We start from the raw sequence: 52,383 nt of genomic DNA, 5'->3' as shown, positions 1-52,383 counted from the left end.
GGAGCAGTCACCGGATGCCCAGCCCGAGATCGCTTTCAGCGTCGAGCGGTCGGCGCGGCGGAAGGGCGTCGGCAGCACCCTGTTCCGCAAGCTGATCGCCGAGGCGCACGCCAAGGGCTACGGCAGCCTGCGCATCACCACTGGCGCACAGAACGATGCGATGCGGGCGCTCGCCACCAAGTTCGGTGCCCAGCTGACCTTCCGTCATGGCGAGTCGACCGGCAAAGTCGGGAGGCCAAGCGGTCTTAGGAAGACAACTATAACACTCAACTCCTTGGCTCACAGAACGACATGGCTACGATCCGACTTGAAATGAACCGCGCGTATTGGCGCATGGTGATGCAGATCTCCGGCTGGGGCCGGGCGGCCTGAATCGGCAGCGTTTCCAAGCGAAGTGGATACCAGTTCGCGTGAAGGAAACGCGTCCAACAAGAATCCCAGATCAAACGAAAAAGGGCAATCCACTCAATGGATTGCGCTTTTTCTTTCAGCAATTGGATGGTGCGTCTCAGGTGCCGGTGCGCTTGTCGGTCGCAAAGCGGCGGACCACGCGGCGCTCGACTACCACGGAGCGCTGCGCGCCCTGTTCGCCGGCGATGACACGGGTTGCCGTGCCGGTGCGGGCACTGACGCGCGCGGTCTTCTTCACCTCGGCGAGCACGTCGTCATAGGGCAGCCCCATGAGGGCCGACGCGATCTCGGCCTGGGCCTCCACGTCATCGGTGATGCCGATGGCAGCGAAGATTGCTTCTTCCAGCGTCGGCGGATCATGCCGCACGCGCCGGGTGCCATACTTGGTGTTCCAGTCTCCGCTCATCGCCGCCTCATCATTGAATCGCGAGAGATACGTAAGGTCCCCAATGTTGCATTGCAATATGAATGTGAGATGGCAATCCAGCCATGCAGCTAGAGTCTCTCAATCTTGTGAGCGTCATAAAGTTCGATGGTGGTCGCCGCGGCCGCGAGAGATTGCAGCGAGCGGACGAAATCGCGTGACGCAGGGACCGCGAAATGCGCCGCCAGCGCGGCGCGGTCGGCCCATTGCTCGAAGAACACCAGTCTGAGCGAATTCTCGCAGTCGACGTGGACCGCGTGGGAGATACAGCCGGGCTCGGTGCGCGAGCGATGAACATGTTCAAGGCTCAGCCGCCGCACCTCGTCGAACGAGTCGGGGCGGGCGGTGACGCTGCCGGTGACGACGATCATGATTTCCCCCTCCAATGCGCGATGAAGCCAAGTCATCATCGCACTTTAGGTTCTTGTTTGAGCATGATCTTTTCGGAAAACCGCTTCGCACTTTTCCGGATCATGCTCTACGGGATGGCTTCTGCCCCGGATGCACTCATCTGTTGCTGCGGCCAGCGCTTCAGCGCGGCGCGACCGGCATCGGTCAGCACATAGATGCCGCGCTCGGCGCGATCGAACCAGCCATAGACATTATGCAGCAGGATCTTGCCGGCGTCGGGAATATCCGCGCGGAGGTCGCGCACCCGCCGCGGCCCATCCGAAAGCGCACAGGCGCAGGCCAGCGCCTGCTGCCGGTAGGCGGTCATGATCGGCGCCCGCGTCGATCCGCCCATTGCGGGATCGCCCTTGCGCTTCTGGTGCTCGGTGATCAGCCGTGAACGTTTCTTCGGATTGCGGCGGGGCGCCGCGGTCGGCGGCGGCACCAGCACCTCGACGTCGCCGCGGTCGGTGACACCGAGCATGCCGAAGCCGAGCCGCCGGCACAGATTACGATAGCGCGCGTCGCTCTCGCGGCCCTTGCCGCGGGCCGACACCTTGGCCGCGATCCACACCTCGTCAGCGGCGCCGGCGCGATCGACCGCCTGCAGGATCAGTTCGAGATTGAAGGCGAGCTTGAGTTCACCGACCACGACGACCGGTGGATCATCGCCGCTCAGCGCCACGAGGTCGCAGCCGCCGATCTCGCCCTTCACCGTGAAGCCGAGCTTTTCCAGGAAGCGTTTGACGGGCAGATAAAGCGCGGTTTCCAACAGGCAGGCTCCTGCGGCATCGGCCGCGACTCGGTGCGCCAGCATAGCGCGGAATTGCGCCCGCCGATGCGATTGGAATTTGCCCAAGACACGGCCGTGCGGCTATTGTCGGAACCGGGACCAGGCGCAGCTCATGATCCGGAACGGGCTCTATCATATCACCGTCGAATTTCTCGACGGCGTCTATGGCGGCAACCAGGGCGTCATGGTGCTGCGCGACGGACAGATGCGCGGCGGCGACTCGTTTTTCTTTGCCTACGGCAGCTACACCGCAGCCGATGGCAAGTGGAAGGGCGAGGTCACCAACGAGGAGCATTCGCCGACCTATGGCGAGCGCCCGGTGTGGGAACGCAAGGTGGTCACGATCGGATTTACCGGCACCTACACCGACCAGACAGCCGAAGGTGACGGCATGGCGCTCGCCGGCAAGCAGAGCATCCGCTTCCGGTCGAAGCTGCGGCTGCTGGTTGCGGACTGAACTGCCGATGCTAGTCGCGCTCGCGGCCTCAGCTGATCAGGCGATCATATTCTGCGTGCGAGCCGATCCAGAACCAGAGGTATCCTCGTTTGTTTCGACGGCAAGCGCGCGATAGCGCAAGCCAGCCCGAACGGACCAAAATCGCCCGATCTTCTTGAATTGTAGAGATGGATGACGTGAATTGCGCTTCAACAGCGCAAAGTTCGCGTCGGCGAGCTCACGGATTGCAACGGGTAGTTATTCGTAGGCAGTCCAAAATTTGGGGGAGGCCGAGTGCTTCACAAGTCGCGCGACTGTCCGGCGCGATAAGCTGCCAAAGCCTCGTCCGCCAAGGCGTCGAGTTTCCCGGCCTTTGCGTCCCGTTCGATCGCTGCATCGAAACGCTCGGCATCGAACGTTTCAAACCAGGCGCGAAAGCGGGCCAGCTCACGAGGAGGCAGCCGTTCGACGGCCTTTTCGATGTCTTCTGCAGTAGTCATCACGAGCATATGGCATCGGCCAGATCGACCCGAAAGGCATCCGGGAGAGGGAGCGCATCTAAACCCGCCCGTTCACCGGCAGCAGCGCGCCGGTGACGGCGCTCGCGGCATCGCTGGCGAGGAACAGGATCACCTGGGCGAGCTCCTTCGGCGTCACCCATTTGGAGATGTCGGCCTTCGGCATCGCGGCGCGATTGGCTGCGGTGTCGATGATCGAGGGCAGCACCGCGTTGACCGTGACCTTGCCCTTCAGTTCCGCGGCGAGCGACTCGGTAAGGCGGTGCACGCCGGCCTTCGAGGCGGCATAGGGACCCATGCCGGAGGCCGCCTGCAAGGCGCCGAGTGCGCCGATATTGATGATCCGTCCGGCGCCCGATTTGGTGAGATGCGGGATAGCGGCGCGCGAGGTGTTGAGCGCCGTCATCACGTTCATCGCATACATGCGCTGCCAGGTCGCCGGGTCGCCGTCGCCGACCGCCTCGAAGGTAAAGCCGCCGGCGATGTTGATCAGCCCGTCGAGCCGGCCGAAATGCGCGGCCGCCTTGTCGATCGCGGCGGTCGCCTGCGCCGTGTCGGTGAGGTCGACACCGCCCAGCTCCATATGGTCGGCCGTCGCCGCAAGCGTTGACGCGGCATGATCGATGCCGGCGACGCGCGCGCCGCGCGCCAGCGCCTCTGTGGCGACCACTTTGCCAAGCGCGCCAAGGGCGCCCGTGATGACGATGGCTTTTCCGTGCATGGCGGTCTCCGCATTCGCGAGCAAACGAATGCCCACTATGATCAGGCGGAATTCATTTGCAATGCCGCCAATTTCGCCGCCTACTGCGCGCATTCATCAATTCATTCACCTCAAGGATGTTTGCTATGCCGACACCCAGACCGTGCGAAACCCATCCCGATCTCGTCAGGTTCGGACATAAGCTGCCGCACTTCGCGGATGCGCTCCGGCATCAGCGCAAGATCAAGCTGGTGGCGCTCGGATCGTCCTCGACCGCGGGCGCTGACAACATCCTGCCGTTCCCGCCGCGGCTCGAGATGCTGCTGCGGCAACGCTTCTTCGGCCGGATGATCGACGTGATCAATCGCGGGATCGGCGGGCAGGAGGCGCCGGAGGAATATTCGCGCATCGAGTCCGACGTGACGGCTGAGGCGCCGGTGCTGGTGATCTGGCAGGTCGGCACCAACGCCGTCTACAAGAGCTACAATCCGGCCGAGGTGCGTGCGGCGCTGGAGGCCGGGCTCGACGTGCTCGCTGCGCTTCCGCTTGACGTGGTCGTGATGGATTCCCAGTACACGCAGGCGATCGTCGGTACGGAAGCTGCGCTCAATCTCGCCAACGTGATCATGCCGATGATCGCCGAAGTGACTGCAAGCAAGAAGGTGAATCTGTTCAGCCGCTTCGCGCTGATGAAGCGCTGGACCGATGACGGGATTCCACTCGCCGAGCTCGACGATGGCGGGCTGCTTCATACCAGCGAATGGGCGACCAATTGCGTAACCCAGTCGCTGTTCGGCGCGATCGACGACGCCTTGAAACCGGAGGCGATCACGTAAGCCCAACGACGTCGGCCCGACTACGTAAGACTACGGGGTAGGTAGGGCCTGTTGGATAAAATTTGCAGCAGTTCTGTAAGTCGTTTGCAGAACCCTTTCCTTAGAAGCGGAACTCCAGCCAAGGTAGGGGTTATGCGAATGGGAAATCTTCCGGATCACGGTTTACCGCTGGTTCAGCTTAAGGAGCAGCGGCGCGATCTCGTGGTGGCGCTGCAAAACCGCAAGGGACCAGTGGGCAGCTGGGAATTGATGCAGATCGCCGCGATCCAGCAGGCGATCTCGGCGTTCGAGGATGTGATTGCCGACCTCGATGCGGAACTCGAGCTCGAGGCCGCAGCGGCCTGAGCTTTTTTGGTTCAGCCGCATTTTCTTCACGCGAACCGGTGTGCACGTCGCTCGAAAAGTCGGGCGAAAAGTCGGGCGAACTGATCAGGCCTGCAGATAGCGGCCTTCAAGCGCCTTGCGCTCGGCCTGGCCGAGCCCGAGGCCTTCGCGGAAATAACCGTCGAGGCTGCCATAGTCGGCATCGATCGCCTCGAATGCAGCCTCCAGAAATGCCGCGCGCACGGTCCCGAGCACCTGCTTGACGTCGTCAGGCAGCTCGGTGCTGTGGGCCGGGTCGCGTTTGTAGAACCGGTTGGTCAGGAGATAGTCGTCCGCGATCACCTGATCGGATACGCCGAGTGCGTGCAGGATCAGCGCGCAGGCAAAGCCGGTGCGATCCTTGCCGGCGGTGCAGTGGATCACCAGCGGCGCGCGGTCTTCCAATAGATGGGCAAACAGCGTGCGGTAGCGCGCGGTGTTGTCCTGCACATAGCCCCGGTAGGAGTCCCGCATCACGTCGATCGCATCGGCTTCCGAGAGCTGACGGTTGCTGGCGATCTCGCGCAGCGAAGCCACCACGGTCGGCTCGACGGGAAGCGAATGCACGGTGACGTCGCTCATGCCGCATAGCGCCTCGGCGCGCTCGGCGACGCCGCGAAAATCGAACGCGCTTCTGACCCCGAGCGAGCGCACCACGGCGACGTCCTGCTCGGTAAGATGCGCAAGATGGTTGGAGCGGAAGATCTGGCGCCAGCGCACCGTCCGCCCGTCGCGCGTCTGGTAGCCGCCGAGGTCGCGAAAATTGCTGGCGCCGGCGAGATTGAGATGACGGGCAGGGGCTTCGGACATCGGGCGGGCCTGTTGCAGCTGATGAGGTCTTGGCGCAGGAATAGCGGCGCAGACAGGTCTATAACCGGCCCGTTGGGGGGAGAATATGACTTATCGCGGGGGCGCCATTGTCATCGGCGCAATTCTTTTCGAACTCTTTGGTTCCTCGAACGTGTCGGCGCAGTCCGCCTTCCGGAATTATCGCTGCGCCGACGGCACGCAATTCATTGCCGGGTTCTTCAACGGGGATACGCGCGCGCATTTGCAACTCGACGGCAAGGCGGTGACGCTGAAGAAGCGCCTGTCGCTGACGGGCACGCGCTACAAGGGCGGCGGGGTCACGCTCGAGATCAGCCGGGCCGGGCTTGCCAGGCTCCGGCATGCGAGGCGGCCGGCGACGGCATGCGAGTTGGCATGAAAAAAGGGCCGAAACGCTCGCGTTCCGACCCTTGTTATTGTTCTGCTGCTGTCTGACGTTTTTGCGTCGCGCCCCTCGATCGCATCGGCATCAGTGATCGCGGCCCGGCTTGGCGTCGTCGATGGCCGCCTGATGGTACCAGCTCTCGCTGCAGGCCGAGGTTTCTACCTCAGCGGCGAGTTCGAGCGCCGTCCGCGTCTCGCCGTAGCGGCGTCCGCCGAGAGCCGCGCGGCCTCCTGCTGGGAATTGATAGATCGTTGCCGATCCCTGGATCGGTCCTTGGTTTTGGCCCGTGGTGATCATGTCAAAGTCTCCTTTGGCCGGAGCGAGCCTCCATGGTGCGCCCGACTCATTCGCGTGTGGTTACCGTGTTTTCGATATCGGCCCGGGCTGGGCGGGGTGCAAGTGAACAAGAAATAGTCATTGCTTGATCAATTCGTGGGCAGATTCGGGTTTGCTTCCTGTGAGGCAGGATGCTGCTGACCAACGCTTGAGCCGCGACGATGGTTGCGGGGCACCCGATCGTTGGACACGGACTGTCACATGGCCCTGCCGCCGCATTAAGCGGCAGGCGATGCCGTAGCCGAATTTGCTGCAGAAACGGGCGGCGGAGGGCGCTGGGAGAAGATTTTGACTGACCGCGGCGCATGTCAGCCGCGCTGCTATGTCGCAGAAAAAAATGCGATCTCCGCTGTGGACATCCGCGGCCGGGCGGCCGCCGCAGTGCAGCGACTGGCATTTTAATTGCTTAGTAAGAGCCGGCCGATGGTGGCCGGGTACGCGTGCGGCGGCCGACTGGCTTTCGGTTCCTCACGGTTTTGCATCATCAACAGAGAGGTTCAATGACCAAGTACAAGCTCGAGTATATCTGGCTCGACGGATATACGCCGACGCCGAGCCTGCGCGGTAAGACGCAGATCAAGGAATTCGCGTCGTTCCCGACCCTCGAACAGCTTCCGCTGTGGGGCTTTGACGGTTCGTCCACCCAGCAGGCTGAAGGCCACAGCTCTGACTGCGTGCTGAAGCCGGTCGCCTGCTATCCCGACGCCGCGCGCGAGAACGGCGTGCTGGTGATGTGCGAAGTCATGATGCCCGACGGCAAGACGCCGCATGTCTCGAACAAGCGCGCCACCGTTCTGGATGACGAAGGCGCCTGGTTCGGCTTCGAGCAGGAATACTTCTTCTACAAGGACGGCCGTCCGCTCGGCTTTCCGGAAGAGGGTTATCCGGCGCCGCAGGGCCCGTACTACACCGGCGTCGGCTACAAGAACGTCGGCAGCGTCGCCCGCAAGATCGTCGAAGAGCATCTCAATCTCTGCCTCGCCGCCGGCATCAACCACGAAGGCATCAACGCCGAAGTGGCGAAGGGCCAGTGGGAATTCCAGATCTTCGGCAAGGGCTCCAAGACCGCCGCTGACCAGATGTGGATGGCCCGCTACCTGATGCTGCGCCTCACCGAGAGCTACGGCATCGATATCGAATTCCATTGCAAGCCGCTCGGCGACACCGACTGGAACGGCTCGGGCATGCACGCCAACTTCTCGACCAAGTACATGCGCGAAGTCGGCGGCAAGGAGTACTTCGAGAGCCTGATGAAGGCCTTCGACAAGAACCTGATGGATCACATCGCCGTCTACGGCCCGGACAACGACAAGCGCCTGACCGGCAAGCACGAGACCGCGCCCTGGAACAAGTTCAGCTACGGCGTGGCTGACCGTGGTGCCTCGATCCGCGTTCCGCACTCCTTCGTCAACAACGGCTACAAGGGCTATCTGGAAGACCGTCGCCCGAACTCGCAAGGCGACCCCTACCAGATCGCTTCGCAGATCCTGAAGACGATCTCCGAGGTTCCGACCGGCGCCAAGGCTGCGGCCTAAGCTGCTATCGGACCCGGATGGAGCCATCCGGTACCGCAATAGGGTCCGCTGGGGCGATTGCCTTGGCGGACCTTTGCATTTTAACGACAGCGTTTGCAGGCGGCTCTCCACCGAAAGCGGTTTCGCCGCGTTATGAAGCGCGCTAGATAACGGGTGCATCTTGGCTGCCGGGGATGCGGCGCTTGTTTGAGGGGTTTTACAAGGTCCGGTTCGAACTCGGCGGCGCCGTCGGCCGCGGCGTGATGTATGTCGGCGATGGCAAGATGCTGGGCGGCAATTCGGCGTTCGCCCATATCGGCACCTACGAGAAAGACGGCGACGAGGTCGCGGTCGAAATCCAGACCGTTCGCCACAACCCCGATCCGAACTACCGCGCGATGGCCGGCACCGATGATGCGACGCTGATCGCCAAGGGCCGGCCGGACGGCGAGCTCTACCGCTTCCAGGGCGAGCTGAAGGAGTTGCCCGGCGTGCCGTTCCAGTCGGTGATGACGCCGATCACCGAGGGGGACATCCCGCTCGCCGGCGGGGTCGGCGAGGGCGGCGTCATCAACGGGCTCTATTCGATCCACATCCGCGTGCTCGACGGGGTCGACGGCGGCCTCACCGGCGTGATGCTGCTGAACAGCGGCCGCATCCTTGGCGGCGACGCCTTCTTCTACTATCTCGGCACCTACACTTCCGAGAAAGGCCGCTGGAAGGGCCAGATCCTCAATCAGGAGCACACTTCGGCGGTGGGCGAGAACCCGATCTTTGGCGGCCATGAGGTCGGCATCGGCTTTGCCGGGACCTGCGACGCCGAGGGCGCCGTGCTGGAGGCGACCGCGCTTGCCGGCAAGCGCAGTCTGCGCCTCACGGCCGCGCTCAAGCTGATGCGGCGGGCATAGGCCATATGGGCAATTCGGTTCGCGTTCTTTCGACACTGGCGCTGAAGGGCGCGGTCGCGCGGCTTGCCGAGGCCTATCAGGTGGCAAGCAGCGTTGCGATCGATGCCGATTTCGCCCCGACGCTGGCACTACTCGAACGCCTGCGCGGCGGCGAGGGCTCCGATCTCGTGATCCTGACCCGCCAGGGCCTCGACGAGATGATCGGCGAGGGCCGCTTTGCGCGGGAAAGTGCCGTTGATCTCGCGCGCTCCTATGTCGGCGTCGCGGTGAAGGCGGGGGCGGCTCATCCCGACATCGCGACTGAAGCCGCGCTGCGTGCGGCGCTGCTCGGTGCGCGGGCGGTGGCCTATTCGCGGCTCGGCGCCAGCGGCATCCTGTTCGCGCAGCTGATCGAGCGTCTCGGCATTGTGGAGGCGATCAACGCGCGGGCGGTGATCATTCCGATGGGCTTCACCGCGGAAAAGCTCGTCACTGGCGAAGCCGACCTGGCGATCCAGCAGATCAGCGAGTTGAAGCAGATCGATGGCATCGAGGTGGTCGGGCCAATTCCGCTGGGTTTGCAGACGCCGGCGGTGTTCTCCGCGGGCCGTATGACGACGTCGGAGCGCATGGAAGCGGCTGATCGTCTGCTGCGCTATTTGTCGTCAGCCGATGTGGCGCCGGTGCTGCGCGAGACCGGGCTTGAGCCTTGAATTTGCCCGCACAGCGACGCAACCTGCCGCCCATGTTCAGACCTCTCCAAGCTATTGTCGTCGTCGCTGCGCTGGCCGCGCCGGTGCTCGCCCACGCGCAATCCGCCGATCTCGTGCTGTGCGACCGGCTCGCCGCCGATCCCACCGATCCCGACAAGCCGGCCGACGTGAAGGGTGTGCCCGACATCGCGTCGGCTGACATCGCGACCGCGATCAAGTACTGCGCGGTGGCCGCAAGATCGTCGCGCCGCGCGATGTACCAGCTCGGCCGGGCCTATGCCGCCAACCGGCAGACGGCGGAAGCCGCAAGCGCTTGGCGCAAGGCCGCCGACAAGGGTTCGACCTCGGCGATGGTCGAGCTCGGCGTACTCTACGGCAACGGCACCGGCGTTGCCAAAGACGAGGCGCAGGCCCGCAAATTGTTCGAGCGCGCGGCGCAGGCCGGCAACGCGCGCGGAGTCAGCAATCTCGCCGCGCTCGGCGGCGGCGGCGCGGCAGCTGATCCGGCACGCGCGCGCGAATTGCTCGCCAAATCCGCCGAGACCAATGCCGAAGCGCAGTACCAGCTCGGCATGATGCTGGCCGAAGGCCAGGGCGGCGCGCAGGACGATGTCGGCGCGCGGGCGCTGTTCGAGAAGGCCGCTGCGCAGAACCATCCGGGCGCGCTGGAGCGGATGGGCGCCTTCGCGCAGGCCGGTCGCGGCGGGCCGAAGGACAGCGATGCCGCGAAAGCTTATTACGAGCGGGCGGCGGCGCTCGGCGACGAGGATGCCAAGAAGGCGCTGGAGCGGGCCCGCTGTCCCTATGTCATCAAGGACAAGCGCGGCAATGCCGTGACCAATCTCTGCTTCTAACCGAACTGGAACGCTCTCCGCGGCATGTCGTTGACATGCGAAAGGCATTGGCGAGGCGTTGCGATGATCCGCAAACTAAGTTCCGGCGAGTACCGGCTCTATTCCCGCAAGGTCAATCCGAAGACCGGCAAGCGCCGCAATCTCGGCACCTTCAAGTCGCGCGCGGCGGCGGAGAAGCACGAGCGCGACGTGCAGTATTTCAAGCGCCACTAGTTCGGAGTTGCGCGACTTAAGGCACTGGGCAGGCCGCGCCGGTCTTCACCCAGGCCTCGACCAGCGCGCCGGCCTGCGCCTGCGTGCCCGGTGCCGGTGCGCGGCCGAAGCCGGGATGCCAGGCCCAGCCCACCAGCGTGTCCTTGCCGATATGCTCGATCAGCTCCTCGACCTTGCGGCCGCCATTGCGCGCCGGGTCGCGGACCTGCGCGCAAATCTCGCCGACGGTCTTGCCGGCCCATGCCATCTCGCGCGGCGCAAGGTGCCATTCCGGGTGTCCCGGCACCCGACCGGGGTCGAAATTGGCGTGCTGGTGACAGATCGAGCAGCGCATGGCGTCCTTGCCGTGGCCGTCCGCACCGCGCGTCACCGGCGGCTGATGCATGCGGCTGATGTCGCCCTGCCGCGGGCTGTCGCCGGCGGGATGGCAATTGGTGCAGCGCGGATGCGTCAACACCTTGCCGAGCTCGGTGAAGATCGCCGCCGAGCGCTGCTCGACATTCTCGATGCCGGCAAAGCTTTCCGGCGAGGCGAGGGCGTGGCTCGCGCTTTCCGACGCCGCGTAGCCTGCGCACAGGCTGGTCGCGAGCGCCGTCAGCACCGCAACGATCCGAAACCGCGTTTGCGATGGCATTGCTCGCGCGCTCACTTGCTGGCGGTCAGATAGCGTTTGGAATCGGCGAGGATCACGTCGCGCACCGCCTGATGATACTTGATGTAGCCGGTGCAGCGGCACAGATGGCCGTCGAGCGCATCCGCAATGACGCTCTCGAGCTGGTCCCGCGCCACCGGCGTCTTCGCCAGCCGTTCGAGCAGCACCTGGCCTTCGTTGAGGAAACCGGCGGTGCAATAGCCGCACTGGAACGCGAAGTGGTCGATGAAGGCGCGCTGCAACGCCGAGAGTTCGCCGTCCCTGGCGTGGCCCTCGACGGTGCGGATCGCCTTGCCGTCGAAATTGGCCGCCGGCACCACGCAGGTCGGGGTGGTGTAGCTCGTGCCGTCGGGATTATCGATGATAACGGCACAGCTCAGGCATTGCGCGGCGCCGCAGCCGAACTTGGTGCCGGTCATCCCGAGCATTTCCCGAAGGAAATCGTTCATCGAGAGGTCGTCGCGGACCTCGATCGGACCGTGCTTCTGGCCGTTGATGGTGAGGTTGAGCATCGTCACGCCAGCGCTCCCTTGAGCAGGCTTGTTGTCACCGGCAGTGAGCGGAAGCGGTGGCCGGTGGCATCGTTGATGGCGTTGAGCAGCGCCGGCACGATCGGGATCATCACCACCTCGGCCATGCCCTTCGGCGGCTCGTCCGGCGTCAGCGGCGGCAGCATCTCGATCTCGAGATCGTGCAGCGGCAGGTCGGAGCCGCGCGCGATCAGGTACTGGCCGAGATTCCACTGCCCGTTGCCGGGCCCGCCCTCGAACGGCGGCAGGGTTTCCAGCAGGGCGTAGCCGACGCCCATCGCGAACCCGCCATGCGACTGGCCGAGCACCACTTCAGGCACCAGCGCCTGGCCGCATTCGAACACGCTGTAGGCATTGGCGATGCGCAAGCTGCCGGTCGCGCGCTCGATCTCGACGCGGACCAGCGTGCCGCACATCGAGGTGTAGGCGGTGCCGATCCGGTTGTTGTCGGTCGGTGGAAATTTCACGCTTGTTCGGTCGATCCGCTCGAACTGGCTCCGGCCGCGACGAATAGCGAGCGCGTCGATCTCGGCGCGGTACTGCTCGCCGAACAGCGGGAAGCGGGCGCGCGACCAGGCCCAGCGCGAGAAGCTGTGCGCGATGGCGCCGGTGACGAAGCCGCGCGCATGCGCGGTCGCGGCAAGCTTTGGCAAGGGTAGCGGCGCGAGATCGTCGAGCACCAGCTGGCCATCCTTCCAGTGCGCCTTGTCCCATTGGCGGGTGCGGGGATCGGCCTTGGCGATGTGCCAGAGCTCGAGCGCCGCCGGCCACAGGCCGAAGCGGAAGATGACGCGGGCCGCCTCGGCCGACGAGTGCGTGCCGACATGGGCGCCGATCGACGCGCTGGTTGCCGAACTGATCGCTGGCACCCAGCGCGGGTTCTTCTCGGCGAGATCCTGGGTCTTCTGATCCATCGTGTAGGGATCGCCCGAGGTGACGAGCCCGAGCGCGTCGTAGCTGTCGACCCGGGAGACCGCGACCTCGTCGGCGACGGCGCCGAGATGGCTCGCCACCCGGTTGGCGAGCGCGGTGCCGACGCCGTTGCCCATCTCGACGTGGTCGCAGTGGATCGCGATCCGTCCCTCGGGGTCGATCTCGACCCGGCCGAGCGAGCAATCCGCGCCCGAGCCGTAATCCTTGGTGACGCAGGCGACGCCGGTGCCGACCAGCCGCCCCTCCGGCGCCTTCTGCTTGAAGTCAGCGCGCTGCCGCCAGATCGGATGCTTCTCGAGCTTGTCGAGGATGTCTGATGTGCGCACCGACACGATGTAGGGATTGCCGGTCATGGTCCGGCCGTTCTGCTTCAGCGCATTGTTGCGCCGGAACGCGATCGGATCGACCTTGAGCTCGCTCGCCGCCTCGTCAACCAGGACTTCGAGCGCGGTCATGGTCTGCAGCGTGCCGTAGCCGCGCATCGAGCCTGCGGTGACGCCGCGCGAATGCAGCGCCACGGTGGTGACGTCGACTTTCGGGATGTCGTAGATGCCGATCGCGGCGGTCGCGGCAACGACAGCGACATTGGCCGAGAAGTTGGCCAGCCCGCCGCCGTCGAGCACATGATCGGCGGCAAATGCCGTGATCCTGCCGCTGGCGCGATCGATGCCGATCCGCGAGCGCATCTTGATCGGGTGGCGTTTGATGCCGCCCTGGAATTGCTGGTAGCGGTCCTGCGCCAGCCGCACCGGCCGGCCCGGGAAGAACATCGCCGCCAGCGCCACGTAAAGCACGAACGGGGTATGGTCGCGGCCGCCGAAGCCGCCGCCGACATGGGCGAACTGCGCGTTGATGTGCGAGGGCCGGAACGGCGGACGAGCCTTGCCGAGCATGAAGGCGATCGACTCGGTCGCCTCATAGGGCGACTGCACGCCGAGCACCAGTTCGAGATTGCCGCTGTTGTCGCTGTACCAGGCGAGCCCGCTCTCCGGTTCCAGGAACATCGGATCGACCGACTGGGTCTCGAACTCGCGGTCGAGCACGAGCTGTGTCGGATCGTCCTTGGCGAGTTGGGCGCGGATCGCTTCGCCATGGGCTGCGGCCTTGGCGTAGTCGGCCTTGGTCTCCTTGGCGAGCGGCAGCCAGACCGGCAGCGCCGCGTTCTGGATGCGGCTCGGCGAAACCCAACCGGCTTGGATCGGCGAATAGACGTCGGGCGCGTCAGGCGAGGCGCCAGCCACGCGCGTGAAGCGATACGCGCCGTAGTTCGGCAGGATGACCGGCCCGGTCTCGTCGCCGAATTTGACGAAGCCGCCGTCGCGCAGCGCGAGGCGCGCCCGGTCGAAGGCGTCGAACTGCTCGAAGATCAACAGCGCGACCGGTTGTCCGAGATAGAGCGGCGTCTTGCCGACCGGGCAGAACAGGTCGCCGGTGTAGAACTCCGGGACCCGCGTGCCGATCCGGTCGAGATCGGCAGCGGTTACGATAACCGACGGCTTTGCCGGACCATCGAGACGGGCGAGGTCCATGCCGGCATAGACATGCGTCGCGTCATCGGCGCGGACCAGGATGGCGTGCGCGGTGGTCGCGGGCCAGCCCGGCATGTCGGCGGCGCGGAAGTCGGACGCGTAGAGTTTTGCGCCGGTGACCTTGGCGACGCCGTCGACACGGCCGGCGCCCTTTTCCGCCGGGTTGAAATGGCCGCGGCCGGGCAGCGTCTCGCGGGTCGCGAAAGCCGGTTCCTTCGCCAGCGCCAGATGCGACAGGCTGACCGAGATGCCGCCTGCCGACAACCACTTCACGAAATCGCGTCGCGAAGGCCGCATGGTCTGATCTTTCATCGACACCTCGACGACGGCATATCGCGCCGGGGTTTAATAATTGGTGCAATACACGCGAAAGTATTGCGGCAAAGCGAGTGCAACCGCAACGCCGCAATAGGTCGTAGCTGCCTCACTTGTAGCTTTGGGCTCACTTCAGGTCGGCGATGGTGGCCGGTCCCGGACCCGGCGTGATCAGCGTCGGCCACTGCTTGGAACCGAACGGCACCAGCGGCGGCAGGAAGGCGGTCATGCCGCGCTTCCTGGTCTCGGCGATGATCGCCTCGCGCGCGTCGCCCCCCATCAGCTCATAGTCCATCAGGTGATAGCTGCCGAAGAACAGCGCGCCGACCGAGCGGTCCGCGATGATCCGGGTCAGCGATTCCAGCATGTCCGACGGCGTCGTGGTGAAGGAGATCGTCTCGATCAGCATCAGGCGGCTGTTGATGGCGTCAGGCCCGAAGAACTGCGCCAGCACGCTGAAGATCACGTTGTTCTGCCGCGCCACATAGATCGTGTTGCTCGCGCCGTAGGTCTTGTCCCAGTCGGCGCCGAGCTGGGATTTCCAGTCGGCCATGACCGTCATCCAGTGCGCGACCTGGGTCTGCGCGGCCCAGGCGACGTTCCTGGCGAGCAGCGGCGCCTGCTTCTTGCCGAACGCCTCGAGCGTCGCGAAGGGGATCGCGCCGGCGGTGAGGCATTCATCCATGAAGGCGATGTTGTTCTTGAGGATGGCACGGTTGTTGTCGCGCCAGTCCGCCTGCATGGGCGTGGCATCGAGCCCGTCGAGCGCCGACTGCATCCGGCTGCGATAGGCCTGCATCGACCCGCGCCATGCCTTGTCGTCGGGATTGTTGACATAGGGGCCGACCACTTCGGCCAGCGCCATCGTGCTGTGGCCGACCGATTTGAGCAGCTGATAGACGATCGGCACCTGCGGCGCCTCGGTCGGCGGCTTGCCTGGCCGGTACAGGATCAGGCGGCCGCCGGCGCCGGAGAACAGGCCGAGGATCACGGGGTGTTTGTCGAGGATGTTCTTCTGGAAGATCCGCGCCGCATCGCCATAGAGCTCGAACATGCCGGTGTTGAGCGCGAGCACGTCCTTGGTCGCGACGTCGGCCGGAGTTGATGAGGTCTTACCGGAGATCGGCCCCATATAGTCGGGCAGCGACTGGGCCAGGGCTGTGCCGCCGCTGCCGAGCAGCAGCGCCAGCGCGGCGGCCAGGCCAAAGCGATTGATCATGTGATGCTCCTCGAAGCCTCGCCTGTGTCGAGGCCGGAGCGGCCGCGCGACCATTGGCGGAATGCGCAAATGCTTGGACACAGTGAACTGGGAGATCAGAGAACCGGCAGACCGGATCCCGCGTGACGCAGCACGACGCGGGCGGTGCCTACAGCTAAGCGACGAATCGGCTGCTGTCCACACCCGGACATTGCGGGCGTGCCTGCGCCAAAAGACGCAATGGTGCGGCGCTCGGCCTGGTGCTATGGGGCGAATAGAATCAATTTTATTTTTTGGATTTTTGCGTGCTCAACGGACTTTACAAGGTCGAGTACGGCATCAACGGCGCATTCGGCCGCAGCATCATGTGCATGCATGACGGCAAGATGCTGGGCGGCAATTCGGCGTTTGCCCATCTCGGCACCTATCAGGTGACGGAAGGCGAGATCGCCGCCGAGGTGATCACCGAGCGCCACAATGACGATCCGAACTTCAAGCCGCTGATGGGCGCCGACGTCACCGTCATCAAGGTGCGCGGCAGGAGCGAGGGGTCCACCATCCTGCTCGAGGGCAAGGCTGACGCCATGCCGGACGGCGTGTTCTGGGCGAATTTGGCGCCGCTCGACGACGAGGCCTTGCCGCCGCGCGGGGCGGTCGGTCCCGGCGGCATCGTCAACGGACTGTACTCGATCCATCTGCGCGCGCTCGACGGGGTCGATGCCGGGCTCACCGGGGTCATGCTGCTGATGGACGGCCGCATCCTCGGCGGCGATGCGTTCTTCTACTATCTCGGTTCGTATTCGTCGGCCGATGGCCGCTGGCGAGGCGAGATCGTCAACCAGGAGCATACGCCGGCGAAGGGCGAGTACCCGGTGTTCGGCGGTTATGAAGTCGGCATCGGTTTTGCCGGTTCGTGCCGTGCGGACGGTGCCGAGCTCGAAGGCATCGCGCTGGCCGGCAAGCGCAGCCTTCGCCTGTCCGCCGAATTGCGCCTGATGCGCCGCGCCTGACGAGAGCCCGTCAATCCTTGATCAGAAGCACGCCGCCGATGATCAGCGCGATGCCGGCCAGCCGTGAAACCGACACCGGGTGCTGCGCCAGCCCGAACAGGCCAAAATGGTCCATCGCGATGCCCGCGAGCATTTGACCCGCAACCACCAGTGCCAGCAGGGTCGCGGCGCCGAGTGGCGGCAGCAGCAGGATCATCAACAGGATAAAGATGCCGCCGAGGACGCCGCCGCTCCAGGCCCACCACGGCACCGCCGTCACCAGCTTCCAGGACGGCACCGGCTCGCGCGTCGCGACCAGCACGACCGCCATCGTCACGAGCCCGCCGAGATAGCTGACGAGCCCGGCCCAGGCCGGCGAGTTGAGGGCGGACCTGAGATTGCCGTTCAGGACCTGCTGAACGGCGACGCAGATGCCGGCGCCGAGCGCGAGCAGATAGAGAAACCAGACTTGCATAAGATGCCCCAAAACCGATCGTCGAACCGCTTCATGTCATATTCGATTGGCAACGATCGTGGCATGCACGAAACGCGGCACGAACCTGCGGAATGGGCTTCCACCCACGGCCCAGATCGAATAAGAGGCCGCAAACCCTCAGTTCCCCAGTATTAGAGCATGATCCGCCTCGATAACGTCTCCAAGCAAGTCGGCCACCAGATCCTCTTCATCGAAGCCTCCGCGGCGCTCCAGAAGGGCGAGAAGATCGGCCTCGTCGGGCCGAACGGCGCCGGCAAGACCACGCTGTTCCGGATGATCTCGGGCCGGGAAATCCCGGACGAGGGCCAGGTCTCGCTCGATCGCGGCATTTCGATCGGCTATTTCAGCCAGGATGTCGGCGAGATGTCCGGCCGCAGCGCGGTCGCAGAGGTGATGGATGGGGCTGGGCCCGTCAGCGTGGTCGCGGCCGAGCTCAGGGAACTCGAGGCCGCAATGGCCGACCCCGACAAGGCCGACGAGATGGATGACATCATCGCGCGCTATGGCGAGGTGCAACATCAGTTCGAGGAGCTCGACGGCTACGCGCTCGACGGCCGCGCGCGCGAGGCGCTGGCGGGTCTCGGCTTCAGCCAGGAGATGATGGACGGCGACGTCGGCAAACTATCCGGCGGCTGGAAGATGCGCGTCGCGCTTGCGCGTATTCTTCTGATGCGTCCGGACGTCATGCTGCTCGACGAGCCGAGCAACCATCTCGATCTCGAAAGCCTGATCTGGCTCGAGCAGTTCCTGAAGGGTTATGAGGGCGCGCTGCTGATGACCTCGCATGACCGCGAGTTCATCAACCGGATCATCAACAAGGTGGTCGAGATCGACGCCGGCCAGCTCACCACCTATTCCGGCAATTACGAGTTCTACGAACAGCAGCGCGCGCTCTCCGACAAGCAGCAGCAGGCGCAGTTCGAGCGGCAGCAGGCGATGCTCGCCAAGGAGATCAAGTTCATCGAGCGCTTCAAGGCGCGCGCCTCGCACGCAGCCCAGGTGCAGAGCCGGGTGAAGAAGCTCGACAAGATCGAGCGGGTCGAGCCGCCGCGGCGACGGCAGACCGTGGCGTTCGAGTTCCACCCGGCGCCGCGCTCGGGCGAGGATGTCGTCAGCCTGAAGAACGTCCACAAGGCCTATGGCAGCAAGCGCATCTATGACGGCCTCGACTTCATGATCCGTCGCAAGGAGCGCTGGTGCGTGATGGGCATCAACGGTGCCGGCAAGTCGACGCTCCTGAAGCTGGTCGCCGGTTCAACCGAGCCCGACGACGGCGCGGTCGCGGTCGGCGGCAGCGTCAAGATGGGCTATTTCGCCCAGCATGCGATGGACCTGCTCGATGGCGAGCGCACCGTGTTCCAGTCGCTGGAGGACGCGTTTCCGCAGGCCGGCCAGGGCAGCCTTCGCGCGCTGGCCGGCTGCTTCGGCTTCTCCGGCGACGACGTCGAGAAGAAGTGCCGGGTACTCTCGGGTGGCGAGAAGGCGCGGCTGGTGATGGCCAAGATGCTGTTCGATCCGCCGAACTTCCTGGTGCTCGACGAGCCGACCAACCATCTCGATCTCGCCACGAAGGAAATGCTGATATCAGCGCTCTCCGAGTTCGAAGGCACGATGCTGTTCGTCTCGCACGACCGGCACTTCCTCGCCGCGCTTTCCAACCGCGTGCTGGAGCTGACCCCTGACGGCATCCACCAATATGGCGGCGGCTACACTGAGTATGTCGCGCGTACCGGCCAGGAAGCGCCGGGACTGCGGAGCTAGCTCAAGTCCGCCATCGCGCGCAAAACGCCTCGACGTCGCCGGACTGGAATTCCGGCAGGCGCTCCCAGAGGGTTTCAGCCGGCCAGTTCCACCAGGCGATCTGCGACAGCTCGGCGGCGATCTTGCGGTTGAACCGCTCCTTGATCGGCCGGGCCGGCACGCCGCCGACGATGGTGTAGGGCGCGACATCGCGCGAGACCACGGCGCCGGCCGCCAGCACCGCGCCGTCTCCGACAGTGACGCCGGGCAGCACGATCACGCCGTGGCCGATCCAGACGTCGTTACCGATCACGACGCGATCCGCGCGTCGGTTCCTGAAGAAGTCATGATCGCGCTCGGCTGAGGCGGTGTAATATTCCGGACAATAGGTGAAGCGATGCTGGGAGGGGCGCTCGAGCGGATGATTGGGCGCGCCGATCCGGACCTGCGCCGCGATCGCGCAGAAGCGGCCGATCACGGCGTCGGCGACGATGCAGCCGCTGCCGAGATAGGAGTAGTCGCCAAGCTCGGTGTATTCGATCGCGGTGTCGCCGAGAACCTCACAGCAACGTCCGACCCTGACCTCGCGCAGCTTGACCGTCGGCTCGATGACGGTTTCGGCGATCTTGGGGCGGGTCAGGCTCGGTGCGTTCATAGCGTTGTCCTCGATGCGACGAGCCGCTTCAGTCGCACAATTTCTATGACGGAGAGATGACAGGAGGAGGCCGGATCTAACGCCCGGCGAGGCGGGCGATGGTCTCGATTTCGTTGGTCCAGATCCCGCCGGAATAGCTTTCGGGCAGGCGCCGGAACAGGTCGGCATCGTCGACCCCGGTCGAGAATTCGCCGCCCTGATAAGGCCCGAGCACGAAGACCGCGCTGTTGGCCGCGGCCATGCGGTTGAGGAAGCGGTCCGGCCATCCCCATAGCCAGGGCGCGTAGTTGATCGGCACCAGCACGATGGCGTTGCGGCAGGCATCAGGCACGATGCCGGTCCAGCCATAGCCGATATAGCGGACGAGGCATCTCTTGAGCGTCGCGCGCGAAATGGTTCGGGTCTCCGGCGCAAGCCGCCGGATCGTCTCGATCGGCTCGTCGCCGCCATAAACCATGATCAGCTTGCGCCGTTCGGCGGCGAGCCGGTTCAAGACCGTTGCGAGCTTCTCGCCTTCGGAGGGATCGCGGCTCTTGACGTTGATCAGGAGCCGGCGATCCGGAAAGGTCTTAAGCACCTCGTCCAGCGACGGCATCAGGCCGATGCCCTTGCCGCGGAACGGGAAGGTCTTGCCGTCATCGGCCGTGTAGCCATAGCCGATATCGAGCATCTTCAGCCGCGCCATCGGCTGTTCGCGGGTGACGCCCTGGCCATCGGTGCGGCAATCGACGGTCCAGTCGTGAAACACCGCGAACTCGCCGTCGGTCGTCGGATGGACGTCGAGCTCGACGATATCGGCGCCGCGCTCGAAGCTCGCCCGCATCGAGCGGATCGTGTTCTCGAGATAGTCATGGGTCGGCGGCAGCATGCGCGCCGCGGTGCAGGTGTCGTTCTTGAGGTCGCGCTCGTCGAAACGCTGCGCCATGCCGCGATGGGCGAGCAGCACCGGCTTGCCGCCGGCATGCGTTGCGAGAAGGCTCGTGTTGTTGAGGTAGATTGCGGCGGCGACGGCAACGATCGCCGCTGCCGCGTATTTCAGTTTCCTGCCCAAGCGACTCGGTTCCTTGCTGGATCGCCGGCCCGGGTAGGGGTGCTTTCTGGTCGATTTGCGGCGGCCTAATCCTTCAAGCCGTCCACTGCGGCAATCGCCCGCACCATCGCGTCCTGGAGCGCCGCGCTGTTGGCGGGATTCGACTGGCGGCGACGGCCGGGATCGTCGAAATCGTGGGTGGCACCCGGATAAACCACGACATCGATCTTGCTGCCGGCAGCAACGGAGCGGCTGGCGACGTCCCGGCAGCGGTCGGGCGATACTTCCTCGTCGTCCGTGCCGAGCAACATCGTGATCGGTGCTGCCGACCCGAGCGTCTGCGCCAGCAGCGCGGCCGGCCCGCAGCCCGGATAGAACACGAGCGCGGCGCGATACCCCGACGTCGTCGCGCCTTGCCGCTGCATCACGTTCAGCGCGGTGCTGCCGCCATTCGACCATCCCTGCAGGAAGATGCGGTTGCTGCTGATCTCCTTCTGGCTGCGCAGCCAGCTCAGCGCGCCCTCGGCGTCGAGCGGCCGCACGGTCTTTTCATTGACGTCGCTGCGATCAGGATCGTCATGCGTGTAGCGGCCGAAGCCGTGCGCCTTGCCGCGCGGACCAAAACTGTCCGGCAGCAGCGCGAAATAGCCGTGGTCGGCCCAATACTGTCGCCACATCGCGTGGCGCTTGGACAGGCTGCCGGCATTGCAGGCCGCCGACGGATTGGTTCGCGACACCAGCGTGCAGTCCTTGTTGACGTTGGTCGAATAGGGGCCGCCGCGGCCGTGCAGCAGCACGATGGCAGGGTACGGGCCCGGCGTTTGCGGCCTGAACAGGTAGCCGACGATCTCGGTCTTGCCGTCGGCGCTCGGAAAGAAAACGGTGTCGGGCGCGGCTGCCGCCGCTGTCGGCAATGTCGTGAGCATCAGGAGGACGATCGGAATCGCGCAATGGGTCATTCCCGCAGCATGAGCAGGATTTCGGATGAATTGCGGCATGGTTGTTTCCCTCCAGCAATGCAAAGCCGCATGGCGTGCTGCACGGCGCTCGGCTTGTGAGGCGAGGTGCCGCCCGCTACGCTTTACAAAAAACCGGGAGCGAAACAACCATGAAGCAGATCAGGATCGGCGACATCACGATCGACGCGGTGATCGAGCGCGAAGGACCGTGGCGGCGGCCGCAGGATTTCTTCCCGACCTACAACGACGATGTGTTCAAGCATCATCTGAAGACGATGGAGCCGGAGGTCTTCGACGCCGCGCGCGGCATGATGATGATCACCTATCAGACCTTCGTGGTGCGGACGCCGCGTTACACCATCCTGGTCGATACCTGCACCGGCGAGGACAAGGGCCACCCGAGGCCGTTCGACTTCCCGGGCAAGGAGCGCTGGCGCAACGAGCTGTTCGCGCTCGGCATCTCCTATGAGCAGATCGATTATGTGTTCTGCACCCATCTGCACATCGACCACACCGGCTGGAATACGACGCTGCGCGACGGGCGCTGGGTGCCGACCTTCCCGAACGCGAAATACGTCTTCCACAAGGGCGAGTATGCGGCCTGGGAGGCCGAGAACGCCAAGGGCGCCAATCCGCCCGGTACGGTGTTCCGCGACAATTGCCTGCCGATCGTCGAGGCCGGGCAGGCGCTCCTGGTCGACGACGACTACGCGCTCGACGACACCGTGACGCTGACGCCGACCCCGGGCCATTCGCCCTGCCATTGCTGCATCAACATCTTCTCGAAGGGGCAGCGCGCGGTGGTCGCCGGAGACCTGATGCACCATGCAATCCAGTGCCGCGAACCGGAATGGTCGGCCAAACCCGATTGGGATCCGAAGCAGTCGGCGATATCGCGGCGGAAATTCTTTGCCTCCGTTGCCGAGACCGACACGCTGATCCTGCCGATCCATTTTCCGGCCCCAACGGTCGGCCTGATCAAGGCAGATGGCGATCGCTTCGACTATCGCTTCAAGCGGGAGTAGGCGCGCGACAGTCGGCAGCTCAAGGTCACCGCGCTGCGCGGGTCCGGCGCGGGACCTGGGTCAGAAACCGTTCCAGATCGACGCACAGGCGATGCGCCATTTCCTCGTCGATCGCAAACGTCGCGACGCTGCCGGCGCAGTCGATCTCGATGGTCCCGCGCAACGGTGCGGCGGAGGCGGTCGATACCCTGATGTTGGTCGCTCTCTGTACGGTCATGTCGTCAACTTCCCTTCGGGCCGGTTGCGCCAATCCTCATTTTGCAATCCTCACCTTGGAATGACGGGGCGTCCCGTTCGCCGTCTCTCTTCGATGAACCTCACGCCGATCTCGGCACCGTCGACGCGAACGAGCTCGCAGCGGCGGAAGGCCAGTCCACGCGAGGACAGCACCAGGAAGAACTCCTGGGCCTTCAGCACATCGAGCGATCCGTCGACCTCGAGCCGGGCCCCGCTCTGCGAGACGTCGAGCAGGATGCAACTCCGCCGCCACGTGCCGTCGACACCCATGAGATTGACGGGATAGCGCGTCTCGAGCCTGACGCGTTCCGCCCTGCGGTCACCATACGTCATTGCATCACTCACACTGCCTGGGAGCGCTTCCTGCCCGGGAGCGCTTCGTCGTTACCGTGGCCCGCGCCTCCGCATCGTCGATTGTGGCTGGTGGGGTCGCGGAGGCGCGGGCTGCGCTGGCATCGATTGCAGCGCGGATCGTGTCCTGAAGATCGGGCCGCGCAAGCTTGAGCAGCCGGGCCTGCTGGCGCGGCGTGGACCGCATAACGAGGTCGGCAAGAACGCGGCGAGGTAGATCCTTGCGCGAGATCAATCCGTCGGCGATGTCGTCGTCGCGCTCGGCAGCATCGATCATCATGGCGAGGCCCGCGCCGGTCAGTTCAGCGCCGGGATTGCGCGCGAGGACCCGAAGCACGCTGCTGTCGCCTCGCATCAGGAGAATGTCCGTGAGCTCCGCATTGACGGCCTTGCGTCCTGCGATCGCGCAGAGGTGTCCCTCGGCCCGCATCCAGGCGATGTCGATCAGGTCGGCATCGGGGAGGCATTCGCATTTGCGCAGGATCGGAGCGGCGACATCGGCGTCGTCATGGTTGGCCAGACGGCGCGCGAGTTCCCGCGGCACCAAGCGCAAATCGGCAAACGAGCGGCTGAGCGTGGTCAGGGTCCGCAGTTCGACGTTCTCGGTCAGGCGGACCAGGATGCCGTCGAACATCTCGACGTGGTGCGCGCTGAGGCGGTGAGCGTCTTCGAGAAACAACCCGGCCACCTCCTGCAGCATGCGCGTGCGGAGGTCGGGCGAGCCAGCTTTCAAGACATAGTCGAGTTTGGCAATAAGATCGGGCGAGGCAATAACTGTCATTGCGGTCTCTAAAATGGTCCGCGACGAGGAACATCATCGTTCCCGATGCCAATTTGCTCCTCGAATCTTTAATAGGGGTATAGAAATTGATGGGGAGGGCCGATTGCGGCGGTGGATATCCCGCTAAAGACTATCGAAATTCGGCAGCCGCGTTACATTGGCGGATTGTCCGGTTCGACGAACGGACCGCATTTTTCCTGATTGAACCTATTGGACGATTCGCATTTTGTGCATGGAATTTATTGATGCGGCCGGCGCGCAAGGCGCCGCGTCGCGCGCAATTTTTCAAGAGCATTTCACGGGAGCGGTCATTTGACGGCGCCATTACCGGTGCCGAGAGTCTTTCGTTTTGACGATGTTGATGCATTCCGGAGTTCGATCCGAAATCTGGATGTTGATTTCACGCCACTTGCGCGGAAGATTTCGGCCGAGCAGGTCATCCTGAGTTTGCCGGGATGCGAGCTCAACTACACGCAGTCCTTTCCGCGGATCGTCGACGCACAGCTTGCGCCGCACACCACTGCGGTCGGCTTCACGATGGATGACGGGGTCCCGATCCGCTTCAACGGCGTCGAGCGCGATCGCGCGGTCATCGTGCTCGGTGGCGGCGGCGCGTTCTACTCGTCGGTGGAGGAGACGCCCCGCCAATATGCCTCGGTGATGTTTACGCCGGAGATTGTCGACCGCGGCTGGCCGCAGCCGGGTCTTCATTTCAGCATTCACGAAATTTCTCAACGCGCGCAGGATCGGCTGCGTGAAGTGGTAAGGCACATCCTGCTCGTGACCTCGCAGCCGACCGAGGATGCCCCGTTCGCTAGCGGCGAGTCGATCAAGGAGACGCTGCTTGCGGCGATCGACAACGCCTTCGCCGAGATCGTGCCGGCCAAGTGGACGACGCGGGCCAACACGACGCGCCAGTTCAAGGTCTTCAACGACGCGCGCGCAATTCTGGCAGGCGACGTGGCGCACCCGATCTACAGCGGCGAACTGGCCAGGCAGATCGGCGTGTCGGTGCGCACGCTGCATGACGCCATCCAGCGCTACCGGGGCGTCAGCCTGCATCGCTATTTGCGGTTGCGCCGGCTCTGGCTGGTGCGCCAGCAACTGCTGGCCGGTGCGCCCAGCGTCAAGATGTGCGCGCTGGCCTACGGATTTTGGCACTTGAGCGATTTTTCGCGCAGCTATCGGTCGCAGTTCGGGGAAGCGCCATCCGAAACACTGGCCGCCTCGCGCCGTCCGGGCGCCACCCGCGCCGATCCGTCCCGCGGACACGGTTCGTAACCATCGATCTGAACGGAATCTTAACGGCCGCCGACGAGCCTGTGGGTACGATTTCACCAGAGGCGACGGCAATGCATCCCCGGAGATTTGCGCGTGTTCGTCCGAGCGGATGCGTGTCCAGTGTGGTCAAGCTCCAGCTTGAACCGAAGGCGCCGCTGATCGAGTGCCGGCTGGTGGACTATTCCGCCGGCGGGGCCTGCCTGGAATTTGCCAAGCCGACCCAATTGCCGGAGCGTTTCGAAATGTTTCATGGCAACACCCGGAAGCGTTGCCGGCGGGTTTGGAGCAGGGGTGTGCGGGTCGGCGTATCGTTCTGAGGGCGCCCGCCGATCAGGGGCGATCCACTGGCCAATAGCCGTTCGGGCCGCGCCCTGCGCGACCCGATGGTTTGTCCCGATTGAAGTCTGTCCCGATGAGGGGTGAAAAGGCGTCGGCGAGAGGCTCAGGCGCCGCTCTGGCACTTCTTCATGAACGAGGTCTTGGCCGCGCCGGCGAGCTTCTTGCCGTCGGAGCCGACTGCCTTGGTCTCGCAGGCGTCCGTCGTGCACTTCTTCATGAACGAGGTCTTGGCCGCGCCGGCCAGCGGCTTGCCGTCCTTGCCGACGGCTTTCGTCTCGCAGGAGGCGTCCTGTGCAAATGCCGAACCGGCGGCAAAGGTCGCGATCACGGCCGCCAAGAAAATCCGCTTCATCTGGGTTCTCCCTAAACCAAACCAGTGGCCGGATTGGATACGGGATTCTTGGCCCGATCAAGTTCCCATGGCCGATTTTGTCGATAAAATAACCCGATCAGATCAAGGAAATTCCGCGTGCAGCGCGGAACAAAATCGGGGAAGCGCGGAATGGAATTCGAGACGCTGGTACAGTCACGCAAAAGCGTGCGCGGGTTCAAGAAGCAGCCGGTGTCGCGGGCGACCGTCGAGGAGATCATCGAGGTGGCCAAGCGCGCGCCGTCCTCGATGAACACCCAGCCCTGGCACGTTCACGTCCTGACCGGGGCGCCGCTGGAGGAAGTGCGCCGCCGCAACATGGAAGAGATGGTCGCCGGTGCCAAGGTGAAGCGCGACATCGTCAGCCACGGCGAGTACCAGGGCGTGCATCGCGGCCGCCAGGTCGACATCGCCAAGAAGCTGTTCGGGGCGATGGGGATCGCCCGCGATGACAAGCCGATGCGGCAGGATTGGGTGCTGCGCGGCTTCCGCCAGTTCGATGCTCCGGTGTCGCTGGTCCTGACCTACGACCGGATCCTCGATCCGGGCGCGGTCTGCCATTTCGATCTCGGCGCGCTCTGCTACGGCATCGTGCTCGCAGCCTGGGATCGCGGCCTTGGCAGCGTGATCAACGGCCAGGGCATCATGCGCTCCGACATCGTGCGCGAGGTCGCCGACATCCCGGAAGACGAGGTGATCATGACCTGCGTCGCAATGGGCTATCCCGACGACGGCTTTGCCGCCAATGCGGTACGCTCCGACCGCGAGGCCAACAACGATTTTGTCCGCTACGTCGGCTTTGCCGATTAGCGCCGCGTCGTTCGCTTGTTCAGGGGAACAACCTCGTGCGGCACGCTCGGTTGCGCGATGCACGGGCGTGTCCGGCGCATTTGCGTACGCGCCGACCACGCCGCGGGATATTGAATTCCGCGCCGTGAAACCATCGCGCGAGCGTGAGCACGGCTGCGCGTTTCCGCTATTCTCGCCGGTAAAAAATGCGCTACTGGTTTTTTGAAGCACAACAGCGCGGGCGAGGAATCCCAGATGAGCGACGATGAACAGACAGCTATGATCCGCGAGACCGTCGCGAGATTCGTCGATCGCGAACTGATCCCGCTCGAGCCGCACTATCTGAAATCGAAGCTGCCCGGCAGCGATCACCCCGAGCTCACGTCGGAACAGCGCAAGCGGCTGCGCGACGTCTCGAAGGAGCTCGGCCTCTGGGGCCTCGATGCGCCCGAGGATCTCGGTGGCCACGACCTGCCGACGCGCACGATGGCTGCGGTGCACGAAGAACTCGGCCGCAGTTGCGTGCCGTTCGTGCTGCCGCCGGACTCGCCGAACCTGCGCATGCTGCAGGCGGTCGGTACCGACGCGCAGAAGAAGAAATATCTGCAGCCCTATATCGAAGGCCGGATGGCCTCGGCGATCGCGATCTCCGAGCCCGGAGCCGGCGGCGATCCCGCGGGCATGAAGACGCGCGCGGTGCTCGAAGGCGAACAGTGGGTGCTCAACGGCCGCAAGATCTGGATCAGCAATGCGCGCGCCGCCGACTTCATCATCGTGATGGCGCGGGTCGGCAACGATCAGCGCCAGGGCGGCATCACCTCCTTCATCGTCGAGAAGGGCACGGCGGGCTTCATCATCGAGCGCGAGATTCCGATGGTCGGCGGCGGCTCGACCTATGAGATCGTGTTCGAGGACTGCCGCATCCCGAAGGACTCCGTGCTGGGCGAGGTCGGCAAGGGCTACGCGCCGATGCAGCTGCGGCTGCGCACGCGGCGGCTCGAGATGGGATCGACCTGCGTCGGCATCACCAAGCGTGCGCTCGACATGATGTGCGAGCACGCCAAACAGCGCGAGACGTTCGGCGTCAAGCTCGCCGAGCGCCAGGCGATCCAGTGGTGGATCGCCGATATCTCCACGCGCATGCATGCGTGCCGGCTGATGGTGCGCGAGGCCGCCGACAAGACCGACCGCGGCGAGGACATCCGCCACGAGGCCTCGATGATCAAGGTGTTCGCGACCGAGATGGCCTATGACGCCTGCGACCACGCCATGCAGACGCTCGGCGCGCTCGGCGTGACGCTGGAATTGCCGCTGAACGCGCTGTGGCAGAAGGCCCGCCTGATGCGGGTCTACGAAGGCCCGAGCGAGGTCCATCGCCAGGCGATCGCCCGCCGCGTGCTTGGGTTGCGCGGCGGCTAGCAGGGCGCGCGGCCCTCAAGCAAACCCGTCATTGCGAGCGCAAGCGAAGCAATCCATCGTGCCGCAGTGGAGACATGGATTGCTTCGTCGCTGGCGCTCCTCGCAATGACGAGGAGAAAACCTGCCACGTGGTCGCCACGTGCTCTCGGTTACGCCGCCCGCACGTCGGACAGGAAGCGGTTGACCTGGCCGGCGAGGTCCTTGGACTGCGTCGAGAGCTGTTCGGCCGCGCCCAGCACCTGGTTCGCGGCGCCGCCGGTGTCGTCGGCGGCGCGCTGCACGCCGGAGATGTTGGAATTGACCTCCTGGGTGCCGCGCGCGGCTTCCTGAACACTGCGCGAGATCTCCTTGGTCGCCGAGCCCTGTTCCTCGATCGCGGCGGCAATCGCGGTGCCGATCTGGTCGATCTCGGTGATGACGTCGATGACGCTCCGGATCGCCGTCACGGTCTCGTCGCTCGCGGTCTGGATCGCGGTGATCTGTTCGGAGATCTCCGTGGTTGCCTTCGCGGTCTGGCCGGCCAGCGACTTCACCTCGGACGCGACCACGGCAAAGCCGCGGCCGGCCTCGCCGGCGCGGGCCGCCTCGATGGTGGCGTTGAGCGCGAGCAGATTGGTCTGTGCCGCGATGCTCTGGATCAGCGTCACGACGTCGCCGATCTTCTGCGCGCCCTCGGCCAGCGAGCGCGCGGTGTCGCCGGTACGCCGGGCATGATCGACCGCGCGCGCGGCGATCTCGGTCGAGGTCGCGACCTGGCGGGCGATCTCCGAAATCGAGGAGGTCAGCTCCTCGGTGGCGCTCGCCACCGTCTGCACGTTGGTCGAGGTCTGATCGGACGCCGCGGCGACGATTGCGGCTTGGCGGTTGGTGGCGGCGGCGGTGGCCGACATCGATTGCGCCGTGTCCTCCATCACCGAGGATGCCGCGGACAATCCGCCGACCAGCTCGGTGACCTTGGCTTCGAAGGCGCGGGTCAGATCGTCGAGCACGCGGGCGCGGCGCATCTTGACGTCGTTCTCGGCTTCCTTCTCGGCAGCGAGGCGATCGGCTTCGATCTTGTTGTCCTTGAACACCTGCACGGCGGCGGCCATCGCGCCGATCTCGTCCTTGCGCGCGGCGCCCGGGATCGTCTCGGCAACTTCGCCCGCGGCAAGACGCGACATCCGGCCGGTGAGGGCCGCGATCGGGTTGAGGATGCGGCGGCGGACCATGACGATCAGGCCGGCACTGACGGCAACGACCGCGAGCAGCCCGATCAGCGCCACCACGAAGCTGAAGCGCGCCGACGAATAGGCGCCCGCAAGGCCTTGCTCGGCATTCTCGTAGAATGCGTCGCGCACGGTGATGATGGAGGCGAGGCCGATCTGGGATTCGGCGTAATAGGTCTCGACGTCTTGCTCATACTTGCCGGAGATCGCGCCTTCCTTGGCGAGCTTCAGCGCCTTGCCGAAACGCTCGACGTAGTCGGCCTGCATCTTGCCCAGCGCCGTCAGGACATTGGCTGATGTCGCCGGATTGTTGCGCAACTCCTGCAGCGTCGAGAGGATCTGCTCGGTGCGGCCGGTGCTGCGGAACAGCTCCAGCTTTTCCTGTTCGGTCGCGACGCGCTTGGCGCCGACCAGCGCCTTGTGCAGGCTGGCATTGAGGCCGCCGGTGTCGCGCAGCGTCCAGGCGACATTGGCGTAGCTGGCCTGGCGGTAGGCGTTGCCGTCAAGGCCGGCGAGGCGGCGCACCTGCTCGTCGAGCAGCACGGTGACGCCGGCGTTGAAGACGGAGTTGTCGGCGACGATCTTGGTTGCCGCCGGACGGCGGGCATCGACCGGACCTGCGATCGCCTTCTCGATCGCGTCGCGGAGCGCGGCGAACTTGGCCTTCAGCGCATCGATCGCGCTCGCAACCGCTTCGCCGTCGTCGAGCGAGCCGGGCAGCGTGGCGCGGACCTGATTGACCTTGGCGAGCGCGCCGTCGGTCAGCTTGCGCAGCTTGTCGAGATCGGTGATCTGCTTCTGGTCGATCGCACCGGTGCTGAACAAGAGGTTGGTGGACATGCCGCGTTCGGAGTTCATGTAGCGCGGGATGTCGCCGACGGCGCGGACGATTTCGAGCCGGCTCTGCGCGGTCGAGACCTTGTCCATGGTCTGGTACTTGGTCACCGCGACATAGGCCGCCAGTCCGCCGCCGACCGCGGACAATGAGACGATCGCGGCCGTCAGGAGAGTACCGATTTTCATGGGATGCGCGCCATTCTTGACGAGAGAGGGGAGGCCTCAACCGTAGCGGGCGTGCATTAAGCTTGGGTTTATGATGCGGGAGCCGCCGCAACGGCCCCGGCCGTTTGGTCCGAAAGTCGAAGGCGCCGCGTCGCCCGGCCGCGCGTGGCGGCAGGGCGTGACACGTCAGTGCTCGTCGTCGTCAGCACCCTTGGCCGCGGGGCGGTGCTGGGTGGCGCCGTTCGAGCCCGCTTCGCCGCAGGGGAGCTGGTTCCAGGTGCCATCGGCGGCCTGCTGATAGGCCTGGCAGCCGGACGAAGTGGTGGTCGTGGATTTGTCGTCGGCCTTCTGCCGCTCGGTACTCTTGCCCAGCGCGGGCGTGGCAACGGCGGCGATGGCTGCGAGCGAGCCTGCGAAAACCAGCTTTGCGATCCGCATGTCGGTTCCTCCTTCTCGAAGCGAAAACATATCCAGAAAACAAATCTGGCGATTTTTGGCCACGGCGAAGGGCCTGCGACGAATTGCTTAATGCCGGCGAAGCGAGCCGGAATGCCGGTTAACACTTGCGCGAGGCGGCTGGCCGCGCGCCGCACCGCAGGACGCTGTTGCCGCAGCGTGCTAGGATCGGCTTGTCATGACCCACCGCATTCTCGTGTTCTACGGCTCCTACCGCTCGGATCGCATGGGCATCCGGCTGGCACACTTCGTCGTCGACGGTCTTCGTGCCCGCGGCAACGATGTCGAGTTGATCGATGCCAAGGAGGTCGGCCTGCCGATGCTCGACCGGATGTACAAGGAACATCCCAAGGGGCAGGCGCCGGCCGTGCTCGAAACGCTCGCCGGAAAAATCCGCGACGCCGACGGCTTCCTGTTCGTCACCGGCGAATACAATTGGGGCATTCAGCCCGGGCTGAAGAACCTGACCGACCATTTCCTCGAGGAATGGTTCTGGCGTCCCGCGGCGATCGCAAGCTATTCGGCCGGGCGGTTCGCCGGCGTGCGTGCCGCGACCGCCTGGCACGGTACGCTGTCCGAGATGGGCATGGTGGTGGTATCGAGCACGATCGGTGCGGGGCCGATCGCGCAGACGCTGTCGGCCGAGGGCAAGCCGATCGGCGAGGGCGGCAAGGCGCTCGAACGCGCCTTTCCGCGCTTTGCCGAGGATTTTTCCTGGTGGATCGAAGCCGCCAAGGCACAGCGGGCGCGCAAGGCGCCGCCCTACTGAGCGCAGGTCTGCCAATCCCGGGAGTTTCGCGATCATGAGCCTCTTCACATCGCCGTTCGATCCCGCACGCGAGACAGCCCTGGTCACCGGCGCGGGCAACGGCATCGGCCGCGCCATTGCGCAGGCGCTGGTCGGCGAAGGTGTGCGGACGGTGTTTGCCGATCTGTATGAGGACAGGGTTCTGGCGGCGATCAAGGCCGCGCCGCGTCCCGAACTCGCGGTCGCGTGGGCCGGCGATCTCGCGCAGCACGCGGCGTGCGACGCCCTGTTGGCGCATGCGCAAGCCTCGCTCGGGCAGGTGACCCATTTCGTCCACAGTGCTTCGCCGCCGCGCCGCGAAGCCGATCATGCGATGGCCGTCGATCAAGAGATCTGGCGGCAGATGCATGCGGTCAATCTCGATGCCGGCTTTCATTTGTCGCGCGAACTGGCGCGCAGGCTGATCGCGGCGAAGACGCCGGGCTCGTTCCTGCTGCTCACCTCGCTGCATGCCGGCACGCCACGCAACCTGCCGCATTACTCGACCGCGAAGGCCGGCATGGCGATGCTGGTGAAGGAGCTTGCCAAGAGCTGGGGCCGCTATGGCATCCGCGTCAATGCGCTGGTGCCCGGCGCGATCGCGGCCGGCGGCTTCGTCGCCGATCCCGCGCTGGCAAAGCATATTCCGCTCGGACGGCTTGGCCAGGCGGACGATCTTGCGCCGATGGCGCTTGCCGTGCTCTCGCACAAGCTCTCCGGTTACGTCACCGGGGCGTCGATCGTGGTCGATGGCGGCCTGTCGCTGACCAACTGGTTCGCGCCGCCGGAGCTCGATTGAGGATTCTCGTTCGACGTGTTTTCTTCACGCGAACCGGTGCCCATCCCGCATCAAGTGCGGGACAGGCTTCGCTCGAAAACGCTTTCTATTCCTTCGTCCTGATGTAGCCCGCGAGCCGCGTCTTCTGGTCCTGGCACCAGGTCGTCATGCTGCCGGCGCGGCGCTGATCGAGGTCGGTGGTCTGGGTTGCGATCGCGACTTCCGTCATCAGGTCGTCGGCCTGCTTCTCGCCCATCTTGCCACCGGTATGCATGAAGGCGATCGCCTTGCGCACCTTCTCGGTGGTGCCGTCGGGCAGATGCATGTCCTGCGCCCGCTGCACGAGGTCCTGATAAACCAGATCGGTGCCGGGGCACTCGACCTTGGCGGCAAAGGCCTGCAGCACCATCGTGACATAGGCCGCGCGCGGATCGGCATGGGCAGGGGTTGCTGCGACAATCAGGCCGCCGATCAGCAGGGCGTAACGCATGAATTTCCTCCGGAGGTTTTGGACGTTTTTTGTGAGGCTAGCGTCCAAGGGAACCGAGTGCAACCGCCAGGACACACTCACGGAAAGAACCGATCAAACAGACGTGTTCCAACCTCGTTGCCACGATTTGAGCACGATTTCGGCAGCATGTGGCACAAGTTGACGCAGGGGAGAATGATCGTGTCAAAGTTGGGGCTTGCTGCGGTGCTGGTGGGATCGCTTGCGCTTGGCGGCTGCATGCAGGCGACGCTGTCGCCGGCGACGGATGTCGCGATGACGTCGCGCGATCGGCAATTGCTGGCGCATCCGCCCTATGCGGATGCCAAGATCCCGCAGCAGTTCCAGCGGCACATTGTCGAGTACACCCGTCGGGAGCAGCCGGGCTCGATCCTGGTCGATACCGACGCGCGCTACCTCTATTACGTGCTGCCCGGCGGCAAGGCGATCCGTTACGGCGTCGCCGTCGGCGAGGAGGCGATGGCCTTCTCCGGCGTCGCCACCGTCGGCCGCCTGGCCGAATGGCCGGATTGGGTTCCGACCCAGGATATCCAGGAGCGGCTCGGGCCGTATCCGAAGCGTGTCGCCGGTGGACCGGCCAATCCGCTCGGCGCCCGCGGCATCTACCTCTACCAGGGCAACAAGGACACGCTGTATCGCATCCATGGCACCAACCAGCCCGAATATATCGGGCAGGCGATCTCGTCGGGCTGCATTCGCATGACCAATGGCGACGTGATCGACCTTTATCAGCGGGTCAAGCCGGGCGCGACCGTTGTCGTTCTGCCGCCGGGACAGAGCGCGTAATTCGAATACAAAGTGTATTGCGGCCGATCGCGTCATCGCGATCGGCCGCAAGCTTTTTTAAAGGTCGGTCAGGCTCAGCGCAGCGGCATCGGCGGCCGAACCACCGGGCCGCCATCATCCGCGTCAACAACCGAGGACTGCTGCTGCACCGGCCGCGGTGCCGCAACCGCCTGCGGGGCGGCGGCGGGAGCCGGCAGCGGTGTTGCTGATGCAGGCGGTGGAGGCGGCGGGATATAGGCCTGCGCCGGCCGGCGCACCGGTGGCGGCGCAACGGCGGCATGCGGCGCCGCCTGCGGCGTGACCGCGGCGCGCGGGCGCGGCGGAGCGACCGGCCGCGGCTCGACGGCCCTGGTCTCGGTCGTCTTCGCGACGCGCTGTGCCAACTGATCCTGGCCGGCCTTGAGCTGATCGATGCTGGTCTTCAACTGCTCGATCTGCTGTCCCATCGACGCGAGATCGCGCGCCATCGATTGCAGCAATTGCGTCTGGTCGGGTGCCGCTGCGGCTGGTGCCGCCGCGGTAGCGGGCGCAACCGGCGCTCCTGCGGCAGCCGGTGCCGCGGCAGGGGCGGGCGCCGGCGCGGCCGTGGCGGGCACGGCCGTGGCGACGTCCTGTGGCGGAGTGGCCGGTGCAGCTTCAGCTGCCGCCTGATCGGTTGTCGCCGCCGGTGCTGGCGGCGCACTCACCTGATCCGAGGCGGAGGCTGCCTTGCCTGGGATCAGCGAAGTCAGTGCAGCGATCTGAGGCGCCCACTCGGCGGCGATCTGCTTGGCGCGATCGCCGTAGTGCTGCCACGCCGCGGTGCCCATGGCGCCAGCGATCGCGAAGCAGAACCAGAAGGCGCGGATCGCCCATTTGCTGGTGGGGCGCGGCGCGCGGTCCAATCTGATGTCGTCCAGTCGGCCGTCATGGCTTGGCGCGCTATAGGCCGGCTCGGCCGCCACTGACATTGGCGTGACCGGCGGCACCGAGGCGACGGCCGCGACCGGGGGTGTGGACGAAGGCGCGAGGCTCGAGCCGAAATAGGGCTCGCGCTGCCCCGGCGCTGTCCTTCCGGCAGGCGCGGCGGCGTTGTCCGGGCGTACCGGAGCGAAGCTCGGTTCGATCGCGAAAATATCGTGTGGATCTGCGTCTTTCAGTGTCGATTGCATGGCGGTCCCCGTTTCATTCCAAGGTCAACCGCAAATGGGCGGCCGGCAAATTTACGCTCTGTATTGACCCCTGACCCTGTCCCCACGACTCCAGCCCGGTTTGACCAAAGCAAGGCGAGAGGGTGGAGAGGTTGGGGAGTTTGGGGAACCGAAACCCGGGGGCGAGGGGGCGTGGCCATCCACGGCCCGAGTGCGGCGCTTCAAGCCGGTATTTCCGGGTGAAGCGTCCGGGTTGTGTGGCGCATCCACCACATCCGAGGGGAAATCGCATCGCGTGCGGCAGGTCTGACCGCGCTCCGCCACCGTTCCGCCCCGATTGGATTCGGCTGATAGGCCGTTGGATTTTCGGCTTGGGCTGGGGGCGCAAGTTGGGGGTGCAACATGTCACGCGACGATGCAGTCAACTCGTACGTCGGCGTCAAATGCAGCGCGCATGGTGCTGCGGCCCCGATCCTGTTTGCGCATGCCCGAAAGCCGCTCCGGCTGCTCGCCGTGATGATCGGCGCGGCGTCGCTCGCGGCGTGCGCGCAGTCCTCCGTTGTCAGCCAGCGCTCACAGGCGCTAGCGAGCCGGCCTGCGTCGATCGAGCCGACGCGGGCTGCGTCATCTGCGACACGCACACGTGTCGCCACGGCGCGCAAGCATACGCCGTATGCCTCGCGCAGGACCGGCCACACCAAGATTGCGTCGCAGGGCGTCGCGAGCTTCTACAGCGAGGAGCAGCCGACCGCGAGCGGCGAGAAGTTCGACGGGCGCGAGTTGACCGCCGCGCATCCGACATTGCCATTCGGCACCAAGCTGCGCGTGACCGACGTCAAGAGCGGTCGTTCGGTCACCGTGCGCGTCAATGACCGCGGACCCTACGTCCCCGGGCGCATCGTCGACGTCTCGCATTCTGCGGCGCAATCGCTCGGCATGATCGGCAAGGGCATCACGAATGTCAGGCTCGACGTGGTGCAGTAAATAGCGTGGCGCAAGCCAGGTTCGGGATTTTTGCCAGCTCGATCGGGAAAAAGTCCCGGCGTTGCGCGCGCTTTAATCCTGTTGTCCGAATGACGGCGGCAAATAGAATTGTTGCCGCTACTTCCCCGCGCTCTCCATTTCCAGGCGCGTGGATTTCTACCCAATGAACCTTCCCCGCCTTGGTGTCCCTCCAGGGCGGGGTTTTTCTTGTGGCCGCCATGCGCGCCGCATGCGTCGACAGGGCGAGCCGGCGCCATAACCTCCGTCCTGCTTTGGAGGGCGGCCATGCCAAACAACAATCAAGAAACTGACGGCTTCGCACGCTCGATGACGGCAGAGGCACGCACCGGATCGAGGTCGGTCTCGATGCGCCGCGCGAGGGCACCACGACGATGACCGGCAACAAGCTGCATCACGAATACCAGCCCGACCTGATGCGCGTGGTCGCGAGCGGTACCTGGCGCGACCTGCGCACGTTCGTGACGACCTGGACCTGCGTGGAATCGGCGTTTCGCGACACCGTGACCTCTGGATATGCCGACCTTGATGGGAAAGCTCGCATAGGCACGACCGAACGTTGCGCGCTGGCGGATCCTGTGCCGGCGGTTCCACCAAATTGTCACAGTCCCAGCGAAATCCGGCCCAAAGCCGCTGCCAACAAACGCCGGATGGACCAAGTCGGCGAGGGACAAGCGTTGGCCTACAAGATGATCGCAGAACGCGAGAACGAAACGGTCAGGATCGAGCGCGAGAGCACCTTCATCATCATCGCCAAGGCCAAGGTCTGGGCGAGCGAAGGGTGGCAGGTGGTGATCACCGACAAGGACGGGAAATCATACCCGCCCGACGAGTTCGACAAGCTGCTCGCGGCTTGACGCCAAAGCGCGATGAGTTCGGGTTGAAGCTTCATCGCGCTTTAGCTCTTCAGTTAGAGCATGATCTCCTCGGAAAATCGCTTCGCACTTTTCCGGATCATGCTTTAGCGTTGCGCTGACACAAGCAGCATCATCGGCCGTTCGAGCTCGTCGGCCAGTTCGGGCGCGGCCTTGACCTGCTCCCGCGTCGGGCAGAACTCCTCGACATGGCGCAGCGTGAAGCCGGCGCCGATCAACACGTTGAGCGTGGTGCCGATGGTGCGGTGATATTTCAGCACGCCCTTCACATACCAGTCGGTCCGGCGTTCGCCTTCGATGAAGTAGCGGTTGACCGGCCAGGTCTTGTGGCCGTCTACGTCCTGCCCCCAGTCCGGATGGACGGCCGCCATGTAGACCGGATGCTCGACGGTGAAGACCAGATGCCCCTCCGGGACCAGCGCGCGATACAGCATGCGCGCCAGGCGATCGAAATCCCTGATGTAGTGGAAGGCGAGGGCGGAGTAGGCGAGATCGAATGTCGATTTCGGCAGCTCGAGCGTCTCGAGGTCGGCGATCTCGTAGGTGATCGCCGCATCCTGCGTCATGGCCGCGGCGCGGGCGATCATGTTCTGCGAGAGGTCGATGCCGAGCACGTCGGATGCGCCTTGCTTGCGCATCCAGCGCGATACCCAGCCGAAGCCGCAGCCGAGATCGACCACGCGCTTGCCCGCGACATCGGGCAGCATGGCGCGGATCGCCGGCCATTCGGGCGCGCCGAGCAGTCCGCGGACCTGCCGCGGCAGCTGGCTGTAGCCGGCGAAGAAGCCGGGATCGTCGTAGATGTTCTGCGCCATGGCTCTTTCTGTAACCGCCGCCGCACCGTGTGGGAACCGCTGATTGTGTCGCGCCCGGCGCGCTGCTGGAACCAGACGCGGCGCTCAGTGGTTTCTGATGTCAGCAGTCGACAGCCGAGGAGAGCGCCATGTTAGCCGAGATGCAAATCCACACCATCGCGCGGCAGATGCTGTTGAAGCACGGTCCGGAGGCGATCGCCCAGGCCGCGCAGAACGCCGTGGCTTGCGAGAGCAAGGGCGAGACCGACGACGCGCGCGACTGGCGCCATATCGAGGACGCGCTGAAGATGATGCGCGGACCGCATCAGAGCTGACGGCGGGCGGGCTAGGCGACCCCGCCGTCGCGTAACGACACTGGGACCGCGCGAGCGCGATCGCCGCAACCCTAACCTGCGGACGCTAGCCCGCCCGGCGCCACCGCGGCACGGGATCGAGCGGCGTGCGGTAGAGCTCGCGCCGGTCGATGTCGGTGACGCGCACCGCGCAGCCGCGCGCCTTCAGCTCCGGCTTGACCTGCGACAGCTCGTTGGCGAGCTGGTCGGCGCGGTCGGAGGCGAGGCTGATGTCTTCGAGGATGATGGTTCCTTGATTGCGGAACTCGTCCCCCACCACGAGATCGAAGGTGTAGTACGGCATTCCGAAGTCTCCGTTTCGGTTTGCATCACAGGGTAACACTGAGTCGAGCATTCCCTAAGATGCGTGGCGCACAATCAACGTGCGATCGGCGCAAAAACGATGTGCAGCGCATCAAGCACGACGAACGAACAAGCCACGCCGCACGGCGAAGGAGTCCTTTGAACCAGCTCACCGCCATGCCGTTAAGATTTGATTAAAACAGTCGTCGCAAGCTCAGGACCAAGTGGAATCGCAGCGGAACCGGACTCCGGGAACCGGCAGCTGCAGGAGAAGGCCGGTGGCGTAACGCCCGCCGGCCTTTTCTCGCTGTGGATGCCGCGAAGCTAGTCGCGCAGTGCGGCTTGCCGCCGGGCGCGGCATTTCGGGCCTGGTCCGCGCATGTAGTACAATTCGGGGCGATAGGGATTGATGACGCCATCGATCAGCGCGACGCAGCGCGCGATGAGGCGGGCGAGGCGGCGTCGCAACGGCTGCAGGGCAAGTTCCATCGCATTCATGGCATGCCCTCAGTGCAGCTCGCCGAGGATGGCGGTGAACGGCAGCTCGAAGATCTCGGTTCCGATGTCGTCGGTGACGTGGACTGCCCAGTTGCGCCAGTCCTCCACGCTCGGTGTCATGACAAAGCTGCGCGCCAATTGCTCCGCATACACGCGCGCCTCCGCCAGATCCATCGCGGCGCCGGTGCGATCCAGGATGACGTGCTTGTCGTCGGAGCAGTGAAAGAAAACTGCGGACATTCTTCCGATTCCCATGCCGAAGCGATTCTCGCGCGTTGCAATAGCAGCGCGCGCGGGCACGGAGAATCCGGGTGATCCCCCATCGGTAAACTACGGGGAATCCAGACGATTTGAATCACGCGGCCGTGATCAGCCCGACGTCAGAAGATCGGCTCGCCGATCGCAACCTCGCTGCGCGGGCCGAGCACGATCACCTCGCCGCTGGCGTCCTTGGCGCCGAGGATCAGGAGTTCCGAGGTGAAACCTGCGATGTTCTTCGGCCCGAGATTGCAGATGCACACGACCAGCGAGCCGACCAGCGCCGCCGGCTCGTAATTCGTGATCTGTGCGCTCGACCACATGATTCGCCCGGCGCCGACATCGACGCCGACCTTGTAGGACGGATTGCGGGCGCGGGGAAACGGCTGCACCTCGACGACCTCGCCGATCCGGATATCGAGGCGGGCGAAGTCGTCGTAGCTGGCCTGCGGCTTGAGCGGGGACATCAGCGCTCCTGGAACGCAAGGCGGACACCGAGCGCGATATAGATCGTGCCGACCACGCGGCCCTGCCACTGCCCGATGCGGCGATGCCGACTGATCCACGGGCTGATCTGGCCGGCGGCGAGCGCCAGCAGCGAGGTGTAGACCGCGCTCATCACGACGAAGATCAGGCCGAGGGTCGCGAACTGCGCCACCGCCGAGCCGTGGCCGGGGTGCACGAACTGCGGCAGGAAGGCGAGGAAGAACAGCGCGGTCTTCGGATTGAGCATTTCCGCCCAGATCGCCTGCCGGAACGCACGCCGCGGATCGACCGGCTGCGCCGCCGGCAAATCCAGCTCGTCGTTCTTCTCCAACAGGGCGCGGACGCCGAGCACGATCAGGTAGATCACGCCGGCATATTTCACGACCGAGAACGCCAGCGCCGAGGTCATCAGCACGGCCGAGAGGCCGAATGTCGCCATCGCGGTGTGGACGAGATCGCCGAGCGCGATCCCGAACCCGGTCGCGACGCCGACGCGCGCTCCGCCGGTGACCGAACGCGCGAGCACCAGCAGCACCGCCGGCCCGGGGATCAGGAACAGGCCGAGCACGACGGCGGCGTAGGTGAGGAGGGTGGTGATGTCGATCATGAAGACCTGTCCCGGATGTCAGGATGCGGCGATGGTAACCGCCGCGAAGCGCGGCTTCGGATCAAGCATCACGCCGGCGCTTTCGACAATGCGCATTTCCTCGGTCCCGCTCTGCGCCGTGCGCTCCAGCACGCCGTGGATGCCTGACGCAGCGTGGCTGAGCGCATCCGGCGTCGCAAGGCCGCGCGCGCGGGCGGCGACGAACAGCGCGGCGAACAGGTCTCCGGTGCCGGACGGGCTGATCGGAACCCGCGGCGTGCGCACGCGCCAGGCGCAAGTCTTGTCGGATTGAGTGCGCTCGATCGCCAGCGTCTCGATCTCGCTGTGCGGCGTGCCGGCCAGCTCGGCGCTGGTGATGACGACGGTCGCAGGTCCCCGCGCCATCAGCGCGCTCGCCTGCGCGACGACGTCATCGATCGTCGTCACGCGCGCGCCGCAGAGGAATTCGAACTCGAAATGGTTGGGCGTGATGATGTCGGCGAGCGGGCAGAGCTGGTCGCGCACCAGCGGCGGAATGTCCGATCGCACGAACATGCCGCGGTCGCGGTCGCCGAGCACGGGATCGCAGCAATAGAGCAGGGCCGGGTTCGTCGCCTTCGCGCGCTCGACGAAGTCGGCCACGTCCATCGCGATGTCGGCCGAGCCGAGATAGCCCGACAGGATCAGCCGCGCGGCCTCGACCGCGCCGCGCTCCTCGATGCCGCGCAGCAGGTCAGCGACCAGCTGCACGTCGAGCACCCGGCCGCGGATGGTCGGATAGCCCGGCCGATTGCTGAGCAGCGTGGTCGGCACGGCGACGACATCGATGCCGTGCAGCTGGATCGGAAAGCTGGCGGCGCTGTTGCCGACATGGCCCCAGGCGACCTGTGACTGGATTGAGATGATCGTCATCTTGTGCGCATCACCCGAACAGTGCGGCGTAGATGACGTAGAGCCAGCCCAGGATACCGTGGATGATGGCCCACAGGATCGAATGGTTCTTGGTGTAGGAGATCGCGATCGCCAGCGCCGAGCCGAACCCCACGCCGTATTTCGCGCCCTCGACGCGGACGCCATAATATCGATTGCCGTTCATGGGGAATCCTTCCAGCGGGAGGGCGTGAGCGTGGAGACAGCGTAACCTGCCAGTTGCCGTCAGTTCAACGGCGGATTGGGATTCCGCGGCATTGCTAAGCTCGATCATTCCTGCGCAAAGCCCTCGCCTTTACTGCCGGCATGACGGTGATGGAGTCGGCGCGCGCATCTTTCTCCATTCGCCGGGACGACATCGAACGTGTGGTGCGCTGCGAGTCATACATCCGCATTCTCGCGACATGTTTTGTCTGATCGCACCCATGGGCCGCGAGCAAAGGGCAGTAAGCGGAATATTTTCTTATTCTGATATCGACAGGTTTTGCTGAGTTGCCCGTGGGGCTGTTTTGTCGCAGGCGGCGCAGCCGGGTTTGTCTTGCCGGTTCGCGTCGGGACCTCGTCTGTCACGCTGCGATCAACCGATCGTGTCGGATCGACGTGGAAGAAGATGCACGGGTGGACTGTCTTGCATCCAAACGCTTGCCTCATGGCGTCGGAACAAGACGGCAGAGCGATCGATCATGATGTGAGCGCGAACCGATCGGCGGGCGGCGAACAATGCGCCGGCGCGCCGAATCCAACAGGAGCAACTGATGTCCAGGATCAAACAGATTGCGGCCGCGCTGACCGCGCTCGCCATGCTGACGGCGTCGGCCACGGCACACGGAGTGCCGGCGGCGGGCCCATCCGCACTCGCGAAGAGCCATGCCGCCGCCGGCCGCTGGAGCGGCGGTCCGCCGCGCATGGCGGTCCCGCATTTCGGCGAGTCCGAGGCGCTGCCGCGCGACCAGCCCGGCGGTGTCTGCGATCACGGCGACAATGCCATGATCTGCTGAGCCGGATCGTGCATGGCGGTGATCTCCGGCGAAAGTTGCGCTAGCCTTGCTGGGTCGTCTCCCTCCAGCTCGCGAGCGCCGCCGCCATGCACATCCTCCGTCCCCAGTTTCGCATTGAGCAAGACCGCGCGCTCGCCTTTGCGGCCGCGCGCAGCTTCGGCGCCATCGTCGCCGCCGATGCACGCGGCCCGCGCGCGTCCCACGTGCCGTTCGTGATCGAGCGGCGCGACGAGCGCGTGATCGTGCAGATCCATCTCACCGCGAAGAATCCGCTGGTCGAGCTCGCCGACGGTGTCAGGCGCTTCCTCCTGATCGTCTCCGGCGATGACACCTACATCTCGAACGACTGGTATGTCTCACCCGACAACGTTTCGACCTGGCTCTACGAGGCGGTGCATTTGTCCGGCGTCGCGCATCTGCGCGATCACGGCGAGAACCGCGGCCATGGCGACGCGCTGCTCGCGGTCTCCGAGGCGCGGCTGCAAAAGCAGCCCTGGGACCTGACGCAGATGGAGCCCGGCAAGCGCGAAGCGATGCTGGCGGGGATCAGGGTGATCGACATCGTCGTCGACGAGATCGAGGGCCAGTCAAAGCTGAACCAGCACAAGAGCGATGCGGATTATGTCGCGCTGGTCAATCGCCTCGCGCGCGCGGAGGAGACGGCAAGCCAAAGGCTGGCGGAGAAGATGCGCGCGCTGCGGCCGGAGCTTGAATACGACGTTGGACGGTGCGCAGGGAGGGTCAGCTCCGTGTAACCCGGCGCTGTCTCAACGCGGCAGAGGGCGGATTACGCTTGCGCTAATCCGCTCCACAGAGCCGATCGCCATCGAATCCGTAAACCTGTTGTTAAGAATCGCTTCGCGCCGATTTGCTCGATTCCGATTCGTTCTTTGCGAACAAAATGGAGTCGAATGGGGAACATGTGGTGCGTGATCCATGTAGCCCGCACGAGCGAAGCGATATGCGGGCCTGATCACGTACTCTTGGAGCGGTCCCGGATGTCGCTTCGCTCATCCGGGCTACGCAGTCATGTGGTGGAGAGCGCCAGGAAGCTCACGACCTCGCTGTTGAATCGATCCGGCTGCTCGATGTTGAGGATGTGAACGCCGGGCAGCAGGACGAGCTTGGCATCGGTGATTGTCGCGGCGATATCAGCGCTGTGGCTGGCCCGCGTGACCGTGTCGCTCTCGCCGCCGATGACGAGGGTCGGCGCCGCAATCAGCGAGATGGCGCGGCGGAGATCGACGTCGCGCAGTGCGGCGTAACATCCGGCGAGACCGCGCGGCGGCGTGGTCAGCACCATGTTGCGGAATTCGTCGACGACCTCGTTCGGCGCGGCCAGCATCGTCGCCGGAAACCAGTTGCGCATGAACCCGTCTGCGATTCCATTCATGTCCTTGGCCGCAAGCACCGCGCGGATCTGCTCGTCGAACGGCAGTTCGGACGCCAGATAGGACGAGGTGTTCGAGAGGATCAGGCGGTCGATGCGGTCAGGCGCGAAGATGCCGAGCCATTGCCCGACGAACCCGCCGAGCGACAGACCGAGGAAATGTGCGCGATCGATGCCGAGGGCGTCGAGCAGTTCGACCACGTCGCGGCCGAGCCGGTCGATCGAGTAGGCGCCCGTGGGCGCGTCCGAACCGCCGTGACCGCGGGTGTCGTAGCGGAGCACCCGAAACGACCGGCTGAGGGCCGGCATCGAACGATCCCACATGTGCAGGTTGGTGGCGATCGAGTTCGACAGCGCGAGCACCGGCCGATCGTCGGGACCGTCGATGCGGTACGCAATCCGGCAGCCATCCGCCGTGGTGAAGTGTCGATCGCCGCTCATCTCGTCAGTCCCTTGTGCTGGTGGAAGCCGGCAGGCTTCGCGTCGACCCAGGCTAGGACTCGCGCCTTCGAAGAAAAATTACTAAGATTGATCAATCTCTGTAGGTTTTATGAACAATGGATCGGATCAAGCTGCACGATTTGCGCTGCTTTGACGCTGTCGCGACCGAGGGAAGCTTTCAGGCCGCCGGCACGGCGCTGAACCGGTCGCACCCGTCGGTGTTTGCGGCTGTCGCCCGGCTCGAGCAGCAACTCGGCCTCACGCTGTTCGATCGCAGCGGATACCGTATCGGGCTGACGGACGCCGGCCGGACGTTTCACGCACGCGCGCAGGTGACGCTGCGCGAACTCGATCTGCTGCAGGGCTATGCGGAGCAGCTTGCCGGCGGAGAAGAGGTCGTCCTGCGCATCGTCATCGGCGACCTGTGTCCGCGGCCGCCGGTGCTGCAGATGCTCTCGGCGTTCTTTGCCCGCTATCCCAACACGCGCCTGCACCTGGAATATGAGGCGGTCGGCGGACCGCTCGAGCGCCTGATCGATGATAACGCCGATCTGGTGTTTCATCGCGCGGAGCCGTCCGATTCGCGCTTCGAGCAGATCAAGCTCTCGAGCACGACCATGGTGCCGGTCGTCGCTCCCGGCTTTCTGCCGTTTGCGTGGACGAAGAAAGTCACGCCGGAGCAGATGCGCCCCTTCACGCAGTGCGTCATCCGCGACACGGCGCGGCGAGCGTCGCCGGAAAACTTCTTCCTGATCGAAGGTGCGCATCAGTGTAGCGTGCCGGACCAGATGATGAGGAAGGAGCTGATCCTGCATCGTCTTGCCTGGGGCCATCTGCCCGCATGGCTGATCGAGGACGAGCTGCGGGACGGCAGGCTGATCAGCATCGCCGGACCGAATTTTCCGGGCCGCGAGGAAAATCTTGCGGCAGTCCGTCATCGCCAGCATTCGCACGGACCGGTCGCCGAAGCGCTCTGGCTTCACCTCAAAGGCTGGCGGCTCGCTCAGCGTGCAGGGCGGGCGACCCGACCGGTCCGCGCGAAGCGCGGCCGATAATGGGCGCGGAGCAACCCGACGCGGTGATGTCGTCGGTGGATGTCCGATTACGCTTGCGCTCATCCGCCGTACGAAGCGCCGCGGCATCGAATCGCGCAAACCTCTTGTTAAGTATCGTTTTGCGTCGATTTTTCGATTCCGATTCGTTCCTCGCGAACAGTCGGATCGGGAACGTGGCCGTGGTGCGACTCATCGATCGATCAGTGATGCGGGAGAACGCAGTGTGCCTGAGATGTGCCGCGGTGTTGCACGCCGAGAGCAATAATCCCATCATGATACAACATCGATTGTTCGGATGCGGTCGATGTATGTGCGTTGTTAACATCTGGATCGCGCCGATTTTCCTGATTCCGATTCGTTCTTCGCGAACAAACTGGAGTCGGATCGCGAACGCGATCGTTGTGCGGCCCACGGGAGCAAGGTGCAGTTTATGCCATAGCTTGCGCGACGATGCGGAGAGTTCGGCGCCGATCGCGCGAGGTTGCGAGGAACTATCGTGGAAATTGTAGTGAATCGTTGCCACGCGGCAACATCAAGAAACTATTTCAGGTAGCAATTCATCACGCCGCAATTATGTGACTGAATATTTCATCCCCAAGCGTTAGCGTGCAGTGGGGCTGATTTGTGGAGACCGCGGATGGATGCACCGCGAACTCGTTCGGCCTTGATTCCATCAACGATGCCAACCGAAGCCTCGGTAGGATCCAACCGACAGCACGCATGTTCCGCTCCGACGGAGCGATACTGGCAGACGCGAGTTCGTCCCTTCTTATTGGGGACCGCGGCGTCGCTCGTTTCCGGCAACGTCGCGGTCGCCGCGGACCGAATCCATCTGGGCTTCGACGGCTATCGCTCCGCGACCAACGACTATTGCATCAATGCGAGCAGCGTGCAGGGCGATCCGCAGACTGGATTCATGTGGCGCTTCAGCAAGAGCGGAACGCTTACCGGAGGACCTACCTTCCTCGATCTGCGAACGGACACTGCAACCGAGGTGTTTCCGCCATCGTTCGACGATCATGAGAAGTTCAGGGCCTGGGGCAGCGTCCTAGGACCTCTGATCGGCGAAAAATCCATATCAAACGATGTCAATGCGTTCCGTGACCAGGTCTGTTCGATATCGCCGCCGCCGCCGCCACCGCCACCAGGGCCGCCGGGGCCACCTCCGCCTCCACCTCCACCCACTCCGGTGCCACCGTCACCGCCGCCACCGCCTCCGCCGGGGCCACCGCCGCCACCACCACCACCGGCGCCGCCACCACCTCCACCGCCATCGCCAATGCCGGTGCCGCATGCGAACCTCGCACGCGCGTTGGGGACGGACTTTGCACGCAGCTACTTCATCTCGGACGCGATCCTTGCGGGGTTCAACCAGTACGCAAGCATCGCCACCAATCCTTCCTATGCGTCGATCGGCCACGGTTGGCATGCTTGGGTAACACCGCGCCAGGTCAATTTCACCGACCGCATCGTCGGACTCACGTCGTACGGCACGCTGTCTGAACTCACATACGGGCTCGACTACCGTGTCAGCCCGGATCTCGTTGCCGGCTTTGCGTTCAATCCTGAAAGCACCAAAGTCACCTACGACGGACTGAATGCATCGATTTACCAGTCGGGAATCGGCGGCGGACCCTACCTGGGATGGCTCGTCAGCCCAACGACACTGTTTGATGCCTGGCTCGGTTACGCACGGCTTGATCGTGCCTTCGACGTTTTCGGCCATGGTGCCAATATGCCTGTCGACCGCGTGTTTCTATCGGCGAGCCTGACCCAGATTGTCGATACGCCATGGGCGCGCGTCGTGCCCCGGTTCACGTTTTTTCATGCTCACGACGACGTCGGGGGCGTTACAAGCGGCCAGGGATTTCCCATCCCCGGCCAAGCCTACAGCTGGGGCCACGTCGAAGGTTCTGTGGAGGTCAATCGAGATTTCGTGGTCGACCAGCGTTTCCTACTGCAGCCGTTCGTCCAGGCAACGTTGCGATACGACACGCAACAGCTTGTCGATACCGTTACCACGATCGACGGCACCGACATTGGGCTCACGCGCTGGCATGGACAGCTGCGTGGCGGCGTTCGCGCCCAACTTGGATCGCAAGCCGAACTATGGCTATCGGGCGGCTATTTGTCATTCTTCACACCCGGGATCGATGCCTGGGAGGCGAAAGCGCATTTCCGGATGCGCTTCGACGAGACGAACTCGGCGTTGGCCGCTTATATGCCGGTCAAGGCGCCGCCGCCAGTCGCCCCGTTCAGCTGGACTGGCTGCAGTGTCGGCGTGAATGCGGGGTATGGTTCAGCCAAGGCGCAATTCTCTTCCGATCCAAATGGCGCCATCATCGATTTCGCGCAACGTAACGGCGTCCTTCCCGAAATCGCCGCTCAACAGGCGGGCTCGATCAGTACCCGGAACACGGGAGGGCTGACTGCCGGCGGCGGCCTTTCCTGCAACGTGCAGTATGACAAGACGGTCATCGGACTAGAAACCGACATCAACTACACAGATCTGCAATCGTCCCAGCTGCGCGGGCCGTTTCCGCTCGCGGCCGGCGTATCAACCACCTGGGAGAACAGTTTTCGCTCGAATTACCTCGGCACGGTCCGTGGGCGTCTGGGAATCCTGGCCAATCAATCGAACATGCTGTACGTGACCGCGGGCCTCGCCTATGCGGATTATGCATTTTCGACGGCAACAGATTTTCCCGGCTTCAGTGGCTTTCGATTTGCGGGCTCCGACTCCCGTGTGAAGCCGGGCTGGACGGCGGGCGTCGGCTGGGAGGCCGTCGTGAGCGGCCCTTGGACCGCCAAGTTCGAATATCTCTATGTCGATCTCGGTGATCGGATGGCCCCGGCACCGCAGAACATCGGTGGGCTCAGCGCGTACGCTTGGGACCACTCGGCGAAATTGACTGAAAACATTGTTCGCGTAGGGTTGAGCTATAAGTTGACTGGTCCGCCAAGCAGCGGCAGCAGCTGGTTCTCGCGATAAGGCTGGGTGATGCCAAAGCTCATTGCCTATACGATGGACGGCCATGCGGTTCACATCCGGCCTGCATCGCCCGAGCGCGATTGGATGGATGCTTCCGACCAGCGCTATGCGTACCGCTGCCTGCCACTCAACATTGCAAACGCCCATGGCTGGGAACTGCTCTGTCCGTCAGGCTTCTCGGCTCGTTGGGACGGGCTCAATCATAAGGAGACCATTCGGGTCAAGGCTGATCTCGGCACCGACGCGCCGGCTGTGAGTCACTTCGGACATGGTGTATTGACCTTCCACGTCCCGTGCCTGTTCCGCACCGATCCTGGTTTCGACCTTTTTGTCACCGGACCCATCAACAGGCCGAAAGACGCCATTGCGCCGTTGAGCGGGGTCATCGAGACGGATTGGTCACCGTACACCTTCACGATGAACTGGCGATTCACGCGTTCAAACACAAAGATACGATTTGAGCGGAGGGAGCCCTATTGCCATCTTTTTCCGATTGAGCGTGGCAGTCTTGAGCGGATCGAGCCGGAGACGTTGCCACTATCGAAGGCGCCCGACATCGAGCGCGAGCACAGACTGTGGTCCGAAGGCCGCAACGCCTTCAATACCGACTTGCAGGACCCGGGATCGGGGGCAACGCAGCAGCGGTGGCAAAAGACCTATTTTCGGGGCCTCAATCCCTCGGGCGAAGAAACGCATGCGGATCACCGGAGCCGGCTTCGCTTGAAGGATTTCGTGTCAAAGGATTAGTCCGGCCGACGGGCCGAATTTGTGCGGACAGCGCACGGCCCCACATCGCCCCGCAGCGCAATCGCTACGCGCCGTTGATGATGCACACGACTTCTTAATGTTTGGACTCTCCTGACTTGTTCGATTCCGATTCGTTCTTGGCGAACAAATTGGAGTCAGATGCAGAACGTCGCTGTGGTGCGCGATGCGTTTCTCTGCTCCACTCGGCGCGCATAGGAGAGTGGATTGATGGCCAAGAAGGCAGGCAACAAGACCAGCAAGAAGACGAACGGGCCCGCGTCGCGCCGCACTGTGCTGGCGATCGACGTCGGCGGCACGCATGTGAAGGTCATGACCGACAAGGAGCGCATCAAGCGCGAATTCGAGTCGGGTCCAACTCTGTCCGCGACCGAGATGGTGCGGCAGGTCAAGCTGCTCACCAAGGACTGGTCCTATGATGTGATCTCGGTCGGTTATCCGGGACCCGTCGTTCACAACCGTCCGCTGACCGAGCCGCACAATCTCGGCCGCGGCTGGGCCGGCTTCGATTTTCACCACGCGTTCGGCCGCCCGACCAGGGTCGTCAACGATGCGCTGATGCAGGCGATCGGCAGCTATCAGGGCGGGCGGATGCTGTTTCTCGGCCTCGGCACCGGCCTCGGCTCGGCGATGATCGTGGACGGTGTTTACGAGCCGATGGAGCTTGGTCATTTGCCGTACCGCAAGGGCGCGACGTTCGAGGATTATGTCGGCGCCGCGGGTCTCGAGCGGCGCGGCCGGAAGAAATGGCGCAAGAGCGTCGACGACGTCATCGCGCGGCTGTCCGCCGCGCTGGAGCCCGAGTACATCGTGCTCGGCGGCGGCAATGCCGACAAGGTCGACAACCCGCCGCCCAAGGTGAGGTTCGGCGACAACGCCAACGCATTCGAGGGCGGATTTCGAATGTGGAAGAAGAGAGCGCGCAAGGCGAACGGCGGGCGTCGATGAAACCGGAACCGCCACCAAATCGCCGCAACTGCCGAAGTTTCGCGCTGCTTCGCACTCCTGTTGTCGGAACTGATGGGTGCGCCGCTCGTTTTATGCGGCATAACATCCTGTTCCATGAGGAGTGAGCCATGCGAAGTTTCATTATTCCCGCGATCGCGGCCCTGGCGATCGGCGCAGCGACGCCGGCGATGGCCTACGATTCCGGCAGCCAGGTCTCGATGGAGGCCGCGCTCGATGTCGCGACCGGTCTCGGCATCGTGACGGTGTCCAACACCCAGTTCCTCGGCGACGAGTGGGAGGTCGAGGGGCGTGACCGCCTCGGCCGCTGGATGAAGGTCGATGTCGACGCGCGGACCGGCGAGGTGCGCAACGTGGATCGCGGCTGGTAGCCCGCGTCTTCACCGCTGCGTGAAAATTCGGAACGGCCGGCGGAGCAGGGCGCACGCCGGCCGTTCGTTATCCAGAACTGTCTGATGCCGTGCTTTGGCTGAATGGCATAAAGCTGGGGTATGCTGGTCCCATCATTCCGGGAATCGCCGCCAGCGCGGCGGCCCGTGAACAGGAGACCGGCCATGACAAAACCGTTTCCGTCCAAAACCCATATCGGCAATCACCTGCTGCATCCGGAAACCCAGATGCTGAACTACGGCTACGATCCGCAGCTGTCGGAGGGGGCCGTCAAGCCGCCCGTGTTCCTGACCTCGACCTTCGTGTTCCGCACCGCCGAGGACGGCAAGGACTTCTTCGACTTTGTCGCGGGCCGGCGCGAGCCTCCGGAGGGCATGGGGGCGGGGCTGGTCTATTCGCGCTTCAACCATCCGAACAGCGAGATCGTCGAGGACCGGCTTGCGATCTATGAGCGCACCGAGAGCTGCGCGCTGTTCTCCTCCGGCATGTCGGCGATCTCGACCACGGTGCTGGCCTTCGCGCGGCCCGGCGACGTGATCCTGCATTCGCAGCCGCTCTATGGCGGCACCGAGACGCTGTTCACCAGGACACTGGCGGGTTTCTCGATTCACGCCGTGGGCTTTGCCGACGGCCTCGACGAGAGTGTCATCCGCGCCGCTGCCGACGAGGCGATGAAGAAGGGCCGTGTCGCGATGATCTTCATCGAGACGCCGGCCAATCCGACCAACGGCCTGGTCGATATCGCGCTGACGCGGCGCATCGCCGATGCGATCGGCAAGGCACAGGGCCATACGCCGATCATCGCCTGCGACAACACGCTGCTCGGGCCGGTATTTCAGCGGCCGATCGAGCACGGCGCCGATCTCTCGCTGTACTCGCTGACGAAATATGTCGGCGGCCATTCCGACCTGATCGCGGGCGCGGCGCTCGGCTCGAAGAAGCTGATGAAGGACATCAAGGCGCTGCGCGGCGCGATCGGCACCCAGCTCGATCCGCATTCCTGCTGGATGATCAGCCGTTCGCTGGAAACGCTCAGCCTGCGCATGGAAAAGGCCGACCGCAACGCGCGGATCGTCGCCGACTATCTGCGCGACCATCCCAAGGTGGCGCAGGTGCATTATCTCGGCCATCACGATCCGGCGTCGCCTGCGGGGCGCGTGTTCGCGAGCCAAAGCAGCGGCGCCGGTTCGACCTTCTCGTTCGACATCGTCGGCGGGCAGCAGGCGGCGGAGAAATTCCTCAACTCGCTGCAGATCTTCAAGCTCGCAGTCAGCCTCGGCGGCACCGAGTCGCTCGCGAGCCTGCCGGCCACCATGACGCATTCCGGCGTGCCAGCCAACATCCGCAAGCGGATCGGCGTGCTGGATTCGACAATCCGGCTCTCGATCGGGATCGAGCATCCGTCCGACCTGGTGGCCGACATCGCGCAGGCGTTGAGCCGGGTGTGAGCCAGTCAAAAGCGTGTAGGATGGGTCGAGCCAACGGGGCCGCGCGTCGCGCGGCCCGATGATAAACTCCACGAAACCCGTCCTACGGGCTACCAACCTCCGGAGAGAGTGCATGCTGGCAATCACGGCGATCATCCGCGCGAAGAAGGGCCATGAGCCGGCGATGCGTCAGGCGTTGCTCGACGTCGTCGAGCATGTCCGCGCCAACGAGCCGTCCACCGTCGGCTACTACGTCTCGCAGGATGTCGACAGTCCGCGGATATTTTCGACGTATGAGCGATACCTGGATCAGGCGGCGATGGACCGGCACAACAATTCGCCGGCTGTGGCGCGCTTCTTTGAGGTCGCGAAGCCGATCCTCGACGGCGAGGTGATAGTGGTCTTGGCGAACGAGATTGCGAGCAAGCGAGAGTAGGGCGTTCGCTACCGGGTCACAAATAATAGCCTGCTCCGGAAAGGCTCCGCCGCAGCGCATTCATTCTCCGATTTCGGTGGCGCGGAGCATTGCAGCCCGGCGCGGTCGACGATTTCAGGACAAACCCATCGTCGCGGAACTGCGCTCGAAGCGAGCGTACACCCGGACAACGTTGACGCGGAGGCGGCGCGCCGTTATTGGCGGCGCGGAAAATTCCGACGCAACGATACGGGATGGTCTCGATGCAAGTGACTTTGATGAAGGGCAAGATTCATCGCGCGCACGTCACCGAAGCGGACTTGCATTACGAGGGATCGATTTCGATCGACCGCAATTTGATCGAGGCCGCCGGTTTCCTCATCAATGAACGCGTCGACATCTATAACGTCGACACCGGCGCGCGCTTCTCGACCTACGTGATCGAGGCGCCGGCGGGATCGGGCACCATCGGCCTCAACGGCGCGGCCGCACGGCTTGCCATGGCCGGCGACAAGGTCATCATCGTCGCCTATGCCAGCTTCGACGCCGACGAGGCGCGCAAATTTCATCCGCGGGTCGTGCTGG

Annotated in this window: 66 protein-coding genes and 1 pseudogene (2 of these 67 cut by a window edge); 33 read left to right on the top strand and 34 right to left on the bottom strand. The window is 64.5% G+C overall.

Annotated features, from left to right (window positions below):
- A protein-coding gene (locus Q2M23_RS13205) for a GNAT family N-acetyltransferase (protein WP_316395828.1) crosses the window boundary here: on the top strand, positions 1–316 show its 3' portion. Its footprint begins 251 nt before the window's first position; 316 of the gene's 567 nt are visible here — the last part of the coding sequence; its start codon lies beyond the left edge, outside the window; its stop codon occupies positions 314–316.
- 192 nt (positions 317–508) lie between these two features.
- Here the strand turns inward: Q2M23_RS13205 and Q2M23_RS13200 are convergent, their stop codons facing one another.
- From Q2M23_RS13200 to Q2M23_RS13190, 3 genes are all read right to left on the bottom strand, one after another.
- A complete protein-coding gene (locus Q2M23_RS13200; protein ID WP_016843036.1) occupies positions 509–817 on the bottom strand; it encodes a hypothetical protein in 309 nt (102 codons plus the stop codon).
- Between the two features lie 89 nt (positions 818–906).
- On the bottom strand, positions 907–1,206 hold the full coding sequence (locus Q2M23_RS13195) for a putative quinol monooxygenase (RefSeq protein ID WP_076832055.1): 300 nt from the start codon (positions 1,204–1,206) through the stop codon (positions 907–909).
- Between the two features lie 107 nt (positions 1,207–1,313).
- Positions 1,314–1,997 (bottom strand): DUF2161 domain-containing phosphodiesterase, encoded by a 684-nt coding sequence (locus tag Q2M23_RS13190; RefSeq protein ID WP_057020059.1) that lies wholly within the window; start codon positions 1,995–1,997, stop codon positions 1,314–1,316.
- A gap of 133 nt (positions 1,998–2,130) precedes the next feature.
- On the opposite strand from Q2M23_RS13190, the gene Q2M23_RS13185 reads away from it, so the two are divergent.
- Complete coding sequence (locus Q2M23_RS13185) at positions 2,131–2,475, top strand: hypothetical protein (RefSeq protein WP_316395827.1); 345 nt, start codon at positions 2,131–2,133, stop codon at positions 2,473–2,475.
- Positions 2,476–2,503: 28 nt separating this feature from the next.
- Here the strand turns inward: Q2M23_RS13185 and Q2M23_RS13180 are convergent.
- From Q2M23_RS13180 to fabG, 3 genes and pseudogenes are all read right to left on the bottom strand, one after another.
- Positions 2,504–2,700, bottom strand: a pseudogene (locus Q2M23_RS13180) (hypothetical protein).
- Between the two features lie 53 nt (positions 2,701–2,753).
- Entirely contained in the window at positions 2,754–2,963 is a 210-nt protein-coding gene (locus Q2M23_RS13175) for a hypothetical protein (RefSeq protein ID WP_371852171.1), read from the bottom strand.
- 49 nt (positions 2,964–3,012) lie between these two features.
- On the bottom strand, positions 3,013–3,693 hold the full coding sequence (gene fabG / locus Q2M23_RS13170) for a 3-oxoacyl-ACP reductase FabG (protein ID WP_316395826.1): 681 nt from the start codon (positions 3,691–3,693) through the stop codon (positions 3,013–3,015).
- A gap of 125 nt (positions 3,694–3,818) precedes the next feature.
- Here fabG and Q2M23_RS13165 point away from each other — a divergent pair, with 125 nt between their 5' ends.
- Positions 3,819–4,508 (top strand): SGNH/GDSL hydrolase family protein, encoded by a 690-nt coding sequence (locus Q2M23_RS13165; RefSeq protein WP_316395825.1) that lies wholly within the window; start codon positions 3,819–3,821, stop codon positions 4,506–4,508.
- A gap of 138 nt (positions 4,509–4,646) precedes the next feature.
- Positions 4,647–4,853, top strand: a complete 207-nt coding sequence (locus tag Q2M23_RS13160) for a hypothetical protein (RefSeq protein ID WP_035634033.1) — start codon at positions 4,647–4,649, stop codon at positions 4,851–4,853.
- 84 nt (positions 4,854–4,937) lie between these two features.
- On the opposite strand, the gene Q2M23_RS13155 is transcribed toward Q2M23_RS13160, so the two are convergent.
- The gene (locus tag Q2M23_RS13155) at positions 4,938–5,681 is read right to left on the bottom strand and encodes a tyrosine-protein phosphatase (RefSeq protein WP_076832061.1); all 744 of its coding nucleotides are present in this window, start codon (positions 5,679–5,681) and stop codon (positions 4,938–4,940) included.
- 85 nt (positions 5,682–5,766) lie between these two features.
- Between Q2M23_RS13155 and Q2M23_RS13150 the strand changes: the two genes are divergently transcribed.
- Positions 5,767–6,078, top strand: a complete 312-nt coding sequence (locus Q2M23_RS13150) for an MliC family protein (protein WP_057019926.1) — start codon at positions 5,767–5,769, stop codon at positions 6,076–6,078.
- A gap of 90 nt (positions 6,079–6,168) precedes the next feature.
- On the opposite strand, the gene Q2M23_RS13145 is transcribed toward Q2M23_RS13150, so the two are convergent.
- Positions 6,169–6,381 carry a DUF2735 domain-containing protein gene (locus tag Q2M23_RS13145; protein ID WP_051002896.1) on the bottom strand — a complete coding sequence of 71 codons (213 nt, stop codon included), beginning with the start codon at positions 6,379–6,381 and terminating at the stop codon, positions 6,169–6,171.
- A gap of 539 nt (positions 6,382–6,920) precedes the next feature.
- On the opposite strand from Q2M23_RS13145, the gene Q2M23_RS13140 reads away from it, so the two are divergent.
- The 5 genes from Q2M23_RS13140 to Q2M23_RS13120 all read left to right on the top strand — a co-directional run bounded on the left by Q2M23_RS13140 (position 6,921) and on the right by Q2M23_RS13120 (position 10,601).
- Positions 6,921–7,955, top strand: a complete 1,035-nt coding sequence (locus Q2M23_RS13140) for a glutamine synthetase beta-grasp domain-containing protein (protein WP_024581543.1) — start codon at positions 6,921–6,923, stop codon at positions 7,953–7,955.
- Between the two features lie 182 nt (positions 7,956–8,137).
- Positions 8,138–8,842 carry a GrlR family regulatory protein gene (locus Q2M23_RS13135; protein ID WP_316395824.1) on the top strand — a complete coding sequence of 235 codons (705 nt, stop codon included), beginning with the start codon at positions 8,138–8,140 and terminating at the stop codon, positions 8,840–8,842.
- A gap of 5 nt (positions 8,843–8,847) precedes the next feature.
- A complete protein-coding gene (locus Q2M23_RS13130) occupies positions 8,848–9,534 on the top strand; it encodes a substrate-binding domain-containing protein (RefSeq protein WP_316395823.1) in 687 nt (228 codons plus the stop codon).
- Positions 9,535–9,566: 32 nt separating this feature from the next.
- The gene (locus Q2M23_RS13125) at positions 9,567–10,388 is read left to right on the top strand and encodes a tetratricopeptide repeat protein (RefSeq protein ID WP_141340479.1); all 822 of its coding nucleotides are present in this window, start codon (positions 9,567–9,569) and stop codon (positions 10,386–10,388) included.
- Between the two features lie 63 nt (positions 10,389–10,451).
- Positions 10,452–10,601 (top strand): hypothetical protein, encoded by a 150-nt coding sequence (locus Q2M23_RS13120; protein ID WP_092086355.1) that lies wholly within the window; start codon positions 10,452–10,454, stop codon positions 10,599–10,601.
- A 16-nt stretch (positions 10,602–10,617) separates the two neighbouring features.
- Here the strand turns inward: Q2M23_RS13120 and Q2M23_RS13115 are convergent, their stop codons facing one another.
- The 4 genes from Q2M23_RS13115 to Q2M23_RS13100 all read right to left on the bottom strand — a co-directional run bounded on the left by Q2M23_RS13115 (position 10,618) and on the right by Q2M23_RS13100 (position 15,779).
- Positions 10,618–11,235, bottom strand: a complete 618-nt coding sequence (locus Q2M23_RS13115; protein WP_316395821.1) for an Isoquinoline 1-oxidoreductase subunit — start codon at positions 11,233–11,235, stop codon at positions 10,618–10,620.
- A gap of 11 nt (positions 11,236–11,246) precedes the next feature.
- The gene (locus Q2M23_RS13110; RefSeq protein ID WP_316395820.1) at positions 11,247–11,771 is read right to left on the bottom strand and encodes a (2Fe-2S)-binding protein; all 525 of its coding nucleotides are present in this window, start codon (positions 11,769–11,771) and stop codon (positions 11,247–11,249) included.
- Positions 11,768–14,542, bottom strand: a complete 2,775-nt coding sequence (locus Q2M23_RS13105) for a xanthine dehydrogenase family protein molybdopterin-binding subunit (RefSeq protein ID WP_316395845.1) — start codon at positions 14,540–14,542, stop codon at positions 11,768–11,770. Before Q2M23_RS13105 ends, Q2M23_RS13110 begins: the two co-directional genes overlap by 4 nt.
- A 145-nt stretch (positions 14,543–14,687) precedes the next feature.
- Positions 14,688–15,779, bottom strand: coding sequence for a hypothetical protein (locus tag Q2M23_RS13100; RefSeq protein ID WP_316395819.1), 1,092 nt, complete (start codon positions 15,777–15,779; stop codon positions 14,688–14,690).
- A 284-nt stretch (positions 15,780–16,063) separates the two neighbouring features.
- On the opposite strand from Q2M23_RS13100, the gene Q2M23_RS13095 reads away from it, so the two are divergent.
- Positions 16,064–16,768: a GrlR family regulatory protein gene (locus Q2M23_RS13095; RefSeq protein ID WP_092086343.1), complete on the top strand. Its 705-nt coding sequence runs from the start codon at positions 16,064–16,066 to the stop codon at positions 16,766–16,768.
- A 10-nt stretch (positions 16,769–16,778) separates the two neighbouring features.
- Here Q2M23_RS13095 and Q2M23_RS13090 read toward each other — a convergent pair whose 3' ends face one another.
- The gene (locus Q2M23_RS13090; RefSeq protein ID WP_016843015.1) at positions 16,779–17,222 is read right to left on the bottom strand and encodes a DMT family transporter; all 444 of its coding nucleotides are present in this window, start codon (positions 17,220–17,222) and stop codon (positions 16,779–16,781) included.
- 159 nt (positions 17,223–17,381) lie between these two features.
- Here Q2M23_RS13090 and Q2M23_RS13085 point away from each other — a divergent pair, with 159 nt between their 5' ends.
- Positions 17,382–19,004, top strand: a complete 1,623-nt coding sequence (locus tag Q2M23_RS13085; protein ID WP_316395818.1) for an ABC-F family ATP-binding cassette domain-containing protein — start codon at positions 17,382–17,384, stop codon at positions 19,002–19,004.
- 1 nt (position 19,005) lies between these two features.
- Here the strand turns inward: Q2M23_RS13085 and Q2M23_RS13080 are convergent, their stop codons facing one another.
- The 3 genes from Q2M23_RS13080 to Q2M23_RS13070 all read right to left on the bottom strand — a co-directional run bounded on the left by Q2M23_RS13080 (position 19,006) and on the right by Q2M23_RS13070 (position 21,666).
- On the bottom strand, positions 19,006–19,638 hold the full coding sequence (locus tag Q2M23_RS13080; RefSeq protein WP_253608874.1) for a DapH/DapD/GlmU-related protein: 633 nt from the start codon (positions 19,636–19,638) through the stop codon (positions 19,006–19,008).
- A gap of 76 nt (positions 19,639–19,714) precedes the next feature.
- Positions 19,715–20,689 (bottom strand): glycerophosphodiester phosphodiesterase family protein, encoded by a 975-nt coding sequence (locus Q2M23_RS13075; protein ID WP_168857004.1) that lies wholly within the window; start codon positions 20,687–20,689, stop codon positions 19,715–19,717.
- 65 nt (positions 20,690–20,754) lie between these two features.
- The gene (locus tag Q2M23_RS13070) at positions 20,755–21,666 is read right to left on the bottom strand and encodes a dienelactone hydrolase family protein (RefSeq protein WP_316395817.1); all 912 of its coding nucleotides are present in this window, start codon (positions 21,664–21,666) and stop codon (positions 20,755–20,757) included.
- A 110-nt stretch (positions 21,667–21,776) separates the two neighbouring features.
- On the opposite strand from Q2M23_RS13070, the gene Q2M23_RS13065 reads away from it, so the two are divergent.
- On the top strand, positions 21,777–22,652 hold the full coding sequence (locus tag Q2M23_RS13065) for an MBL fold metallo-hydrolase (RefSeq protein ID WP_316395816.1): 876 nt from the start codon (positions 21,777–21,779) through the stop codon (positions 22,650–22,652).
- A 25-nt stretch (positions 22,653–22,677) separates the two neighbouring features.
- Here the strand turns inward: Q2M23_RS13065 and Q2M23_RS13060 are convergent, their stop codons facing one another.
- From Q2M23_RS13060 to Q2M23_RS13050, 3 genes are read right to left on the bottom strand one after another with little or no spacing between them, the layout of a single operon-like run.
- The gene (locus tag Q2M23_RS13060) at positions 22,678–22,869 is read right to left on the bottom strand and encodes a hypothetical protein (protein WP_316395815.1); all 192 of its coding nucleotides are present in this window, start codon (positions 22,867–22,869) and stop codon (positions 22,678–22,680) included.
- Between the two features lie 50 nt (positions 22,870–22,919).
- Positions 22,920–23,222 (bottom strand): PilZ domain-containing protein, encoded by a 303-nt coding sequence (locus tag Q2M23_RS13055; protein ID WP_316395814.1) that lies wholly within the window; start codon positions 23,220–23,222, stop codon positions 22,920–22,922.
- A 4-nt stretch (positions 23,223–23,226) separates the two neighbouring features.
- Positions 23,227–23,940: a DUF2336 domain-containing protein gene (locus Q2M23_RS13050; protein ID WP_316395813.1), complete on the bottom strand. Its 714-nt coding sequence runs from the start codon at positions 23,938–23,940 to the stop codon at positions 23,227–23,229.
- Between the two features lie 393 nt (positions 23,941–24,333).
- On the opposite strand from Q2M23_RS13050, the gene Q2M23_RS13045 reads away from it, so the two are divergent.
- Positions 24,334–25,302: an AraC family transcriptional regulator gene (locus Q2M23_RS13045; protein ID WP_316395812.1), complete on the top strand. Its 969-nt coding sequence runs from the start codon at positions 24,334–24,336 to the stop codon at positions 25,300–25,302.
- Positions 25,303–25,373: 71 nt separating this feature from the next.
- Positions 25,374–25,619 carry a hypothetical protein gene (locus Q2M23_RS13040; RefSeq protein ID WP_076832093.1) on the top strand — a complete coding sequence of 82 codons (246 nt, stop codon included), beginning with the start codon at positions 25,374–25,376 and terminating at the stop codon, positions 25,617–25,619.
- A gap of 125 nt (positions 25,620–25,744) precedes the next feature.
- Here the strand turns inward: Q2M23_RS13040 and Q2M23_RS13035 are convergent, their stop codons facing one another.
- Positions 25,745–25,993 carry a hypothetical protein gene (locus Q2M23_RS13035; protein WP_021079659.1) on the bottom strand — a complete coding sequence of 83 codons (249 nt, stop codon included), beginning with the start codon at positions 25,991–25,993 and terminating at the stop codon, positions 25,745–25,747.
- A gap of 150 nt (positions 25,994–26,143) precedes the next feature.
- Between Q2M23_RS13035 and Q2M23_RS13030 the strand changes: the two genes are divergently transcribed.
- Together Q2M23_RS13030 and Q2M23_RS13025 are read left to right on the top strand one after the other, a co-directional pair.
- Positions 26,144–26,821, top strand: a complete 678-nt coding sequence (locus Q2M23_RS13030; RefSeq protein ID WP_092086314.1) for a nitroreductase — start codon at positions 26,144–26,146, stop codon at positions 26,819–26,821.
- Positions 26,822–27,055: 234 nt separating this feature from the next.
- Positions 27,056–28,219, top strand: coding sequence for an acyl-CoA dehydrogenase family protein (locus tag Q2M23_RS13025; RefSeq protein WP_016843936.1), 1,164 nt, complete (start codon positions 27,056–27,058; stop codon positions 28,217–28,219).
- Positions 28,220–28,368: 149 nt separating this feature from the next.
- Here Q2M23_RS13025 and Q2M23_RS13020 read toward each other — a convergent pair whose 3' ends face one another.
- Both Q2M23_RS13020 and Q2M23_RS13015 read right to left on the bottom strand, forming a co-directional pair.
- Positions 28,369–30,450 carry a methyl-accepting chemotaxis protein gene (locus Q2M23_RS13020; protein WP_076832096.1) on the bottom strand — a complete coding sequence of 694 codons (2,082 nt, stop codon included), beginning with the start codon at positions 30,448–30,450 and terminating at the stop codon, positions 28,369–28,371.
- A gap of 165 nt (positions 30,451–30,615) precedes the next feature.
- The gene (locus Q2M23_RS13015) at positions 30,616–30,867 is read right to left on the bottom strand and encodes a hypothetical protein (protein ID WP_057019943.1); all 252 of its coding nucleotides are present in this window, start codon (positions 30,865–30,867) and stop codon (positions 30,616–30,618) included.
- A 196-nt stretch (positions 30,868–31,063) separates the two neighbouring features.
- Here Q2M23_RS13015 and Q2M23_RS13010 point away from each other — a divergent pair, with 196 nt between their 5' ends.
- Together Q2M23_RS13010 and Q2M23_RS13005 are read left to right on the top strand one after the other, a co-directional pair.
- Positions 31,064–31,654 carry an NADPH-dependent FMN reductase gene (locus tag Q2M23_RS13010; RefSeq protein WP_057019944.1) on the top strand — a complete coding sequence of 197 codons (591 nt, stop codon included), beginning with the start codon at positions 31,064–31,066 and terminating at the stop codon, positions 31,652–31,654.
- Between the two features lie 34 nt (positions 31,655–31,688).
- The gene (locus tag Q2M23_RS13005) at positions 31,689–32,471 is read left to right on the top strand and encodes an SDR family oxidoreductase (protein ID WP_316395811.1); all 783 of its coding nucleotides are present in this window, start codon (positions 31,689–31,691) and stop codon (positions 32,469–32,471) included.
- 85 nt (positions 32,472–32,556) lie between these two features.
- Here the strand turns inward: Q2M23_RS13005 and Q2M23_RS13000 are convergent, their stop codons facing one another.
- On the bottom strand, positions 32,557–32,940 hold the full coding sequence (locus Q2M23_RS13000) for a hypothetical protein (RefSeq protein ID WP_016843931.1): 384 nt from the start codon (positions 32,938–32,940) through the stop codon (positions 32,557–32,559).
- A gap of 174 nt (positions 32,941–33,114) precedes the next feature.
- Here Q2M23_RS13000 and Q2M23_RS12995 point away from each other — a divergent pair, with 174 nt between their 5' ends.
- Entirely contained in the window at positions 33,115–33,744 is a 630-nt protein-coding gene (locus Q2M23_RS12995; RefSeq protein WP_016843930.1) for a L,D-transpeptidase, read from the top strand.
- 74 nt (positions 33,745–33,818) lie between these two features.
- On the opposite strand, the gene Q2M23_RS12990 is transcribed toward Q2M23_RS12995, so the two are convergent.
- On the bottom strand, positions 33,819–34,895 hold the full coding sequence (locus tag Q2M23_RS12990) for a hypothetical protein (protein ID WP_316395810.1): 1,077 nt from the start codon (positions 34,893–34,895) through the stop codon (positions 33,819–33,821).
- Positions 34,896–35,276: 381 nt separating this feature from the next.
- On the opposite strand from Q2M23_RS12990, the gene Q2M23_RS12985 reads away from it, so the two are divergent.
- Together Q2M23_RS12985 and Q2M23_RS12980 are read left to right on the top strand one after the other, a co-directional pair.
- Positions 35,277–35,858, top strand: a complete 582-nt coding sequence (locus tag Q2M23_RS12985) for a septal ring lytic transglycosylase RlpA family protein (protein ID WP_141343298.1) — start codon at positions 35,277–35,279, stop codon at positions 35,856–35,858.
- Positions 35,859–36,250: 392 nt separating this feature from the next.
- Positions 36,251–36,733, top strand: coding sequence for a hypothetical protein (locus Q2M23_RS12980; protein WP_316395809.1), 483 nt, complete (start codon positions 36,251–36,253; stop codon positions 36,731–36,733).
- 104 nt (positions 36,734–36,837) lie between these two features.
- On the opposite strand, the gene Q2M23_RS12975 is transcribed toward Q2M23_RS12980, so the two are convergent.
- A complete protein-coding gene (locus tag Q2M23_RS12975) occupies positions 36,838–37,566 on the bottom strand; it encodes a class I SAM-dependent methyltransferase (protein ID WP_229193177.1) in 729 nt (242 codons plus the stop codon).
- Between the two features lie 128 nt (positions 37,567–37,694).
- Between Q2M23_RS12975 and Q2M23_RS12970 the strand changes: the two genes are divergently transcribed.
- Positions 37,695–37,880 (top strand): hypothetical protein, encoded by a 186-nt coding sequence (locus tag Q2M23_RS12970; protein WP_016840754.1) that lies wholly within the window; start codon positions 37,695–37,697, stop codon positions 37,878–37,880.
- Positions 37,881–37,965: 85 nt separating this feature from the next.
- Here the strand turns inward: Q2M23_RS12970 and Q2M23_RS12965 are convergent, their stop codons facing one another.
- The 7 genes from Q2M23_RS12965 to Q2M23_RS12935 all read right to left on the bottom strand — a co-directional run bounded on the left by Q2M23_RS12965 (position 37,966) and on the right by Q2M23_RS12935 (position 41,125).
- Positions 37,966–38,202 (bottom strand): hypothetical protein, encoded by a 237-nt coding sequence (locus Q2M23_RS12965; RefSeq protein WP_016840755.1) that lies wholly within the window; start codon positions 38,200–38,202, stop codon positions 37,966–37,968.
- A 323-nt stretch (positions 38,203–38,525) separates the two neighbouring features.
- Entirely contained in the window at positions 38,526–38,699 is a 174-nt protein-coding gene (locus tag Q2M23_RS12960; RefSeq protein ID WP_229193178.1) for a hypothetical protein, read from the bottom strand.
- Positions 38,700–38,708: 9 nt separating this feature from the next.
- Positions 38,709–38,939: a DUF6894 family protein gene (locus Q2M23_RS12955; protein ID WP_028332292.1), complete on the bottom strand. Its 231-nt coding sequence runs from the start codon at positions 38,937–38,939 to the stop codon at positions 38,709–38,711.
- 140 nt (positions 38,940–39,079) lie between these two features.
- Positions 39,080–39,424, bottom strand: a complete 345-nt coding sequence (locus Q2M23_RS12950; RefSeq protein ID WP_225163046.1) for a tRNA-binding protein — start codon at positions 39,422–39,424, stop codon at positions 39,080–39,082.
- A complete protein-coding gene (locus Q2M23_RS12945) occupies positions 39,424–40,050 on the bottom strand; it encodes a LysE family translocator (protein ID WP_316395808.1) in 627 nt (208 codons plus the stop codon). The genes Q2M23_RS12950 and Q2M23_RS12945 overlap by 1 nt, the downstream gene beginning before the upstream one ends.
- Before the next feature lie 18 nt (positions 40,051–40,068).
- Positions 40,069–40,941 carry a pyridoxal kinase PdxY gene (gene pdxY, locus Q2M23_RS12940; RefSeq protein ID WP_316395807.1) on the bottom strand — a complete coding sequence of 291 codons (873 nt, stop codon included), beginning with the start codon at positions 40,939–40,941 and terminating at the stop codon, positions 40,069–40,071.
- Between the two features lie 10 nt (positions 40,942–40,951).
- A complete protein-coding gene (locus Q2M23_RS12935; RefSeq protein ID WP_016840760.1) occupies positions 40,952–41,125 on the bottom strand; it encodes a hypothetical protein in 174 nt (57 codons plus the stop codon).
- Positions 41,126–41,714: 589 nt separating this feature from the next.
- Here Q2M23_RS12935 and Q2M23_RS12930 point away from each other — a divergent pair.
- Positions 41,715–41,957 (top strand): hypothetical protein, encoded by a 243-nt coding sequence (locus Q2M23_RS12930; RefSeq protein ID WP_316395805.1) that lies wholly within the window; start codon positions 41,715–41,717, stop codon positions 41,955–41,957.
- A gap of 86 nt (positions 41,958–42,043) precedes the next feature.
- Positions 42,044–42,712, top strand: a complete 669-nt coding sequence (locus tag Q2M23_RS12925; protein ID WP_316395804.1) for an FMN-binding negative transcriptional regulator — start codon at positions 42,044–42,046, stop codon at positions 42,710–42,712.
- Positions 42,713–42,984: 272 nt separating this feature from the next.
- On the opposite strand, the gene Q2M23_RS12920 is transcribed toward Q2M23_RS12925, so the two are convergent.
- Positions 42,985–43,788, bottom strand: coding sequence for an alpha/beta fold hydrolase (locus Q2M23_RS12920; RefSeq protein ID WP_253590388.1), 804 nt, complete (start codon positions 43,786–43,788; stop codon positions 42,985–42,987).
- A 116-nt stretch (positions 43,789–43,904) separates the two neighbouring features.
- Here Q2M23_RS12920 and Q2M23_RS12915 point away from each other — a divergent pair, with 116 nt between their 5' ends.
- Complete coding sequence (locus tag Q2M23_RS12915; protein WP_316395803.1) at positions 43,905–44,843, top strand: LysR family transcriptional regulator; 939 nt, start codon at positions 43,905–43,907, stop codon at positions 44,841–44,843.
- A 1,088-nt stretch (positions 44,844–45,931) separates the two neighbouring features.
- Here the strand turns inward: Q2M23_RS12915 and Q2M23_RS12910 are convergent.
- Positions 45,932–46,117, bottom strand: coding sequence for a hypothetical protein (locus Q2M23_RS12910; protein ID WP_253590386.1), 186 nt, complete (start codon positions 46,115–46,117; stop codon positions 45,932–45,934).
- 5 nt (positions 46,118–46,122) lie between these two features.
- Between Q2M23_RS12910 and Q2M23_RS12905 the strand changes: the two genes are divergently transcribed.
- From Q2M23_RS12905 to panD, 7 genes are all read left to right on the top strand, one after another.
- On the top strand, positions 46,123–47,835 hold the full coding sequence (locus tag Q2M23_RS12905) for an autotransporter domain-containing protein (protein WP_316395802.1): 1,713 nt from the start codon (positions 46,123–46,125) through the stop codon (positions 47,833–47,835).
- 9 nt (positions 47,836–47,844) lie between these two features.
- Entirely contained in the window at positions 47,845–48,582 is a 738-nt protein-coding gene (locus Q2M23_RS12900) for a DUF6065 family protein (protein WP_316395801.1), read from the top strand.
- Between the two features lie 228 nt (positions 48,583–48,810).
- A complete protein-coding gene (locus tag Q2M23_RS12895; protein WP_316395800.1) occupies positions 48,811–49,548 on the top strand; it encodes an ROK family protein in 738 nt (245 codons plus the stop codon).
- A 128-nt stretch (positions 49,549–49,676) separates the two neighbouring features.
- Positions 49,677–49,937, top strand: coding sequence for a PepSY domain-containing protein (locus tag Q2M23_RS12890; RefSeq protein ID WP_057019961.1), 261 nt, complete (start codon positions 49,677–49,679; stop codon positions 49,935–49,937).
- Between the two features lie 183 nt (positions 49,938–50,120).
- The gene (locus Q2M23_RS12885) at positions 50,121–51,404 is read left to right on the top strand and encodes a cystathionine gamma-synthase family protein (RefSeq protein ID WP_316395799.1); all 1,284 of its coding nucleotides are present in this window, start codon (positions 50,121–50,123) and stop codon (positions 51,402–51,404) included.
- A 112-nt stretch (positions 51,405–51,516) separates the two neighbouring features.
- The gene (locus Q2M23_RS12880; RefSeq protein ID WP_310884722.1) at positions 51,517–51,819 is read left to right on the top strand and encodes a putative quinol monooxygenase; all 303 of its coding nucleotides are present in this window, start codon (positions 51,517–51,519) and stop codon (positions 51,817–51,819) included.
- A gap of 242 nt (positions 51,820–52,061) precedes the next feature.
- On the top strand, positions 52,062–52,383 hold the 5' portion of the coding sequence (panD, locus tag Q2M23_RS12875; RefSeq protein ID WP_316395798.1) for an aspartate 1-decarboxylase. The gene runs 68 nt beyond the window's last position; only the first 322 of its 390 coding nucleotides appear in the window; the start codon lies at positions 52,062–52,064; the stop codon falls past the right edge of the window.

It is taken from the genome of Bradyrhizobium sp. 33ap4 (genome assembly GCF_032654765.1).
In the GTDB taxonomy this organism is placed as follows: Bacteria; Pseudomonadota; Alphaproteobacteria; order Rhizobiales; family Xanthobacteraceae; genus Bradyrhizobium; species Bradyrhizobium australafricanum.
The sequence above is the reverse complement of the archived record's forward strand: the minus strand, read 5'-3'. Positions and strand labels throughout refer to the sequence as shown.

Bases quoted from the DNA above. Each gene is read 5' to 3' on its own strand.
- Q2M23_RS13200 (WP_016843036.1), bottom strand. From the start codon at position 817: ATGAGCGGAGACTGGAACACCAAGTATGGCACCCGGCGCGTGCGGCAT.
- Q2M23_RS13195 (WP_076832055.1), bottom strand. From the start codon at position 1,206: ATGATCGTCGTCACCGGCAGCGTCACCGCCCGCCCCGACTCGTTCGAC.
- Q2M23_RS13185 (WP_316395827.1), top strand. From the start codon at position 2,131: ATGATCCGGAACGGGCTCTATCATATCACCGTCGAATTTCTCGACGGC.
- Q2M23_RS13175 (WP_371852171.1), bottom strand. From the start codon at position 2,963: ATGCTCGTGATGACTACTGCAGAAGACATCGAAAAGGCCGTCGAACGG.
- fabG (WP_316395826.1), bottom strand. From the start codon at position 3,693: ATGCACGGAAAAGCCATCGTCATCACGGGCGCCCTTGGCGCGCTTGGC.
- Q2M23_RS13165 (WP_316395825.1), top strand. From the start codon at position 3,819: ATGCCGACACCCAGACCGTGCGAAACCCATCCCGATCTCGTCAGGTTC.
- Q2M23_RS13160 (WP_035634033.1), top strand. From the start codon at position 4,647: ATGGGAAATCTTCCGGATCACGGTTTACCGCTGGTTCAGCTTAAGGAG.
- Q2M23_RS13155 (WP_076832061.1), bottom strand. From the start codon at position 5,681: ATGTCCGAAGCCCCTGCCCGTCATCTCAATCTCGCCGGCGCCAGCAAT.
- Q2M23_RS13150 (WP_057019926.1), top strand. From the start codon at position 5,767: ATGACTTATCGCGGGGGCGCCATTGTCATCGGCGCAATTCTTTTCGAA.
- Q2M23_RS13145 (WP_051002896.1), bottom strand. From the start codon at position 6,381: ATGATCACCACGGGCCAAAACCAAGGACCGATCCAGGGATCGGCAACG.
- Q2M23_RS13140 (WP_024581543.1), top strand. From the start codon at position 6,921: ATGACCAAGTACAAGCTCGAGTATATCTGGCTCGACGGATATACGCCG.
- Q2M23_RS13130 (WP_316395823.1), top strand. From the start codon at position 8,848: ATGGGCAATTCGGTTCGCGTTCTTTCGACACTGGCGCTGAAGGGCGCG.
- Q2M23_RS13125 (WP_141340479.1), top strand. From the start codon at position 9,567: ATGTTCAGACCTCTCCAAGCTATTGTCGTCGTCGCTGCGCTGGCCGCG.
- Q2M23_RS13120 (WP_092086355.1), top strand. From the start codon at position 10,452: ATGATCCGCAAACTAAGTTCCGGCGAGTACCGGCTCTATTCCCGCAAG.
- Q2M23_RS13115 (WP_316395821.1), bottom strand. From the start codon at position 11,235: ATGCCATCGCAAACGCGGTTTCGGATCGTTGCGGTGCTGACGGCGCTC.
- Q2M23_RS13105 (WP_316395845.1), bottom strand. From the start codon at position 14,542: ATGCGGCCTTCGCGACGCGATTTCGTGAAGTGGTTGTCGGCAGGCGGC.
- Q2M23_RS13100 (WP_316395819.1), bottom strand. From the start codon at position 15,779: ATGATCAATCGCTTTGGCCTGGCCGCCGCGCTGGCGCTGCTGCTCGGC.
- Q2M23_RS13090 (WP_016843015.1), bottom strand. From the start codon at position 17,222: ATGCAAGTCTGGTTTCTCTATCTGCTCGCGCTCGGCGCCGGCATCTGC.
- Q2M23_RS13085 (WP_316395818.1), top strand. From the start codon at position 17,382: ATGATCCGCCTCGATAACGTCTCCAAGCAAGTCGGCCACCAGATCCTC.
- Q2M23_RS13080 (WP_253608874.1), bottom strand. From the start codon at position 19,638: ATGAACGCACCGAGCCTGACCCGCCCCAAGATCGCCGAAACCGTCATC.
- Q2M23_RS13070 (WP_316395817.1), bottom strand. From the start codon at position 21,666: ATGCCGCAATTCATCCGAAATCCTGCTCATGCTGCGGGAATGACCCAT.
- Q2M23_RS13065 (WP_316395816.1), top strand. From the start codon at position 21,777: ATGAAGCAGATCAGGATCGGCGACATCACGATCGACGCGGTGATCGAG.
- Q2M23_RS13060 (WP_316395815.1), bottom strand. From the start codon at position 22,869: ATGACCGTACAGAGAGCGACCAACATCAGGGTATCGACCGCCTCCGCC.
- Q2M23_RS13055 (WP_316395814.1), bottom strand. From the start codon at position 23,222: ATGACGTATGGTGACCGCAGGGCGGAACGCGTCAGGCTCGAGACGCGC.
- Q2M23_RS13050 (WP_316395813.1), bottom strand. From the start codon at position 23,940: ATGCTGCAGGAGGTGGCCGGGTTGTTTCTCGAAGACGCTCACCGCCTC.
- Q2M23_RS13040 (WP_076832093.1), top strand. From the start codon at position 25,374: ATGCATCCCCGGAGATTTGCGCGTGTTCGTCCGAGCGGATGCGTGTCC.
- Q2M23_RS13035 (WP_021079659.1), bottom strand. From the start codon at position 25,993: ATGAAGCGGATTTTCTTGGCGGCCGTGATCGCGACCTTTGCCGCCGGT.
- Q2M23_RS13030 (WP_092086314.1), top strand. From the start codon at position 26,144: ATGGAATTCGAGACGCTGGTACAGTCACGCAAAAGCGTGCGCGGGTTC.
- Q2M23_RS13025 (WP_016843936.1), top strand. From the start codon at position 27,056: ATGAGCGACGATGAACAGACAGCTATGATCCGCGAGACCGTCGCGAGA.
- Q2M23_RS13020 (WP_076832096.1), bottom strand. From the start codon at position 30,450: ATGAAAATCGGTACTCTCCTGACGGCCGCGATCGTCTCATTGTCCGCG.
- Q2M23_RS13015 (WP_057019943.1), bottom strand. From the start codon at position 30,867: ATGCGGATCGCAAAGCTGGTTTTCGCAGGCTCGCTCGCAGCCATCGCC.
- Q2M23_RS13010 (WP_057019944.1), top strand. From the start codon at position 31,064: ATGACCCACCGCATTCTCGTGTTCTACGGCTCCTACCGCTCGGATCGC.
- Q2M23_RS13005 (WP_316395811.1), top strand. From the start codon at position 31,689: ATGAGCCTCTTCACATCGCCGTTCGATCCCGCACGCGAGACAGCCCTG.
- Q2M23_RS13000 (WP_016843931.1), bottom strand. From the start codon at position 32,940: ATGCGTTACGCCCTGCTGATCGGCGGCCTGATTGTCGCAGCAACCCCT.
- Q2M23_RS12995 (WP_016843930.1), top strand. From the start codon at position 33,115: ATGATCGTGTCAAAGTTGGGGCTTGCTGCGGTGCTGGTGGGATCGCTT.
- Q2M23_RS12990 (WP_316395810.1), bottom strand. From the start codon at position 34,895: ATGCAATCGACACTGAAAGACGCAGATCCACACGATATTTTCGCGATC.
- Q2M23_RS12985 (WP_141343298.1), top strand. From the start codon at position 35,277: ATGTCACGCGACGATGCAGTCAACTCGTACGTCGGCGTCAAATGCAGC.
- Q2M23_RS12980 (WP_316395809.1), top strand. From the start codon at position 36,251: ATGACCGGCAACAAGCTGCATCACGAATACCAGCCCGACCTGATGCGC.
- Q2M23_RS12975 (WP_229193177.1), bottom strand. From the start codon at position 37,566: ATGGCGCAGAACATCTACGACGATCCCGGCTTCTTCGCCGGCTACAGC.
- Q2M23_RS12970 (WP_016840754.1), top strand. From the start codon at position 37,695: ATGTTAGCCGAGATGCAAATCCACACCATCGCGCGGCAGATGCTGTTG.
- Q2M23_RS12965 (WP_016840755.1), bottom strand. From the start codon at position 38,202: ATGCCGTACTACACCTTCGATCTCGTGGTGGGGGACGAGTTCCGCAAT.
- Q2M23_RS12960 (WP_229193178.1), bottom strand. From the start codon at position 38,699: ATGAATGCGATGGAACTTGCCCTGCAGCCGTTGCGACGCCGCCTCGCC.
- Q2M23_RS12955 (WP_028332292.1), bottom strand. From the start codon at position 38,939: ATGTCCGCAGTTTTCTTTCACTGCTCCGACGACAAGCACGTCATCCTG.
- Q2M23_RS12950 (WP_225163046.1), bottom strand. From the start codon at position 39,424: ATGTCCCCGCTCAAGCCGCAGGCCAGCTACGACGACTTCGCCCGCCTC.
- Q2M23_RS12945 (WP_316395808.1), bottom strand. From the start codon at position 40,050: ATGATCGACATCACCACCCTCCTCACCTACGCCGCCGTCGTGCTCGGC.
- pdxY (WP_316395807.1), bottom strand. From the start codon at position 40,941: ATGACGATCATCTCAATCCAGTCACAGGTCGCCTGGGGCCATGTCGGC.
- Q2M23_RS12935 (WP_016840760.1), bottom strand. From the start codon at position 41,125: ATGAACGGCAATCGATATTATGGCGTCCGCGTCGAGGGCGCGAAATAC.
- Q2M23_RS12930 (WP_316395805.1), top strand. From the start codon at position 41,715: ATGTCCAGGATCAAACAGATTGCGGCCGCGCTGACCGCGCTCGCCATG.
- Q2M23_RS12925 (WP_316395804.1), top strand. From the start codon at position 42,044: ATGCACATCCTCCGTCCCCAGTTTCGCATTGAGCAAGACCGCGCGCTC.
- Q2M23_RS12920 (WP_253590388.1), bottom strand. From the start codon at position 43,788: ATGAGCGGCGATCGACACTTCACCACGGCGGATGGCTGCCGGATTGCG.
- Q2M23_RS12915 (WP_316395803.1), top strand. From the start codon at position 43,905: ATGGATCGGATCAAGCTGCACGATTTGCGCTGCTTTGACGCTGTCGCG.
- Q2M23_RS12910 (WP_253590386.1), bottom strand. From the start codon at position 46,117: ATGGCGGTGGAGGTGGTGGCGGCGCCGGTGGTGGTGGTGGCGGCGGTG.
- Q2M23_RS12905 (WP_316395802.1), top strand. From the start codon at position 46,123: ATGCCGGTGCCGCATGCGAACCTCGCACGCGCGTTGGGGACGGACTTT.
- Q2M23_RS12900 (WP_316395801.1), top strand. From the start codon at position 47,845: ATGCCAAAGCTCATTGCCTATACGATGGACGGCCATGCGGTTCACATC.
- Q2M23_RS12895 (WP_316395800.1), top strand. From the start codon at position 48,811: ATGGCCAAGAAGGCAGGCAACAAGACCAGCAAGAAGACGAACGGGCCC.
- Q2M23_RS12890 (WP_057019961.1), top strand. From the start codon at position 49,677: ATGCGAAGTTTCATTATTCCCGCGATCGCGGCCCTGGCGATCGGCGCA.
- Q2M23_RS12885 (WP_316395799.1), top strand. From the start codon at position 50,121: ATGACAAAACCGTTTCCGTCCAAAACCCATATCGGCAATCACCTGCTG.
- Q2M23_RS12880 (WP_310884722.1), top strand. From the start codon at position 51,517: ATGCTGGCAATCACGGCGATCATCCGCGCGAAGAAGGGCCATGAGCCG.